Raw genomic sequence first — 57,047 nt, 5'->3', positions numbered from 1 at the left:
ACCGGCGAGGAGGTCGGCGAGGAAGACGTCCTGGTCGGCACCGGAGACGAACTCGAGGTCCTCCCCCGTCCGCGTCGCATGGGCGGCGCGGACGATCCCATAGGCGAAGGAGGAGATGCTCCGGGCAGGCGCGGCGCGCAGGACGGCCTCCCGCGGGACGGGTAGGGTGTTGCGCAGGACGTCGGCGTGGTCGCGGTCAGGGCTGAGGACGAGGACCGAAGAGGGATCGATCGACGTGACGAGGCGTCCGTAGACGTCGGCGAGCAGCGACGTCTTGCCCGTCCCCGGCCTGCCGATGACGGCAAGGGACCCCTGTCTGAGCAGGGAGCCGGTGAGCGTCGAGGTGAGATCGTCCATATCCGTATTCCATCATGCGGGGCTGACACGACGATCCGACCCGGTCGGCGACGCGACTTCGCGTAGCATTGGAGAATGCCGAGTCCGCAGCAGAGAATGCCCCGTGAACAGCGACGCGACCAGTTGGTCGGAGTCGCGCGTGCGGTCTTCGCCGGCCGCGGCTACCGCACGACGTCGATGGACACGATCGCCGAGGAGGCCGGCGTGTCCAAACCCGTCCTCTACCAGCACTTCGCCTCGAAGCAGGACCTCTACCTTGCGCTCATCGACGATTCAGCCGGCCACCTCGCCGGTCGGGTGGAGCAGGCGCTCAACTCGACGACCGACCCGCACGAGCGGATCCGCGCGACCTACCGCGCCTACTTCGACTTCGCGATCTCCCACCGCGAGGAGTTCGTCATCCTCTTCAACTCCGACGTCTACGAGCCGGCAGCCCAGGAGCGGGTGCGGGCGATGCGCGAGGGCACCGTGGCCCGCATCGTCTCCGCCCTGCAGAGCTTCACCGACCTCGACGACGCCGAGGCGGACCTCCTCTGCCGCACCCTCATCGGCACCGCAGAGGTCGTCATCAAGCAGATCGAGTCGACCCAGGAGATCGACATCGCCGCCGCTGTCGACCTGCTCACCCAGATGAGCTGGGGCGGGCTGAGCTCATTCGCCACGACCGTCCGGTGAGACGGGCCCGACTCTCCCGCCCGCCGAGGCGGGTGGATCCGGGGGTGCCGTTCGCCGAGGCGGCACGGCCCCCGTTCGCTGAGAGCCGAGCGTGGGCGGGAAGAGCGGGCGCAGCCCGGACGTTAAGCTGAGCACGACCACCATCGCCACAAGGAGAACCATGGAAATCAAGATCGGCGTCCGCCAGTCCCAGCGCGAGATCGTCCTCGACACGGACGAATCCGCCACCGACCTCGCCAAGCGCATCCAGGAGGCCGTCGAGTCAGAGGCGCTCCTCACCTTCACCGACACGAAGGGCCGTCAGGTCTTCGTCCCCTCGACCGCGCTCGGCTACGTCGAGCTCGGCACCGAGGCGACCCGCCGCGTCGGCTTCGGCGCCGCCTGAGCGGACACACGCGCACAGACGCAACGAGGCGGGGCCCGGTCAGGATGACCGGGCCCCGCCTCTGTCTTCAGGGCATCGGATCGAGGGCACCAGACTGAGGGCACCAGCTCTGCGTCCGGGCCCGCTGCGCTGTGTCGCGAGACGCCTTCCCGCAGCCTCGGCGAGGGGACGGAATCGAGGAAGCGGTCACGACCGCTAAGTGGGGTCGACCACCTCGGCGAGGGGTTCCCCGCACCGGCAGACCAACCGCCGCGCCGGAGCCTGTCGAACCCCTACGCAACGAGGCCGAGGGCCGACATCCGGCGCGAATGGTTCGCGGTGACGGCGGGTATCGCCTCGACGATGACGGCCTCGTCGATGCCGAGGACCGGGTCGGTGAGCATCTGGCGGGCACGGCCGAGGGTCTCGGCGACGAGTTTGCGACCCCAGAGGGCGAGCCGCGAGGCGAGCTGGGTGTCCTCGGCGACGTCGGCGGTCAGCCGATTGCGGACGTAGTCAGCGGCACGTGTATCATCGAGAACAGCAATTGCCAGGCTGTGCCCGGGCTCATCGAGCTTGTCGGCCGCCATGCGATAGAAGTCGTTCATGATCCCGTCGAAGACGAAGCCCTTCATGAGGCTCTCGTACCAGTCACGGGGACGAGTCCTCTCAGCGAGCACCGAGAACGTCGGCTCGAAGAGCCGACAGAGCTCGATCACATCCTGGCCCGAGTCACTGATGCGCGCCGAGAGCTCTTCGAAGTGCGAGAATGAATGCGATGCCAACCGGGACAGAGTCACCGTGTCATCGAGTTCGGAGGCCGTGGACGCGTTCGTCGCCATTCTCTCGAAGGCGGTGAGCTCACCGTACGCGACCAGCGCGAGCGTTGCAGCATCAGTACTGGCCAGTGGGGCAGAATCGGGCATAGGTCAAGAGTACCGGTTCGCCACCATGACGAGCGCGAAGGCGCCAAAAGGAGTTTGAGACATGGCGGAGACAGACGCCGATTTCGCTGAGTTGGGGGTCTCCGGACCGATCGTGGCATCACTCGCCGCTGCCGGCATCACCCATCCCTTCCCCATCCAGGCGATGACCCTGCCCGTCGCGCTCTCCGGCGCCGACATCATCGGGCAGGCGAAGACCGGCACGGGCAAGACCCTCGGCTTCGGCATCCCCCTGCTCCAGCGGGTCACGGGCAAGGACGAGCCCGGCGGTGAGACCGCCGAGGGAGACACGCGGCTGCCGCAGGCGCTCGTCGTCGTCCCCACCCGCGAGCTCGCCAAGCAGGTCGCCCAGGACCTCGTCACCGCGTCGAGCCAGCGCAGCATCGACGTCGTCACGATCTACGGCGGCAAGGAGTTCGAGCCCCAGATCAACGCGCTCAAGGCCGGCGTCGACGTCGTCGTCGGCACCCCGGGGCGCCTCCTCGACCTCTACGGCCGCAAGGTGCTCAGGCTCAACAAGGTCCGCACCGTCGTCCTCGATGAGGCCGACGAGATGCTCGACCTCGGCTTCCTCCCCGACGTCGAACGCATCATCGCCGCCGTGCCCGCGAACCGGCAGACGATGCTCTTCTCCGCGACGATGCCCGGGGCCGTCATCACGCTCGCTCGCCGGTATATGAACCGGCCCACCCACATCCGGGCGCATGACAACGAAGACCTCTCGCTCACCGGCAAGAACACGACGCAGTACGTCTACCGCGCGCACGCGATGGACAAGAGCGAACTCGTCGCCCGCCTCCTCCAGGCCGAGGGCCGGGGCCGGACCATCATCTTCACCCGCACGAAGCGCACCGCCGACAAGCTCGCCGCGGAGCTGTCCGACCGCGGGTTCGCCGTCCGCGCGCTGCACGGCGACCTCGGTCAGGCGCAGAGGGAGAAGGCGCTCAAGTCCTTCCGCGACGGCACCGTCGACGTCCTCGTCGCCACCGACGTCGCCGCCCGCGGCATCGACATCGACGACGTCACCCATGTCGTCAACTTCCAGTCGCCGGAGGACGAGAAGACCTACGTCCACCGGATCGGCCGCACCGGTCGGGCCGGCAACTCCGGCGTCGCCGTCACCCTCGTCGACTGGGACGACATGCCCCGCTGGCGCCTGATCAACAAGGCCCTCGGCCTCGACCACGACGAACCCGCGGAGACGTACTCGACCTCGCCGCACTTCTTCACCGACCTCGGCATCCCCAAGGGGACGAAGGGCCGTCTCCCCCACAAGCACGGGGAGAGCACGGACAACACCGGCGAGGAGAAGCGCTCACGGGGTCGTGGATCGTCCGGTGGTCGCCGAGGCGGCGGTTCCGGCTCGTCCGATTCGCGTCGCGGCGGCTCGTCCGAAGGCCGTCGGGGCGGCTCGTCCGACTCACGCCGAGGCGGCGACGGGGATTCGGAGGCTCCGCGCAAGCCGCGCCGCAACCGGGAGCGTCGCCGCACCCGCGGCGGCAAGCCGGTCGGCCGAGCCAGCAGGTCCGAGGCCTCGGACACGAACGCCGAGTAACGGCACCCGCGCTGTAGGACCCCAGCGCCGTGTGGACCGCCGCGCCGTAGGGCACCTGCGCCGTAGGCCACTGCGCCGTAAGGGGCTAGCGCCCCGCCTCGACGAAGGGCGACCGATCACTCGTGCCCGCGGACAACGCCCCGCTGCGATCCGCTCGCGGCGGGGCGTTGCGCCTGTGCATACGACGCTCGCTCGAGCCGCGTCTGCCGCGCTCGCTCAAGCCGGACAGCACATATCGACGCGAGGAACGTCTGCAAAGCGCGCTCCGGCTTGAGTGAGCGGCCGCGGAGGCTGGCCGTGCCGCAAAGCGCGCTCCGGCGTGAACGAGGCCGCGCGCGACCCGCCCCTCTCACCCTTGGATGAACTCGACTCCTCCGGGGCGGGCGGCGGCCCGGTCGAGGAGTTTCGCGAGCATGTGATCGGACGTCGAATGCTCGCCGAGGCGGTTGGGCTTTCCGGTGCCGTGATAGTCCGAGGAGCCGGTGACGATGAGGTCGTTGTCGTGGGCGAGACGCCGCATGACCTCGCGTTCGTTCGGCGGGTTGTCCCGGTGGTCGACTTCGAGGCCGTCGAGACCGGCGGCGATGAACTCGCGCATCGCGGCATCGGAGACGACGAGTCCGCGCATCGCCGCCCTGGGGTGGGCGAAGACGGAGACCCCTCCCGCCTCGGCGATGAGGCGGATCGCGGTGATCGGGTCGATCGTCGGCAGGGTGACGTGGTACTTCCCGTGGCTGGAGAGGATCGAGGCGAACGCCTCCGACCGGGTCTCGACGATGCCGGCGGCGACGAGTGCGTCGGCGATGTGGGGGCGCCCGATCGTCGCATCCTCACCGGCGACGGAGAGCACGGCGTCCATGTCGATCGGATAGTCCTCGGCGAGGCGGTCGATGATGAGGTGGGTGCGGTCGAGGCGCGAACGGCGCGTCTCCTCGACGACGCTGGCCAGGCCCGTGTCGTAGGGGTCGTGGAGGTAGGAGAGCAGGTGGACGCTCACTCCTTCGTGGCGGCAGGAGATCTCCATCCCGCGGACGAGGCCGAGTCCGTACACGCGGGCGGCCTCCTCGGCGGGGGCCCATCCGGCGGTGGTGTCATGATCGGTGATGCCGACGACGTCGATGCCTTCCATCGAGGCTTCGGAAACGAGTTCGGACGGGCTCTGTGTCCCGTCCGAGAACGCCGTGTGCGCATGGAGATCGATGACCATGAGCCCCAGTCTATCGACTTCCCGAGCCGGTGCTGCTCCGCGCCTGAAGGCCGGAGCCGCCCCCGTGCCTAGAATGGAGACATGACTGAGCACAGCGCCACCAGCACTGATACCGACCAGCCTCTGACCGACCGCGTCAACAACCGCTCGCACCGTCCGAACTCCCGCGCCTTCCGGGATTTCGTCGCCTCCGGCTGGGACCGCACCCCGCTCGACGCCGACGCCCTCGCCGCCGCCGGATTCACGCCTGAGCGCCGCGCAAAGGTCTCCGCCGCGTTCCCCGGTGAGCGCCTCGTCATCCCCGCCGGTTCGCTCAAGGTCCGCTCGAACGACACCGACTACCGGTTCCGTGCCCACTCCGCGTTCATCCACCTCACCGGGCTCGAGACCGACTCCGAGCCCGATGCCGTCCTCGTCTTCGAACCCGAGGGCGACGAGCACAGCGTCACCCTCTACTTCCGCCCCCGCGCCGGTGCCGACACCGAGGAGTTCTTCTCCGACGCCCGCTACGGCGAGTACTGGGTGGGACCGCGCGCCGACCTCGAGGCGATGCGGACGATGACCGGGATCGCCACCGAATCCTCGGCGACCGTCAACGATGCGATCACGAAGGACCTCGGTGCCATCTCCGTGCGCCTCCTGCGCTCGGCCGACACTCGCATCGACTCCGTCATCGACACCGCCCGCACCCAGGTCCAGGCCGACCTCGAGACCTCCGAGGCCGGGGATGCGGAGCTCGCGCAGATGCTCTCGGAGCTGCGCCTGATCAAGGATGACCACGAGATCGACCAGATGCGCGAGGCCGTCGCGATCACCCGCGCCGGCTTCGACAACGTCGTCGCCTCCCTGCCGGCCGCCGTCGCCCACCGCCGCGGTGAGCGGGTCATCGAGACCGCGTTCGAGACCGCCGCCCGCAGCGACGGCAACGGCATCGGCTACGACACGATCGCCGCCTCGGGCAACCATGCGTGCACCCTGCACTGGATCCGCAACGACGGAGTCGTCTCCGAGGGCGACCTCGTCCTCGTCGACGCCGGTGCCGAAGCCGACTCCCTCTACACCGCCGACATCACCCGCACCCTGCCGGTGTCCGGCACCTTCACCGAGGTGCAGGCGAAGATCTACGACGCCGTGCTCGAGGCCTCCGACGCCGCCTTCGCCGTCGCCGCCGAGCACGTCGACCGCCCCGTACGCTTCCGCGAGGTCCACGAGGCCGCGATGAAGGTCATCGCCCACCGCCTCGAGGAGTTCGGCCTCCTGCCCGTGTCCGCCGAAGAGTCGCTCTCGCCCGAGGGCCAGCAGCACCGCCGGTGGATGGTCCACGGCACCAGCCACCACCTCGGCCTCGACGTCCACGACTGTGCGCAGGCCCGTGCGGAGATGTACCTCGACGCCGTCATCGAACCGGGCATGGTCTTTACGATCGAACCCGGTCTCTACTTCAAGGCCGACGACCTCCTCGTGCCCGAGGAGTTCCGCGGCATCGGCGTGCGCATCGAGGACGACGTCCTCGTCACCGCCGACGGAGTCGAAAACCTCTCCGCCGACTTCCCGCGCACCCGCGCCGAGGTGGAAGCCTGGGTCCAAGGACGATGACCCCGACCCGCGGGCGCGGCATCCTCGACGTGCCGGGGCTCGCCCTCGGACACGCCGGGACGCTCACCCGCGACCGGCTCACCGGGGTCAGCGTCGTCCTCCCGCCCGCGGGCTCGACCGTCGGCGTCGACGTCCGGGGCGGGGGCCCGGCCACCCATGAGACCGACGTCCTCTCCCCCACCGCGCACGGGTCCGCGGCCGATGCCCTCGTGCTCACGGGAGGGTCGGCGATCGGTCTGCGCTCCGTCGCGGGGGTCTCCGATGCCCTCGCCGAGGCGGGGCGCGGCTTCCCCGCACCACGCCTGCCGGGCACCGTCATTCCGCTCGTCCCCGCCGCAGCGATCTTCGACCTCGGCCGCGGGGCCGGCCCGGTCGCCCCGCCGACGGCTGCCGAGGGCGCTGCCGCGGCCCAGGCTGCGCTCGCTGCCCTCACCGAGGAGGCGCCGACGACCCCGGTCAGGGGCAGCGTCGGTGTCGGCATCGGTGCCCGCGCCGGCGTTCAGACCCTGCGCAGCTCGCTCGGTTCGGTGAGCATCCGGCTGTCTGCCGGGTACACGGTCTCCGCCCTCGTCGTCGCGAATCCCTTCGGGACGATCGGCACCGAAGCGGGGACCCTGTGGGCCGGTCCCCTGCTCGAGGCCGTCGGCTGGGATCTGCCGCCGCTGCCGAGCCTGCCCGTCCCCGATCTCGAGGCGCCCCTCTCGGCGCAGAACACGACGTTGGCGATCATCGCCACGGACGCCCGACTCGACCGCGCCCAGGTCACAGCGCTTGCGGCCGGCGGCCACCCCGGCATCGCTCGTGCGGTGCGTCCCTCCCACACCCTCATCGACGGGGACACCGTCTTCGCCGTCGCCACCGGTGCCCGGGCGCTGCCTGAGGACCCCGCCGAGGCGCTGCCCGCGGTCGTCGAGATCACCGCGGCCGCCGCCGACGCCGTCACCCTCGCCGTCCTCGACGCTCTCACGAGTGCCTCCCCGCTCGCCCCGGCGTGGGAGCAGCCGCCGACTCTCGTCGACATCGCCCCGGACTTCACGGCGGCGTTCGCGGACCTCCCATAGCAGCCCCGCCGGGGCCGCTCGGCCGGCGGGCATCGGCCCAGGGGCGCACTGCCTGTCCGACCGACCGTCGGCCGACCTCCTCGGCGACCGCCCGCTGCCGCTTCCAAACCGCCGGTGCAGTCGTCGGACCTTCACCCGGGCCGCCTCGCCGAGGAGGATCGAGTTCGACATCGGGCCCAGAATCGACCCGGATCCTCCTCAGGGACACGAGCCGCGCCTCCGGAACGGTTGACACCCGACCGCAACGCTGCCGCCTCCAAACCGCCGGTGCAGTCGTCGGTCCTTCACCCGGGCCGCCTCGGCGAGGAGGATCGAGTTCGACATCGGGCCCAGAATCGACTCGGATCCTCCTCAGGGACACGCGCTGTGCGCCCGCAGGGTTGCTGCGCGCCCGCAGAGTTGTGTGACCGTCGGATTGCCGCGAGGCCCCGGGGTGCTGGAGCGCGGACGTGGGACGTGCTTCGTGCAGACCTCGTCCAGGGTCGAGCGAGCGACAAGAGGACTTGGCGCAGAGAACGTGATGCGGACGACGCTGAGCGGTGCCGGGTCACGAAGTAGGCTTGGGTCCATGAGTGGCTCCTCGAAACGCGTCTTCGTCGCCCGCCTCATCTCCGCTCCGGTCTTCGACCCGCTCGGGGATCAGGTGGGTCGTGTCCGCGACGTCGTCGTCGTCTACCGCACGACGATGCGCCAGTTCCCGCGCGTCATCGGCCTCGTCGTCGAGGTCCCCGGACGCCGCCGCGTCTTCGTCCCCATGGGCCGGGTCACCTCGATCGACGCCGGGCAGGTCATCACCACGGGACTGGTGAACATGCGCCGGTTCGAACAGCGCCGCTCGGAGACGCTCGTCGTCAACGACCTCCTCGACCGTCGTCTGCGCCTGCGCGAGGACGACTCCCCCGTCCAGATCGAGGACGTCGGCATCGAGCAGCAGGTCAACCGCGACTGGGAGGTCACCCGTCTCTTCGTCCGTCGCGTCCAGGAGCGCACGGCCTTCTCCGCCTTCCGCCGCCGCGGCGAGACGATGCAGATCTCGTGGTCCGATGCCGACCACCCCGCCGACTCCGCCCAGGACCAGGAGGCCACCCAGCTCATCGCGGCCTACCAGGACACGAAGCCCGCCGACCTCGCCGACGTCCTCTTCGAGATGACCCCCGAACGCCGCCTCCAGGTCGCCCGGGCCCTCGACGACGAACGCCTCGCCGACGTCATCGAGGAGCTGCCGGATGAGACGCAGGTCGAGCTCCTCTCCGCTCTCGACACCGAGCGCGCGGTCACCGTGCTCGAGGAGATGGAGCCCGACGACGCGGCCGACCTCCTCGGCGAGCTCACCGATGAGCAGGCCGAACGGTTCCTCACCCTCATGGAGCCCGACGACGCCGAGGACGTCCGCACGCTGCTCTCCTACGACGAGCACACCGCAGGTGGTCTGATGACGACCGAACCGGTCATCCTCACCCCGGAGACGACCGTCGCCGAGGCGCTCGCCCACGTCCGTCGGGAGGATCTGCCGGCCGCGCTCGCCGCCGCTGTCTTCGTCTGCCGCCAGCCCATCGAGACGCCGACGGGGAAGTTCCTGGGCATCGTCCACATCCAGGAGATGCTGCGCCATCCCCCGCACGAGGCGGTCGGTATCATGCTCGACACCGAAGTCGACGCGATGCCCCCGGACACATCGCTGGCCGAGGTGACGAAGCTGCTCGCGGCGTACAATCTGGTGTCGGTGCCGATCACCGACGACAACGACCGACTCATCGGCGTCGTCACCGTCGACGACGTCCTCGACGAGCTGCTGCCCGAGGACTGGCGCACGACCGGCCGCGATGACCACAGGAGGGGGTAACCATGCCGACCGACGACTTCGACGTCCCCCGCTCGTCCAAACGCAAGCTGCCCCGGTTCGCGATCTCCCCGGAGACGTTCGGACGCGGCGCCGAGGCGTTCGCACGGTTCATGGGCACCCCGGCGTTCCTCGTCGGCATGACGGTCTTCTGCGCCGTCTGGCTGATGTGGAACACGCTGCTGCCCGAGTCCGTCCAGTTCGACCCGCGGTCGCTCAACTTCACCCTGCTCACGCTCATCCTCTCCCTGCAGGCCTCGTACGCGGCCCCGCTCATCCTCCTCGCCGAGAACCGCAGCGCCGACCGCGACCGCGTCGAGTTCGAACACGACCGGCAGCGGGCCGAACGCAACCTCGCCGACACCGAGTACCTCGCCCGTGAGGTCGCCGCCCTGCGCATCGCGATGCGCGAGGTCGCGACCCGCGACTTCATCCGCTCCGAGCTCAAGGATCTGCTCAAGGAGCTCGAGGACGAACGCTCAGAGAGCGGGAAGGACGAGCAGGTAGGGTCGAAGTCTCGAGACAGGAAGGGACAGGGATGAGACGAACGAGCCCGACCGACGAAGCCGTGCGGCAGGCGCTGGCGACGGTCATCGATCCCGAGATCCGGCGCAGCATCGTCGAGCTCGACATGGTCGAGGATGTCACCATCGACGGCGGCAGGGTCACCGTCACCGTGCTGCTCACGATCGCCGGCTGCCCGCTCAAGGACACCATCACCCGAGACACCGAGGCGGCGCTTGCCAAGGTCGACGGCGTCACCGAGGTGGTCGTCAGGCTCGGCACGATGTCGCCCGAGCAGCGCACGGCGATGCGTGAGAAGCTCCAGGGTCCCGGCGGAAGCCGCGAGGTCCCCTTCGCCAAACCCGATTCGCTGACGAAGGTCTATGCGATCGCCTCAGGCAAGGGCGGGGTCGGGAAGTCCTCGGTGACAGCGAACCTCGCCGCGGCACTTGCGAAGCAGGGCCTGCGCGTCGGTCTCGTCGACGCCGACATCTACGGGTTCTCCATCCCCACGATGTTCGGCCTCTCCGGTCAGCCGACCCGCGTCGACGAGATGATCATCCCGCAGGTCGCCCACGGGGTGAAAGTGATGAGCATCGGCATGTTCGTCCCCGGCAACCAGGCCGTCGTGTGGCGGGGCCCGATGCTCCACCGCGCCCTGCAGCAGTTCCTCACCGACGTCTTCTGGGGTGACCTCGACGTCCTCCTCCTCGACCTGCCGCCCGGCACCGGCGACATCGCAATCTCCGTCGCGCAGCTGCTGCCGAACTCCGAGCTCCTCGTCGTCACCACCCCCCAGCAGGCCTCGGCTCAGGTCGCCGAGCGGGCCGGTGCCATCGCCACGCAGACCAAGCAGCCGATCGCCGGTGTCGTGGAGAACATGTCGTGGATGGAGATGCCCGACGGCACCCGGATGGAGGTCTTCGGCAGCGGCGGCGGTGCCACGGTCGCGGGGAACCTTGCGACCACCACCGGCACCGAGGTGGAACTGCTCACCCAGATCCCCCTCGACACCGCGGTGCGGGAGGGCTCGGACGCCGGGACCCCCGTTGTGCTCACCGACCCCGAGTCCCCGGCGGCGCAGGCGTTCACGACGCTCGCCACCCGGCTCGCGCAGCGCACCCGCGGTCTCTCCGGTCGCTCCCTGGGACTCAGCCCCGTCTGAACGAAGGCCTCCCACCGAAGAGCGGCAGCCGAAGCCCCGACCATCACGGTCGTCTCCCATCTCTGCAACGATCGGGCAACACTCGTGTGATCTGCGACCCGCGACGACGGGCGGACTCTCACTACAAGGCAGACGTCGTTCCAGGTCAGAGCCGTGGCAACGGTCCGAGAACGCAGGACTGTTCGGCGCAGCGCCCGGCCGTGCGCCCCCTAGACTGGATGTGCGGATTCCCGCCGACCATCTGCACTCTCTCCCCGCAAGGACCTCCATTTGACGCGCACTCCCCGACTGCTGTCCAGACTGACGGCGCTCACCGCAGCGTCGACCGCACTCGCCCTCCTCTCCGGATGCGTCGTCACCGGCACGACCCGCGGCGACGATGAGGCCTCGGATTCGGCGACCGTGGAGTCGCACCGGAAGAACGCCCGAGACAATCTCGCCGCCGTCGACGCGAGCCTGCGCAGCTACGCCGTCGTCGACGAGACCTCGACTCCGAAGCTCCACGCGCATCTCTTCGGCATCCCCGGCGCGGACTCACTCAACGAGGCGACCGAGCGAGCCGTCCTCGACAGCTTCGACGCCGCGGGTGCCTTCGCCGGTCGCAAGGCCTTCAGCCCCGTGCTCACCGACCCCTCCCTGCGCTGGGATCCCTCGGCATTCACGACAGCGACGACCGCCTCGGCGGGATCGACACCGAAGGACACCGACACCGGCGCGGACGTGGACATCAGCAATCGCGTCCTCGCCGCGGGCGGGATCTTCCTCCTCAGCGCCGTCGCCCGGACCGACGCTGCGGGACCCACGGCGAGCCCGAACGCGGGATCGACCCGGGTCTATCTCACCGACCTCTCCGCCGACACGACCGTCGACGCCGCCGAGCTCTTCACCGGCGACATCGAGGACTCCGCGATCTCCGTCGATGACTCGGGAGCGCTCCTGCTCGACGGAGAATCGGTGCGCGGCGACGAACTCACCGATCTCGGACTCCAGGTCGCCGACGCCCTCCACACTCCCCTCTCCCTGCCGCAGGGCACCGATGACCGCGATCCCGACTTCTCCTGTGCGCTGCTCCCGTGCGTGGCGCTGACCTATGACGACGGACCGGGCGAACCCGACGTCGAGGATCGCCTGCTCGCGGCCGCGAAGTCTGCGAAGGTCCGCCTCACGTATTTCCTCCTCGGCAAGAACGTCCGGCACAGTCCCGACGTCGTCCGGAGGATGGCCGAGGCCGGACACGAGGTCGGCAACCACTCCTTCGACCACCCGCAGATGTCGAAGAAGTCCCCCGAGACCGTGCGCAGGCAGGTCGAGGACACCGACGCGGACATCGAAGCCGCCGGCGGCGGAAAGCCGAACCTCGTCCGTCCGCCCTACGGGGCGCTGACGAAGGCGACGGCGAAGGCGCTCGGTCATCCGGCGATCATGTGGGACGTCGACACCGAGGACTGGCGCAGCAAGAACGCGGGGAAGGTCGTCGACGCAGTGAGGGCGCAGACGAAGCCGGGGTCGGTCGTCCTCATGCACTCGATCCACCCCTCGACCGTCGATGCCGCCCCGGACGTCTTCAGCACCGTCCTCGACCGCGGCTTCTACCCGGTGACGGTGAGCGAGCTCTTCGGCGACCAGCGGCTCGAGAAGGGTGCGGAGTACTTCTGCCGCGGATATGCGACGAAGCTGTGCTCGAACCCCGAACATCCCGAGGTGCGCAGGGACTGACCGGCACAGGTTGCACGCGCGGCGTGAATCAGGTGGCGTTGGCTGGTCCGGTGAGGTCGCGTCGGCGTCGGCGGGTCCGGTGAGGTCGCGGCGCGAGGCTCAGGTGGCGTCGGCTCTGGCGGAGCCGTGCAGAAAGTGACGCGAATTTCAGGTGGCGTCGGCGTCGAAGGGGGTCGGGGCCGAGCGGTCGCGCTTGGCGTACTGGGCCTGGAACCGTTCGATCGGCGACGGGGGCGCTGCCGCAGACGCCGACGTGCCCTCAGCCGTCGATGCGGCTGCTGCCGTACCTGCAACCGCCGCCGGTGCGGCGCCGCTGCCTCCCTGCTCGCGGCGCTTGGCCTCGCGAATCGCCGAGTCCTCCTCGACGAGGGCCTCGCGGACGATGCGGCGGGGATCGTACTGGCGGGGGTCGAGCTTCTGCCAGTCGACGTCCTTGAAGTCGTCGCCGAAGTCCCGCTTGACGTTGTCCTTCGCGCCTTCGGCCATGCGGCGGAGCTGGCGGACGGTGTCCCGCAGCTTCTGCGCGTATTCGGGGAGGCGCTTGGGCCCGATCACCACGAGTGCGACGATCACAAGGATGACCATCTCGGTCCCATTGATGCCCATGAACATGATCTCCATTCTAACCTCCCCGCAGTAGGCTCCTCCCAGGTGGACTCACATGAAGGGAGGGTGAATGGACGACGTCGTCGTCGAGCGGGTGCTGCGCATCGTCGAGTTCGTCCCCTCTGGTCGCGTCGTCAGCTACGGCACCGTCGGCCTCGTCGCGCGCTGCTCGCCGCGCTATGTCGGACGGGTGATGAAGGAGTACGGGTCGAACGTCACATGGTGGCGGGTGATCAACGCTGCTGGGCGGCTGCCCGACCCGCTGCTCGGGCGCGCCCGGGAGAAGTGGGAGGACGAGGGCACCGCTCATCGTCATGACAAGGCGCTCACCTCGGCGTTCATCACTTTCGAGGAGCTCGACGCGCTGTGGTCGGCACACGGCCGCGACCCGGGCGAGCGGTTAGACTGAGATACGGAACAGCAGCGGTTGAGGAGGGTCGATTGTCACGCGAGCATGCCGGTGATGTCACGTTCTCCGAGCAGTACAACGGACCGGATGCGCTCCTCGACGCAGCTCGCACCCTCTCCCACGAGTACGGGCTCACGCCTGTCTCACAGACGACCTCGTCGGCGCTCACGCTCATGGCGCGTCTGCTGCGCCCCGTCGCCGCAGTCGAGGTCGGCACCGGCACGGGAACGGCGACGCTCTCCCTGCTGCGGGGCATGCCCAACGCCGGCATCCTCACCTCGATCGACACGAACTCCACTGCTCAGGGCGCGGCCCGTGACCTCATCGACCTCGCGGGCATCCGCCCCGGCCGCCTGCGCCTGATGAGCGGTCGCGCCGAGGACGTCCTCGGCCGCCTCGCCCCGAGCGCCTACGACCTCGTCTTCCTCGACATCGACCCGGTCGGGCTCGAGCGGATGATCGAACCCGCGCTGCGCCTCCTCGACGCCCACGGACTCCTCGTCCTCCACCAGACGCTGCTCTCCGGCGCCGTCGCCGATCCCGTCGATCGCTCCCCACGGACGACCGCGGCGCGCACCCTGCTCAGCCGCCTCGGCGACCAGGAACGGCTCGACCGCGTCCTCCTGCCCATCGGAGAGGGCCTGCTCACGCTGCAGAAGACCTGGCAGTGACGCCGGGGCCGACCCCGCGGATGGCGAACACCGGGATCGACCCCGCGGATGGCGAAGCGAGCCTTGTGAATGACGAAGCGGCAGAGACGAGAGTCTCTGCCGCTTCCGGGTCGACCTGTGCTCAGATGCCCAGCGTCTCCGCCAGCGTGTCGTGGAGAGCCGTCGCCTCATCGGCGCTGAGTTCGATCACCAGTCGCCCGCCGCCCTCGACAGGAAGCCGCATCACCATGCCTCGGCCTTCTTTGGTCACTTCCAGAGGTCCGTCGCCGGTGCGGGGTTTCTGAGCTGCCATGTGGGCGCTTCCTTCCATCGATTGAACAGAGCCGATCCGTGCGGAACGGACCAACCGTATTGATCCGATTATTCCACGATCCTGTCCTCAGCGGGGACATCGCCGCGAAACGACCCGATCACGGCGGCAGATCCGAGGGCGGGGTGAAGTGCCAGAGGTATCCGACCCAGACGATCTGGAGGAGGATGAACGCGACGATCACCGCGACCCGGTAGCCGCGCGAACGGACGGCTGAGAGGGTGAGTGCGAGCGGGAAGAGCGGAAGGAGCAGGCGCAGCGTCGAGGTCTGCGGGGTGAAGAAGATGAGCAGGTAGATCCCGTACGCGAGGCAGAAGAGCTGCAGCGTCCTGCCCATCCGCGCCCCTGCCGGGGAGAGGATGAGGGCGACCATGCCGGCGACGACTCCGATGAGGAGGAGCGGCCCGAAGGGACCGACGAGGCTGTTGGCCTGGGCCAGCCACTGGACGAGGTAGGTCGACGTCCCGGTGTGCCAGGCCGCCTCGGTGTCGGTGTAGGCCGTCATCGACCCGGTGACGATCCACGCGTGGACGGGGTGGATGAGCGCGGCGGCGCACGAGAGCACACCGAGGGTCCACGATCGGATGACCTCGGAGGGCGGATACGGTTCGGTCCGACGGCGGCGGAAGCGGTCGATGAGGTGGAAGAGGAGGAAGAAGGAGAAGGCGACGCCGATCGGGCGCGAGAGGTCCATGAGGACGACGACGGGAAGGGCCATGAGGTAGCGGCGCTCGACGACGAGGAGGAGCGCGAGGGCCTGGAGGAGAAGGGTGAGCGACTCCGCGTACCCGGTGGAGAACACCGCGGCCGGCGGGAAGACCATGACGAAGGTGAGCGCCGTGAGCGCCTGCCCGGGTGGGACGAACTTCCGGAAGAGCGCGAGGACGACGATCGCGGCGAGGCCCGCGGCGACCGTGGACACGAGCGGAGAGATCACCTCGTAGCTCAGGCCGGTGAGGTCGGCGATCGCACTGACGATCGCCGGGTGGAGCGGATAGAACGCCCACGTGTTCTCTGCGACCCGCCCGGCCTCATCGACCGGCAGCACCGCCGGGTAGCCTTCGGTCGCGACGCGCGCGTACCACGCGGAATCCCAGAAGTTGAGGAAGTCGCCGAGGGTCGTCTCGACCGGGCTCGAGGACCAGTATGCGGGATCCTGGCGACGGAGGACCGCGGCGAAGATCGCGATGCTCACGATCCGCGAGGCGAGGTAGACGCTCAGCGCCTGCACCCAGAGCGGAAGCGTGAGGAAGACGACGCCTGCCCGGTGGAGGCGGGAGGAGTTGAAGAGCTCGGGGAGGATGGTGATGCCGGGGAGGTCTGGGGAGGTGCTCATCGCCTAGTTCTGCGCGGCTTCCAATTCGCTGATCCGCGTCCGCAGCCGACCGATCGCCTCATCGACCTCGTCCATCCGGTAGCCGCGCAGCGCCGGACGGAACCGCAGCTCGTCGACGTCTGCGAGGGTGAAACCCTCGGGCAGTGGGGCGGCGACGGCATCGGACTCCTCGGCGGCCTCGGCGGAGAAGAGATCGAAGGACGCGGCGAGGACGATGACGAGGACGAAGATCGCAGCGGCGACCCCGATGACAATCCACAATGGCATGAGGCCATCTTCGCATATCGGCCTGAGGTCTCAGCGGAGGCCGCGGACCGTATGCCTGGCCGGACCCTCCCCGGTGACGGCGAGCGTGACGGCCAGGGCGTCGGCGGTCGCGGTGACGTCGTGGGCGCGGATGATCGCCGCTCCCCTCTCCACGGCCAGCGCGGTCGCGGCGATCGTTCCGTGGAGCCGGTCGGCGGGTCCGACCTCGCCGACCGCCTCCCCGACGAAGTCCTTCCGGGAGATCGCGAGCAGCACGGGGTAACCGGTCTCGGCGAAACGGCCGAGGTCGCGCAGCAGCCGCAGCGAATGGTAGGAGTTCTTGCCGAAGTCCGGCGTCGGGTCGATGACGATCCGGGTCGGGTCGACTCCGGCGGCCTCGGCAGCCGTGGCCAGGGCCACCACACCGCTCAGGGTCTCGTCGACGACGTCGGCGGCGGTGAGGCCGTAGCGGCTGCGGTGGGCGTCGGTGCGCGGGGACAGACCCCCGGTGTGCGAGCAGACGAGGCCGACGTCGAAGCGGGCCGCGACCTCGGCGACGAGCGGATCCGCACCGGCCCACGTGTCGTTGAGCAGGCCGGCACCGGCGGCGCAGACCGCCTCGGCGACCTCATGGCGCCACGTGTCGACGCTGATGAGGAGGTCAGGACGGCGCCGGATCACAGCCTCGACGACGGGGACGACGCGTTCGATCTCCTCGGCAACGGAGATCTCCCGACCCCGCCCCGCACGGACCCCGCCGATGTCGACGATCCGGGCACCCGCCTCGGCGGCGGCGTCGACGGCCCTCAGCGCCGCCTCGAGGGTCGCGGCGGACTCGTAGAACGAATCGGTCGACCGGTTGACCACAGCCATGATCACCGGGGCCCCGGCGCGGGCGTCGGTGAGCGCGAACCGCGTCGGGCGGGACTCGGCGCCGTCCTTCACTGCTCGGGGCCGGTGCCGTCGACGGGGGCGTCGGGGATCGTCCCGGGCGGACCGATCGTGGCCACGACCTCGTCGATGTCATCGGTGAGCGTGAAGAGGTCGAGGTCCTTCGGGGAGATCGTGCCCTCTCCGATCAGGGTGCTCGCCATCCAGTCGACGAGCCCCCGCCAGTAGCTCGTGCCGAAGAGGACGATGGGAAAGGACGTGACCTTGCCGGTCTGGACCATCGTGAACGCCTCGAAGAGCTCGTCGAGGGTGCCGAAGCCACCTGGCATGACGACGAATCCGCGGGAGTACTTGAGGAACATCGTCTTGCGGACGAAGAAGTACCGGAAGTTCACCCCGAGTTCGACGTGGTCGTTGAGCCCCGATTCGAAGGGCAGCTCGATGCCGAGTCCGATCGACACGCCCCCGGCCTCCGTGGCGCCGAGGTTGCCTGCCTCCATGATCCCCGGTCCCCCGCCGGTGATGATCGCATTCCCGTTCTCCGCGAGCCGCCGGGCGATCTCCCGCGCATCCTCGTACGCCTGGGTTCCGGCGCCGAGGCGGGCCGAGCCGAAGATCGAGACCGCCGGGCCCACCTCGGCGAGCGACCCGAAGCCCTCAACGAACTCCGCCTGGATGCGCATCACCCGCCACGGGTCCTCATGGACCCAGTTCGAGGGTCCCCGGGACTCGAGGAGGCGCTGATCGGTCGTCGTCGTCGGCACCTGGGAGCCGCGCAGGCGCAGCGGACCTTTGCTGTAGAAGGTCGCGTCGTCGGTGGTGTCGGCTGCGGGCTGGTCGGTGCTGGGCTGGTCGGGGCCGCTCTCGTCCGGGCTGGTCTCCACGGGCTCGCGCTCCTCGGTGCGGGTCGTCGGTGCGGGATCGGTGTCGTTCGCCATCGCGCTCATCCCTTCTCGAGGTAGTCGATGAGAGTCCGGGTCGCGTCCTCCACTTCCCGGACCCTGACATGTTCGTCTGACTTGTGGGCGTACAGCGGGTTGCCCGGACCGAAATTCACCGCCGGGACGCCGAGCGCACTGAACCGGGAGACGTCGGTCCATCCGAGCTTCGCCGACGGTTCCGCGCCGAGCGCGGCGAGGAAGTCCTGGGCGATGGGGCGGTCGAGTCCGGGGCGGGCGCCTTCGGCGGCGTCGGTGACGACGACGTCGAAGCCGGTGAAGAGCTCGCGGAGGAAGCCCTCGGCCTCGGCGGCGGACTTCGAGGGCGCGAAGCGGTAGTTGACGGAGATGCGGCACTCGTCGGGCACGACGTTGCCTGCCACTCCCCCGCTGATCGCCACCGCGGAGAGCGACTCCCGGTAGTCGAGGCCGTCGACGGTGACGGTCTCGGAGACGTGGTCGTCGAGGCGGGTGAGCACCTCGGCGGCGGCGTGGATCGCATTCACTCCCATGAACGCGCGGGCCGAGTGGGCGCGCACACCGGTGGTCGTGACGTCGACGCGGATCGTGCCGTTGCAGCCGCCCTCGACGCTCGCATTCGACGGTTCGCCGAGGATCGCGAAGTCCCCGGCCAGCCACTCGGGGTGGGTGCGGGCGACCCGGCCGAGGCCGTTGAGGGCGGCATCGACCTCCTCGTGGTCGTAGAAGACCCAGCTGACGTCGCGCGACGGGTTCCGCAGCGCCGAGGCGGCGGCGAGCTGCATCGCCACCCCCGCCTTCATATCGCAGGCGCCCCGGCCCCAGATGATCTCCTCACCGGCGGCCTGGTCACGTTCCGAGGCGCCGGACTCACGTGCGTCCTCCGTCGGTGCACCGCCCGCCGGGGCCTCGTCTTCCGGGGCACTGCTGTCGGTTCCGTTCTCAACTCCGGACTCACGGGACTCACCCACCTCACCGGTGAGCCGCCTCGGCGGGAGGTTGCCTTCGACGGGGACGGTGTCGAGGTGACCGGCGATGACGATGCGCTCCGGCCGGCCCAAGCCGGTGCGGGCGACGATCGTGTCGCCGTCGCGGAGGATCTCGAGATCGGGGCCGTCACCGGCGCTGATCGCCTCGAGGACGGTGACGACCGCCTCGGCGATCGCACCTTCGTTGCCGGAGACGGATTCGATCGCGCACAGCCGGCCAGTCAGCTCCGCGGGATCGTCGAGCGCGGAGAGCAGATACTGCCCGAGGTCGCCGTCGGGGACGAATGCGGCGGCGGTCTCAGCAGGTGGATGAGCAGTCATACGACTTAGCCTAGTACCGCGGTCACCGACTAGGCTGGCAGGCATGACACAACGCATCGTTTCCGCGCGTGGACTCGCCACGCTGCATGAGAAGACCGTCCTCTCCGTCTGGTACCCGGCCCTGAGCACGGGAGACGACCCTGCCGACGCCGAGGCGGCAGCGACCGCCCGCGCCGCCGACGACGGACTCGATGCGCTCACCGGAGAGGATCCCGCCCGCGGGACGACGACGTCCGTGGTGACGACGACGATCGACCTCGACGAGGCGCCCGCCTCGGCGGCCGATGTCTACCTCCGTCTCCACGCGCTCTCCCACCGCCTCGTCGTGCCCAACGATGTCAACCTCGACGGCATCTTCGGCCACATCGCCAACGTCGTGTGGACCTCGGCGGGCGCATGCTCGCCGGAGGACTTCGAGGCCACCCGAACGAGGCTGCTCGCCCGCGGCCCCGTCGCGGTCTTCGGCCTCGACAAGTTCCCGCGGATGACCGACTTCGTCATCCCCTCGGGTGTGCGCATCGGCGATGCCGACCGGGTCCGCCTCGGCGCGCACCTGGCCTCCGGGACGACGGTCATGCACGAGGGCTTCGTCAACTTCAACGCCGGCACCCTCGGCTCGGCGATGGTCGAGGGGCGCATCTCGCAGGGCGTCGTCGTCGGCGACGGCTCCGATGTCGGCGGCGGTGCCTCAATCATGGGCACGCTCTCCGGCGGCGGCACCCACCGCATCTCGATCGGCTCGGGCAGTCTGCTCGGTGCGAACTCGGGCGTGGGCATCTCGATCGGCGATGACTGCATCGTCGAGGCCGGCCTCTACCTCACCGCGGGTACCCGGGTCACGGTGCTGGGCGACGACGAGCGGGTCGTCAAGGCCTCCGAGCTCAGCGGCGCGAACAACATCCTCTTCCGCCGCAACTCGGTGACCGGTGCCGTCGAGGCACTGGCCCGCTCGGCCAAGGGCATCGAGCTCAACCCCGACCTCCACTGAGAGCTCGGCGAGGCGCGGGGTTCCGCATCCCACCCCCGCAGCAATAGAACTTCCCGCTGCACCGGGATGATTCGCGGCCAACGGTGCGATAAGGCGATTTCCGCCGAGGATACGCGGGTTCGCAGACCCCGCACCACAGCTGCCTTGAGGGCGCTCAGCAACCTGTCGCCAGGTTGCTGAGCGCCCTTCGGCTATCCAGCCCGGAGTCGTCGCACCGGAGAGGTTGCCGAGCGTTTTTCGGGTTGTTCGTTCGACCATCGCCTCAGCGAGCATTTGAGGACAGTTCTTCTACCGACGCAAGTGCGAAGCGTCGCAGCTACGGGCGGGATATATGCCGGGCGATCAAAGCTGCCATACGCACTCGGTCCAGGTCGTACGGCACAGGTAGATTGCTCGTCCTCTTGGTGAGTTTTCCTGCCACTTCGTGGAGGATTCTCGCAGTGTCCTTTCGGAACCCGATGAGGCCAGGAGACGAGAGCCCCCACGCTGTGTGCGGATGCTCCTCGCGGATCTCCATGAGCGAGTGGAGGTCTGCGAGGTCACGGTCAGACCGCAGTCCCCGTGCTCTCCAGCTATGGGCCTTCAACACGACTGCAGTCTCAAGCCCTGGTATCCGCGTTCGGTACTCGATCGTCGAACCGTCGAACAGGGTCGCGAATACTTCCAGGTCGAGGGGCGGCTGGTCAAGGGCGAATCCGAGTTCCGGAAGGGTATCGACCTGCCCGACCCCGGGGCGCACACTCCGACCGGATGCCTTTCGAGCTTCCGCGGCGGGAGACCAGCAGGTTGACTTCGACATTCTGCTCGGAGTTCACAGCCTTCTTCAGGACGTTTGCCGCCTGTTTGACTGAAATCCTGGGCGCAGAGACCATCCACTATGTCGCCGACGATTTCGATGTCATCGACGGCTGCGTCGGCATCAATCGTGGATCGCAGGGTCGCGTTCGAGGTGGGATACACATGGAGAAGAAGTCTGTCCATATGGCCGCCGATGATCCGGTACGGCGTGTCACCGTCGACAGCTTGGGCGACCGCCTGTTGTCCCATGTAGCCGAGCGAGTCCGCGTTGCTCGCGGCATGCGCTTCTATTCTGATGATTTCATTCATCGCTGTCGCTCTACGACCACTTCTGCGATCTTGTCCGCAGCCGGTCCGCTGTCGACACTGCCGCTATGGAGAAGATCCCACATCACGATCAGCGGATCCGCCACCGGCAGTCCGCCGGTTTCACTGCTTGATGGTCGGACCGACCCCAATCTGAGTATCGTCGGGTCGCGAGGCACAGTGATGATGAGGGTCGCTTCGTCCAATGGTGCCGGAACAAATCCTCCCTCGGAGAGGTCGATGGGAGCGTCGGTGTAGATTCGACCAGTGGTCGGCAGTTTCCACGGAGCAATGACGTCTGCCGCGACATCGCCGCCGACCAAGATCGTCTGGTCCAAGAAATGGAAGATCTCTCTGGCCTGCGCGACCTGCTGAACAATCGGATCCAGACTGAACCACCCGAATTCCTGACCGCCGGGTCCGAGGTACTCATCAATCCACAGTCGCAGCAGTCCCTGGCGATCCATGGCATAGACGCCATCACCCGCATCGTCGACGAATGGTCCGAGCATCTTGAGCGCACTCGACACGGCCTGCTGGCTGACGCCGAGAACGTCCGCGATCGACGATTGTCGCGCAGGAGCATCGTTGAGCAGCAGGTAGCGTATGAGAGCCCAGCGGGTCCACGCTGGACGCGCGCGCTTCGGTGTTTCGCTCCGGTGGTCCGTCGTAGCGGCTGTGTGCACCGAATAGGTGATCCCCGAATGGATGAGTCGTATCGGGGCAGTCGTGAGAATGTCGAGTTCTCCGGACTCCGCGCGTTCGATGATTCCCTCCGTCGCGGATTCGGCAACAAAGAGCACACCGCCGCTCCATCCGTGATGAGCCGTATAGCTGCGAACAGTATGAGCGTCCAGATGCGGCACCGCCGGTGCCGGCGATACCTCGAACCAGATTCCCTCAGGGCCGCGCACACGCCACGAGCCACGGTTGCCCCCGGCGACGATTTCGAAGTCCAGTTCACGCAGAGCGCTGACTGCATCGACGACCATTGCACCCCTCACAACTTTCTACCCATGATGTCGGTGAATACTTGTTGGACACACTCGCTATTCATATGTTATTTGGCGACCCGAGCTTCGGCCCGATCATCGGCCCTGCGCCCCGGATCGGATGTTCACACGACACCTACGTCACCCTGGACCCACTGGAGACGATGATCGGCATACAGACGCACCACCGCCTCGGCGAGGGCATTCTGCATCCCACCCCCGCAGCGACAAAACCTCCAGTTGCACGGGGATGATTTGCGGCCAACGGTCCGATTCAGCGAGTTACGCCGCGGGTATAACGCTGCGGGCGCGAATTGCTGCCCGAGGTGCGGCGTGCAACTGCTGAATACGCGAGCAGCCCTCCGGGTGCTCAGCCACCGTTCGCAGGGTGGCCGAGCGCCCGGAGGGCCGCTCGGGACGGAGACGCTCAGTGGTCGACGGTGCTCGCCAAGCTCAGCGGTCGCCGCCGCCGTTCCAGCTCAGCGATCGCCGGAGCTTCGCTCAGCGATCGGTGATATCCGTGTAGTCGCGGGACACATCGCCGGTGTAGACCTGGCGCGGACGGCCGATGCGCGTCTCCGGGTCCTTGATCATCTCGCGCCACTGGGCGATCCAGCCCGGGAGGCGCCCGACGGCGAAGAGCACGGTGAACATGTTCGTCGGGAAGCCGAGCGCCTTGTAGATGAGGCCGGTGTAGAAGTCGACGTTGGGGTAGAGCTTGCGCTCGACGAAGTAGTCGTCGGCTAGCGCGATCTCCTCGAGCTGGACGGCGAGCTCGAGCAGCGGGTCGCCGCCGGAGCGGGCGAGGACCTCGTCGGCGGTCTTCTTGATGATCTTCGCGCGCGGGTCGTAGTTCTTGTACACCCGGTGGCCGAAGCCCATGAGGCGCACGCCCTCTTCCTTGTTCTTCACGCGCTCCATGAACTTCTTCGGACCGTCGTCGGAGGCCGCGATCGTCTGGAGCATCTCGAGCACCGCCGAGTTCGCGCCGCCGTGCAGCGGTCCGGCCAGGGCATTCACGCCGGCCGAGATCGACTGGAAGAGGTTCGCCTGCGAGGACCCGACGAGACGCACGGTCGCCGTCGAGCAGTTCTGCTCGTGATCGGCGTGGAGGATGAAGAGCTGGTCCATCGCCTTGACCGCGAGCGGGTCCGGCTCGTACGGCTCGGCGGGGACGCCGAAGTTCACGCGGAGGAAGTTCTCCACGAGGCTGCGCGAGTTGTCCGGGTGGATGACGGGCAGGCCCATGTTCTTCCGGTGCGCGAGAGCGGCGATCGTCGGCATCTTCGCGAGCAGCCGGAACGACGAGGTGTCGATCTGATCCTCGTCAAAGACATCGAGGTCATCTTGGTAGAAAGTCGACAAAGCGGCGACCGCAGCTGCAACCATGGGCATCGGATGCGCATCGTAGGGGAATGCCCGGAAGAACCGGCGCAGATCCTCGTGGACGATGGTGTGCTTGCGCAGACGCGCATCGAAGGCGTCGTACTGCTCCTGAGTGGGCAGCTCACCGTGGATGAGGAGGTAGCAGACTTCGACGAAGTTCGACTTGTCTGCCAGCTGTTCGATCGGGTAGCCCCGATACTGCAGCACCCCGGCATCACCGTCGATGTAGGTGATGGACGACGAGGTGGACGCGGTGTTGGCGAATCCCGGATCGTAGGTCACGGCTCCGGTGTCTTTGAGCAGGGAGCCGATGCGATATCCGTCGTTGCCTGCTGTCGCGGGCACTTCTGGCAGTGCCAGATCCGTCTCGGCAATCCTGAGATTCGCTTCGGTCGGCATATGTTCTCCTCACCGTCGACCCACCTCAAGAACTTCCTGAGGCGTCTTGCACAGTTCCCTCAAAGACTACCCACTTGCGGGGGAATCGAAAAATCACTGTGCCCTGTCTGTACTGCTCAGTAACAAGCGTCGGGCTCAGGGATCCGATGCGGGTGTGACGAATTCCGCACTGCTCCTATGCACCTCGGCGCATCCCTCTCAGACCAGTCCCGATCCTGATCGGGATCATTCCCCGCCGAGGTGGGGCGACAGGTGTCCTTGCCTGTGACGATGGCAGCTTCTCCACCCGGGGCACGTGCCTCAGCCGAGCCGCAGGCACCAGACACTGCTGAGCAATCGCCTGCCCGAGACGGCGCGCCTCAGGCGAGGAGCCGGTCCGCAGCCGCGGCGATCCGCTCGTCGGTGGCGGTGAGGGCGATGCGCACATGCTGCGCTGCCGCGTCGCCGTAGAAGGCCCCGGGTCCGGCGATGATGCCGAGATCGGCGAGTGCCCCGATCGACTCCCAGCAGTCGACACCGGCGGTCGCCCAGAGGTAGAGTCCGGCCTCCGAGTGGTCGATGCGGAATCCGTAGGACTCGAGTGCCGGGCGCAGCCGATCCCGGCGGGCGCGGTAGCGCTCCTTCTGCTCGAGGACGTGTGCGGTGTCGGTGAGCCCGGCGATCATCGCCGCCTGGATCGGTGCCGGGACGATCATCCCCGCGTGCTTGCGCGTCCGAGTGAGATCGTCGATGAGCGCTGCGTCGCCGGCGACGAAGGCGGCACGGTAGCCTGCGAGGTTCGACTGCTTCGACATCGAGTAGACGCTGAGCACCCCGGAGTGGTCGCCGTCGGTGACCGAGAGGATGCTCGGAGCAGGCTCGTCGGAGGTCCAGTTGAGCAGGCCATAGCACTCGTCGGAGGCGACGACGACTCCGGCCTCACGGGCACGGCGGACCACCTCGGCCAGCGTCTCGGCATCCTGGACCGCGCCGGTCGGGTTGCCGGGAGTGTTGAGCCAGAGCAGGCCGATGCCCGTCAGCGGAGCGCCGGCGACGATCTCGGAGGCGTCGAGGCGCACACAGTCGACCCCGGCGATCCTCGCCCCCATCTCGTACGTGGGGTACGCGGCGTGCGGGCAGGCCACGGACAGTCCGGCCTGCCGCAGGCCGAGGAGGGTGGGCAGCCACGCGACGAACTCCTTCGACCCGATGGTCGGCAGCACCTCGGCGGCCGGGTCGACGCTCACCCCGTGCCACGTCGCATACCACCCGGCGATCGCGGCACGCAGCTCATCGGTCCCGGCGGTCGTCGGATATCCGTGGGCGTCGCTCGCCGCGGCCAGCGCGTCCTCGATGACTGCGGGCGTCGGATCGACGGGGGTGCCGATCGAGAGGTCGCAGACCCCGCCGGGATGCTCGGCGGCGCGGGCCCGATACTCGGTGAGCTTGTCCCAGGGGTAGTCGGGCAGGTCGAGCCCGAGGCGAGGCGCCACCGCCTCAGCCGTTCTGCGGCGGGAGGACGGAGATGATCGCGTGGTCCTTGCCGGTGTTGCCGAGCTTCGCAGCGCCGCCCGGGGAGCCGATGTCGTCGAAGAACTCGACGTTGGCCTTGTAGTACTCCGACCACTCCTCGGGGACGTCGTCCTCGTAGTAGATGGCCTCGACGGGGCACACCGGCTCACAGGCACCGCAGTCGACGCACTCGTCGGGGTGGATGTAGAGGCTCCGCTCCCCCTCGTAGATGCAGTCGACCGGACACTCGTCGATGCAGGCCTTGTCCTTCACGTCGACGCAGGGCTGGGCGATGATGTACGTCACGGGTTGTGCTCCTCGGGAGACTCAGCTGATCTATGATCTCCACCATACGCCTTGAACGCGTCCCCAGTCTCCCACCGTGACACGTGATCCTCGTTGCATTGGTCACGCCTCCCCCGCGGCCGAGCCCACCTGCTCTAATGTGGTCTGGGACAGCGGAATCGGAAGGAGCGGTGTGGACGAGCTCTCGCCAGGCAGACGAGTGGTGGTGCGCTATGCGCTCACCCCGGGTGACACGCATGCGACCTCCGATGCCCTCGGTGTCGTCAGCTCCGTCGACGAGTCCGGCGTCGTCATCGACACGAAGCGCGGTCCCGTGCGGATCGAGCGCGGCCTCATCCTCCTCGTCCACGAGGTCCCGCCGGCCCCGACCCGGTCGGGTCGCACCCATGAGATCGTCTCCGCAGTCGACCTCCGTCGCATCTCCGCGGCGGCGTGGCTGCCGTCCGACGTCTCGTGGCTCCACGCGGACAATCTCCGCAACGAGTCGAGCGATTCCCCCGCCGAGGTGGGGCTGCTCCAGAAGGGCTGGCTCCTGCGCAGCTCCGAATCGACCACCCGCCGCGCCAACAGCGCCCTGCCCGTGACCGAGTCCGGGCTGGGCTGGTCCGAGACGCTCGACGCGGTCGAGGCGTGGTACGCCGCCCGCGAGCGGCCCGCGGTCGTCCAGATCTACTCGGCCGACGATTCGACGACCCTGGCCCCGGAGTGCGAGGGTCTCGGGCCGCTCCTGTCCGAGCGGGGATACTCCCCGTCAGAGACCGTGTACCTCCTCACCGGTGCCACCGCCGAGGCGGCCGCCGGTGCCGGTGCCCCCGCCGAGGCGGCCGCCCCCGGTTTGTCCATCGACGTCACCGAGACGCCGAGTGACCTCCACTTCGCTGCCTGGACGAGTGAGCGCGACCCCGGTTCGATCGACGCCTTCCGGGCGCTCATCGAGACCGATGACCCATGCCAGTTCGTCACCGCGTGGGCTCAGCATCCCGACGGCTCGCGGACGATGGTCGCGACGTGCCGAGTCGTCGAACGGAGCAAGTGGGGCGTCATCACCAACCTCGTCACCCGCCCCGACCTGCGTCGGCGCGGAGCCGGACGCTCGGTCGCACGGGCTGCCGCAGCCCTGCTCGCCCAGCGCGGAGTCCGCTCCTACCTCGTCGACGTCGAAGCGGCCAACGAGGCGTCGCTCGGGCTCTTCACGTCGCTGGGCGCGAGCGTGCGCCACCGGTGCTGGTACGCGAAGCAGGCCTGAGCCTGTCCGTGCAGCAGAGCTACTTGCACTCGACCTTGTTGACCGGTCGGTAGGTCGTGACGAAGGAGTCCTTCGTCTCCCGTCCGGTCGCGATCTCCTTCATCGTCCGCGTGATCTTGATCGACCAGCCCTCGCGCGGTGACTGCGGGGTGCACGACGGACCGGACTCGGTCACCGTCGCCGGCGAGGTGAAGGCGTACCGGCCCGAAGAGTCGGCTTCGACGTCGTAGTACTTGACTCCGTAGACCTTCGCGTAGACCTTTCCGCCCGAGAGGTACATGTCGAGGACGACGGGGGTCTTCTGGTTGTTCGTGAACTTGAGGTCGATCGAGGTGTAGTCGAGCGTCGTCTCCCGGCCCTCCGGGTAGCGGGAGATGTAGCGCGAATGCGCCTGATGCTCGTTGAGTTCGAAGCCGGCGAAGAACGCGGCGTTGAACAGGGTCGTCGACACCTGCGAGACTCCTCCGCCGAAGTCCTCCTTCATCTGCCCTTCGGAGATGACGCCTGCGGGCTTGTAGCCGTTGGCCGCGGTCCGCGGGCCGAGCGTCTCATTGAGGGAGAACTGCTCGCCGGGCTGAAGGACCGTGCCCGAGACCTCTTTCGAGGCGACGCGGAGGTTGTTGTCGCGGTTGGGATCGGACTTGTACGGGGTGGAGAACTCCGAGACGGTCTGCGAGACGTCGACCTTCTTCGCGTCCTCGGTCGTGAACTCCGGTTCGACGGAGGCCAGGGTCACCTCGGCGGCTGCGGTGTCGCCGTTGATCGCATCGGTCACGGCCTTCGAGAGGTCGTCGGGCTTGATGCCGATGCCGGGTTCGGAGTCGACGACCTGCGGCTTGCCGTCGACGACCTTGAAGGTCGCGTCCTTGGCGGGACGTCCGATCTCCTCGTTCTCGTCGAGTGCCCGCTTCTGCAGCTTCTCGGCGTCGAACTTCGGCACGAGCTTCGAGTCCTTCGCCTCGAAGCTCAGGGTCTTCGCGATCGTCGTCGGCGAGATCGTCAGGTCCCCGCCCTTGACGTCGGAGTCGGCGTCCTTGCCGGGTACGGCCTTGACGGTGACGTCGGCCTTGACCGCATCGGCGGCGAAGCCGTCGGCGACGTCCTTGGCTTCAGCGGTCGTGATGTCGGGTTCGACCTCGTCGACGACGACGGGCAGCGGATTGTCCTTGACCAGCCACTGTGCGGCGACGGCGGAGCGGATGTTCTCCACGCTCACGCTCTGCCCGGTCACGGCGTCCTTGACCGCAGGCGTCGTCTTGTCGTAGCTCAGCTCCGCATCGACGGGTTCGACCTCGAGTCCCTTCGCGGCCGCCTCGGCGCTCTTGTCGAAGGTCGCGTCGTCGACAGCGAGGACGGGTGAGACCTCATTGTCGCCGAAGAGCCGGTCGGCGAGGATGGCAGGGTTGAGTGTGAACCCGGTGACCTGGGCGACGGTGCCGTCGACGTCGAGTGCCAGTCCCGACTTCACCGGATCGATCGTCGCCGTGGCCTCCTTGGCGCTGAGCTCGATCTCCTGCTTCGCCTTCTCCCCGAGGGCGTCCTCAAGGGTCGACTTCGCATCGGCTGCGCTCTGCGAGCCGATGTCGACGCCGGCCACGGTCGTGCCGGGGGCGACGACCCGGCCGCTGAAGAAGCCGATCGCGAGGTAGACGACGGCGAGCCCGACGAGGATGAGGAGCGCGATGATCCAGGGTCGCTTGCGCCTGCCCGCCGAGGTGCCGGCCGAGGGATCAGGCGCGCTGCCTGCGAGGGTCTGGGTGGACATCATTCTTCCAAGTCTATCGAGGGGATCTGAGTCTGGTCGGGGAAGGCTCTGTCCGGGAGCGGAGTCCTAGAGGGATCTCTGCGCCCGGCTGCGGACGGGGACGAAGGCGAGGACGGCCGCGATGACCATGGGGCCGAGCAGCCACACCACCGACCGCAGGGTGCCGGTGACGACGATGTCGGATCCCGGCAGCCACTCCGGCTGGCCGAGGATGTAGGAGACGACGGCGATGACGATCGCGGCGACGAGCATCGGTGCGGTGGACCGGTACATCGATTTGAGGTGCCAGAGGCCGCACAGGGCGAGCAGCAGTCCGAGTCCGAGTCCCCAGGGCACGATCGCGGGGGTCTCGCCGAGGCGGACGACCGAGACGTTGAGATGCTGGAATCCCCCGAGGAGGCCGATGAGGAGGCCGAGGAGTCCCGCATGGATGAAGGCGAAGACACCGGGCTTCTTCGGCTCGCGGCGACGCCGGGGGGCTCCGGCCGCGTTCGCGTCCTCGAGAGCATCGAGGTCGAGGCCGGCGAGGACGTGCGAGGCGAGTCCCGAGCTCTGGGTCTCCGCGGGGAACGGGGCGCCGGCGCCGAGGGAGTAGTACTCGTGGTCGGCGGGCTTCGTGCCGATGCCGTTGGACAGGGCCATGAAGTCACCGCTGAGGCTCACCTGCGTGCGGTGCGCGGCCAACGCCCTCCGGCGGGCATCGCGGACGCCTGCGACGTTCTGGGCGACGACGATCTCGCCGACCGGCGCCATCGTCGGAATCGTCTGCGCCTGGGCGAACCCGGTCTCGGAGAATCCGGACTGGCGCGGATCGAAGGACGCCCTGGCCACCTCGGCGGGGATCTCGACGAAGAGCAGCCGACCGGGCCGCCAGGTCGCCTTCTCGACGGCCGCGACGGTCGCGTCGTGGACGCGGACGTGGTCGGGGTGGCCGTAGCCGCCGTTGGCCGAGTACGTGATGACCACGTGCGGGCGGACCTCGTCGATGACGGCGGCGATGTAGTCGGCGACCTCGTCGGTCGACGCCGCGCACAGGGCGCCTGCGGGCATCGACGCTGCCGGCACGGCGTGGCCCTCGGGCCCCCATTCCATCCCCGAGTCCTCGAAACGACGCTCGGGCAGGGTCACCGCACCGCCTCGGCGAGTGCCGAGGAACCGGTGGTCGGTGACGCCGAGGGACCGCATCGCCTCGGCGATCTCGGACTCCCGCACGGACGCGAGCCCGGCCCGGTCGCCCTCGAGGGCCTTCATCTCCGGCGGGATGACCTCTCCGCCCTCACCGCGGGTGGCGGTGAGCACGGTGACCTGGTCGCCTTCGGCGGTCAGGGCTGCGATCGTGCCTCCCGTGGCGATGGTCTCGTCATCGGGGTGGGCGTGGACGAAGAGGATCCGCGGCGTGATCATGCGTTCTGACGACGCAGCTTCGCGTAGATCTTCGCGCGCTCCTTCTGGTCGAGTTCGACCTTGCGGATGCGCACGGCGGACGGGGTGACCTCGACGCATTCGTCCTCACGGGCGAATTCGAGGCTCTCCTCGAGCGTGAGCTTGCGCGGGGGCACGAGGTTCTCGAAGGAGTCCGCGGAGGCTGAGCGCATGTTCGTCAGCTTCTTCTCCTTCGTGATGTTGACGTCCATGTCATCGGCCCGGGAGTTCTCGCCGACGATCTGGCCCTCGTAGACCTCGGAGGTCGGTTCGACGAAGAAGGAACCGCGCTCCTGGAGGTTGATCATCGCGTACGGGGTGACGGCTCCGGCGCGGTCGGCCACGAGCGAGCCGTTGGTCCGGAACTCGATGTGGCCGGCCCACGGTCCGTAGCCGGCGGAGATCGAGTTGGCGATGCCGGTGCCGCGGGTCTCGGTGAGGAACCGGGTGCGGAAGCCGATGAGGCCGCGGGCGGGGACGGTGAATTCCATCCGCACCCAGCCGGTGCCGTGGTTCGTCATCGTCGACATGACGCCCTTGCGGCTGGCCATGAGCTGGGTGACGGCGCCGAGGTAGTCCTCCGGCACGTCGATCGTCAGGTCCTCGAAGGGCTCCTGGGTCTGGCCGTCGACCTGCTTGGTCACGACCTGGGGCTTGCCGACGGTGAGCTCGAAGCCCTCACGGCGCATCTGCTCGACGAGGATCGCGAGCGCGAGCTCACCGCGCCCCTGGACCTCCCAGGCGTCGGGACGCTCGGTGGGCAGGACCTTGAGGGAGACGTTGCCGACGAGTTCGGCGTCGAGGCGGTCCTTGACCATGCGGGCGGTGACCTTCGTGCCCTTCTCACGACCGGCCAGCGGCGAGGTGTTGATGCCGATGGTCATCGAGATCGCCGGATCGTCGATGACGATCGCCGGCATCGGCTTCGGGTTGTCGATGTCGGTGAGGGTGTCGCCGATCATGATGTCGGGGATGCCCGCAACGGCGACGATGTCACCGGCCGACGCCTCGGTGGCGGGAACCCGGTCGAGTCCCTGCGTCTCGAGGAGCTCGGTGATCTTCACGGAGCTGATCTCGTCACCGCGGGCCCACGCGACCTGCTGGCCCTTCTTCAGGGTGCCGCCGAAGATCCGCAGGAGGGCGAGACGGCCGAGGAACGGCGAAGCGTCGAGGTTCGTCACGTGCGCCTGGAGGACGCCGTCGGCGTTGATCTCCGGGGCCGGGATGGTCTCGATGATCGTCTTGAACAGCGGCTCGAGGTCCGGGTTGTCCGGGACCTCGCCGTCGGCGGGCTGGTCGAGCGAGGCCGCTCCGACCTTCGCGGCGGCGAAGACGACGGGGACGTCGAGGACGGCGTCGACGTCGAGGTCGGGGACCTCGTCGGCGAGGTCGGAGGCGAGGCCGAGGAGCAGGTCCTGCGAGTCCTCGACGACACCGTCGATGCGGGCGTCAGCCCGGTCGGTCTTGTTGATGACGAGGATGACCGGCAGCTTCGCCGCGAGAGCCTTGCGGAGGACGAAGCGGGTCTGGGGCAGCGGGCCCTCGGAGGCGTCGACGAGGAGGACGACGCCGTCGACCATGGACAGTCCGCGTTCGACCTCACCGCCGAAGTCGGCGTGGCCCGGGGTGTCGATGACGTTGATGACGATGGGCTCGTCACCGGCGGAGGGTCCGTTGTAGAGCACCGAGGTGTTCTTCGCGAGGATCGTGATCCCCTTCTCCCGCTCGAGGTCGCCGGAGTCCATCACGCGCTCGGCGAAGTCACCGTGCTCGTTGAAGACACCGGTCTGCCGGAGCATGGCGTCGACGAGGGTGGTCTTGCCGTGGTCGACGTGGGCGACGATCGCCACGTTGCGGCGGTTGTCCCGGCGCGTGGGAGCTTCAGTCATCAATAGCCTTAGGTAGGGAGGGTGGTCCGGACCGGACCCAACACACAATTATACGCACCGCGCAGGTCGCCCGATTCACAGGTGGTTTCGGGCTCCTCCGGTGCCGCCTCGCCGGTGTCGGCCCGCCGGTGTCGGCCCTCGGACGCCAGCGAGGCGGATCCGGTTCGACATCAGAGCTGAGATCGAACCGGATCCGCCTCGCGGAGACTGCCATCCCCGGCACCGGCGCCGAGGCGGTCCTGCTCAGGCGTTCATCGTCGCCTCGAGCACGGCGTCGCGGGCCTCCCGGCGCTTGCGCTGCTCCTTGGGATCCGGTACCGGAACCGCGGAGAGCAGACGCTGCGTGTAGGGATGGACCGGGTTGGCCACGACCTGCGAGGCCTGTCCGATCTCGACGAGGTACCCGTGGCGCATGACGGCGATGCGGGAGGCGATGCGCTCGACGACCGCGAGGTCGTGGCTGATGAAGAGGCACGCGAACCCGTAGAGCGCCTGAAGGCTCTCGAAGAGGTCGAGGACCTTCGCCTGGACGGAGACGTCGAGCGCCGAGGTCGGCTCATCGGCGATGAGCAGCTTCGGCCGCAGGCTGAGTGCGCGGGCGATGCCGATGCGCTGACGCTGACCGCCCGAGAGCTCGTGCGGGTAGCGGTTGCGCATCGACGTCGGCAGCTCGACTGCGTGAAGGAGCTCCTCGACGCGCTTGTTGAGCGCCGGACCCTTCATCCCCTCGTGGAGGTAGAGGGGCTCGCCGATCGACTCGCCGATGGGCAGACGCGGGTTGAGCGAGGAGCCGGGATCCTGGAAGACGATCCCCACCTCCTTGCGCAGCGGCCGCATCTGCTTGTTGCTCAGCCCCTTGATGCTCTTGCCGTTGACGACCATGTCGCCTTCGACGGTGGGCAGGAGGCCGAGGGCCGCACGGCCGATCGTCGTCTTGCCGGACCCCGACTCGCCGACGAGGCCGACGACCTCACCAGGAGCGATCATGAGGTTGATGTGGTGAGCGGCGCGGAACGCCTTCTTCCGCCCGACCGCGGGGTACTCGATCGCCGCATCCCGCAGCTGGAGCGCCGAGGGCTTCGAGAAGTCCGCCTGCGACCCGGGATGGTAGTAGGTCTCGGTCGAATCCATCTCGATGTGCGGATGCTCGGCCTCCCCCGTCGACACGGCAGTGGCCTCGGCATCGTCGTCGGCCACCGATCCGGCGCCGAGGTCGTCGCCCCCGGACTCGTCCGCGAAGGTCTCCTCGAGTTCGTGGATGGCCTCCTCGACGTCGTGGAGATCCGTACCGAACGCCTCCCCTTCGATCTCGGTGCCGAGGTGGGGCACGGCTTCGAGGAGCTGCTTCGTGTACGGGTGCTGCGGGTTGTAGAAGATCTCATCCGCCGTCCCCGACTCGACGACCTTGCCCGAGCGCATGACGATGATGCGGTCGGCCATGTCCGCGACCACGCCCATGTCGTGCGTGATGAGGATGATGCCGGCATCGAGCTTCGACTTCAGCTCGCGCATGAGCTTGAGGATCTCCGCCTGCACCGTGACGTCGAGCGCCGTGGTCGGCTCGTCGGCGATGAGCAGCTTCGGCTGGCACGCGAGCGCCTGCGCGATCATGATGCGCTGACGCTGACCGCCCGAGAGCTGGTGGGGGAACGAGTTGTACCGCTCCTCCGGTTCCGGGATCTCGACGAGGCGCATGAGCTCGAGAGCCCGTTCCTTCGCCTCCTTCGGACCCATGTCGAGGTGGACGCGGAGGGTCTCCATGATCTGGAAGCCCGCCGTGTAGACCGGGTTGAGCGCGGTCATCGGCTCCTGGAAGATCACCGAGATGTCGTTGCCGCGGATGTGCTGCATCCGCTCCTGCGGCATCCCGATGAGCTCCTTGTCGCCGAGCTTCGCCGAGCCGGTAGCGCGGCCGTTGCTCGGCAGCAGACCGAGCAGGGACATGCTCGACTGCGACTTTCCGGAACCGGACTCACCGACGATCGCGAGCACTTCGCCGGCATTCACCGTGTACGTGAGTCCCTCGGCTGCCATCCACCATTCGTCGCTCACCCAGAAGTGGACTCCGAGGTCCTTGACGTCGAGGATCGGTGACTTCGCACCGGTGGTCGACTCAGTCGTGTTCTGCTCGGTCATCACTTGTCCCCCTTCTTCGCCATACGCTCGGCCTTCTTCATCTTCCGCCAGCTCGGGATCGTCTTCATGCGGGGGTCGAACGCGTCGCGCAGACCGTCGCCGATGAAATTCACGCACAGAGCGATGACGATGATGAAGAGACCGGGCCACCAGAACAGCCACGGACGGGTGGCGAACGAGGTCTGGTACTCGCTGATGAGCTGCCCGAGGGAGATGTCCGGCGGCGCGATGCCGAAGCCGAGGAAGCTCAGCGAGGCCTCGAGGACGATCGCCTGGCTCATCAGCAGAGTCGTGTTGACGATGATGACGCCCATCGCGTTCGGAAGCATGTGCTTGAACATGATCCGGAAGTCGCTCGCGCCCGCGACCCGTGCGGAGTCGACGAATTCGCGCTCGCGCAGGGAGAGGAAGTCACCGCGGACGAGTCGGGCCAGGCCGGTCCAGAGGATCGCTCCGAGGACGAGTCCGAGCATCGCGCCGCCGGTGCCCGAGACGAGCTTGCCGAGGATGGCGCCGACGACGATGACGGGGAGGATGATGAAGCCGTCGGTGACGCGCATGAGGATCGAGTCGACCCAGCCGCGGTAGTAGCCGGCCAGCGCGCCGACGATCGTGCCGATGATGAGCGCGACGATGCCGATGATGAGCATGACCATGATCGAGATCTGGGTGCCCTTCATCACCCGGGCGAAGTTGTCCCGGCCGATCTCATCCTGACCGAAGGGGTGCTCTCCCGGAGAGAAGATGTTCTGCAGCGTCCATGTCGGCGCGCCGCCCGGATTGACGATCGGACCGGAGGCTGTGTGGTTGAAGATCCACCAGCCGGGGATCGGGCCGATGCCCTGGGCCGAGTAGGCGAAGACGGTGACGAGGAAGAGGACGATGAGTCCGACCATCGCACCTTTGTGCCGGAGGAACTTCCGGAAGACGATCTTGCCTTGGGACAGTCCCTCGGTCTCTTTGGATTCGATCGCGTTCTCACCGACGCTGTCGGTCGCGATCGGGCTCTGTTCTTTGTCGTCGATGCTCATGCGTTCACTCGGATTCTCGGGTCGAGGACGGCGTAGAGGAAGTCCGCGACCAGGTTGGCGATGATGGCGAGGATGCCCGTGATGAGGATGTAGGCCATGATCGGGTCGAGCTCGGACTGCCTCATCGAGTCGATGAAGAGCTTGCCCATGCCGTTCCAGCCGAAGATCGTCTCCGTGATCACCGCACCGCCGATCATCGTGATGACGTCGACGGGGATGATCGAGGCGAGCGGCAGCAGCGCATTGCGCAGTGCATGGCGCATGATCACGGTGCGCTCGTTGAGCCCCTTGGCCCGCGCCGTGCGGATGTAGTCCTGGCCCATGACCTCGAGCATCGACCCGCGGGTGTAGCGGGTGTACGACGCGAACGAGATGAGGACGAGGGCGATCGACGGCAGGAGCAGGTGGGTGAACGAGTCGAGGTTCGTGATCCAGAAGTCCCCGTCGACGTTGGGGGCCGAGGCTCCGATCGTCGCGATCGGACGGTTGTTGATCGCGGGACTGTTCGAGTACTCCGACCACCCCTGGAGCACACGGTCGGCGAAGATCGTCACGGCGATGATGAGCGTCGTGAAGACCGTCGTGCGCGCGGTGTCCCACGGATCCGGTCCGCGGAAGGCGAGGCCGACGCCGATGGCCACGCCGATGGCGACGACGAGGAGGCCGAACATCCACAGCCAGTTCATCTCCTGGTAGTAGAAGAGGTACTGGAGCGGCATGTAGAGGAGCGCCCCGATGACGGCGCACGTGAGCGTCGCGTAGAGGACGCGCTTGTTCTTCAGACCCGTCGAGAGGAACGTCATGACGATCGCCGCACCGACACCGATGATGATGACGCCGACGACTCCGATGGTCGGCTGCTGCAGCCATCCGCTCGCGAGGATGTAGTAGATCGTGCCGAAGGTGACGAGTGCTGCTGCGACGAAGGTGATGATCCGCCGCTTCTTGCCGCCGCCGAGCGCGCCCATCCAGAACAGGCCCATCGCCAGGCAGAAGACGATGATCGGCCACCAGCTGTTCAGCGTCGGATCGTTGATGAAGTTGTTGATCTCGATCGCCCCGTACTGCTTGAGCAGGACCGCGACCCAGAAGACGGGCAGCGAGTAGAGGAGGAACGAGACGAAGGTGATGAAGTAGTCGAAGCCCGAGTACTGGCGAATGGCCGAGATCATGCCGACGGCGATGCCGAGGATGATGGCGACGATCGTCGAGGCGGTGATGAGCTTGATCGTGTTGATGATCGCGCCCTGGAGCAGGTAGGTGACTTCCTGACCGCTCTTCCACGCGATGCCGAGGTCGCACTGGCCGATGAGGCATCCGGAGGCGCCGGCGAGCCACTTGAAGTAGCGGACGACCGCGGGCGTTTCGAGATCGAGGAGCCTGATACGGGACTCATAGAGTGCTTCGATGTTCGGAGAGGTGCTTGAGCGCAGGTCCCAGAAGAAGTCGAGGGCGACGTTGAGCAGGAGATAGAGGACGAACGTGACGACGAGCAGAACGATGACCGTCGACAGGAGACGTCTGAGAATGAACTTGATCATGGTGTGTCCGATTCCGTCTGTGCGAGCACGCCACTGTGGGGATCACTGATGTGATCCCCACAGCAGCTGAGAAGGTGAGAAGCCGATCGCATCAGATGCGGATCAGTTCTTCTCCCACTCCCAGTAGTTCCAGAACATCGTCGGCGACACTGACGTCGACTTCACGTTCTTCACGCTGTCGTTGTAGATCGTCAGCTCGGGGAACTGGAAGATCGGAGCACCGAAGGCGTCGTCGGTGAGCTGCTTCTCCAGGTCGATCGAGAGCTTCTCGGCGTTCGCCTCGTCAGCGGTGAGCATCTCGTCGAGGATCTTGTCGACCTTCTCGCTCGAGTACCCGCCGTAGTTGTTCTGTGCACCGGTCCGGAAGTTCGGATCGCTCGAGGTGATTCCGGTGTCCTCGGACTGCCAGCCGAAGAGCGAGAGATCATACGTCTTGTCGCCGAGGCGGGTGCCCCAGTTGACATCGCCGACGTCCTCGATCTTGAAGCCGGCCTTCTCAGCCGATTCCTTGATGAGCTGGAACTCCTGCTGACGACGCGAGTTCGTGTTGTCGTACATGATGCGCACGGGCTTGATCTCGCCGCCGACCTCGTCGAGGAGCTTCTTCGCCTCGTCGGTGTTGACGTCCGAGTAGTCGGCCTTCATCCCGTTGCCGTTGACGATGCCGTCGTACATCGGCGAACCGGGCACCTGGGTGAAGGAATCGCGCACCACGGCGTTCTCGTTGAGCGGCTTGATAATCTTGTCGACGATCTCCGCGCGGGGAACCGTCTTGAGGAAGGCCTGCCGGACCTTCTTCGCCTTCTCCTCGTCGCCGCCGTAGGACTTCGGATCGAACGGACCGTTGTTGTCGAAGGTGAAGTCGACGTGCTCGTAGGTCGCACCGTCAGCGGCGTCGACCGTGACGCCGTCGATGCCCTCGGCGGCGGAGAGGACGTCAGCGGTCGCCTGCGGCTGGGTCATGTCGACCTCGCCGTTCTCGACCGCCTGCACCATCGCCATCGGGTCGCCGTTGTAGCGCACCGTGATGGTGTCGACCTTGGGCTTGACGGGACCCGAGTAGTTCTCGTCCTTCTGGACCGTGATGTACTGGCCCTCCTGGAAGTCCGTGATCTTGTACGGGCCGTTGTGGACGAGGAGGTCCTCGTCGTCGGGCATCGAGGTGAAGTCGAAGCCGGTGTTCCAGACATTCGAGATCTTCGACAGGGCTGCTGTGTCCTTGTTCTTGATCGCGTCGAGGATGGCCTGCTTGCCCGCGGCAGGGTCTTCCTCTCCCAGCGCCTTCTTCGCGACGATGTGCGCCGGCACGCCGACGCCGTCGGCGCCGACGCCGAAGGTGAGCTCCCAGTCGGCGAAGGGCTTGGAGTACTCGAAGGTGATCTCCTTGCCGTCTTCGGAGACCTCGGGGAAGTCCTTGATGAGAGCGGGGCCGATCGACGAGGAGTCGAAGTAGACGGTGCTCTCGTCGTTCTCCTTGACGGTGCCGTCGTCGTTGTTGTTCGAGTCGACCGTGTTGAAGTTCGCCGAGGTGCCCGCCCAGGTGAGAGCGAGGTCCGCGGCGTCGACCGGCGTGCCGTCCGACCACTTCGCGTTGTCGTTGAACGTGTACTTGACCTTGAGCGGATCCTCGGAGACCCGCTCGACCGAGCCGAGTGAGCCGTCCTGCAACTCCAGATTCTCGTCGTAGTACTTGAAGTTGTCATTCATCATGTAGGTGAGAATGGCGTTCGAGACCGCGTTGCCGTTGGCCGTCATCGTGTTCATCGAACGGAAGGACTCGTTCCACCCGATGTTGAGGATCGAGTTCTCCGAGGCCTGATCGTCATTGCCACCACCGGGAGGGGTGCAGGCAGAAAGCACCATTGCTGCTGCGGCAACTGAGGCACCGGCTGCGAGGAAGCGCTTGTTCACGTTCTCTCCTTGTTGTTCTCTGGGCTCGCGCCCACGTGCTCGCCTCCCGGATTCGGGATGCGCTGCGGTCACACGGCCCGCCATCGGGAATGTGACCTCGTTCATGCTTCTGCATGGATTGCCTCAAAGTTAATTCACACGTCACTGTGACTGAGTCCACAATGTGAGCCATATCTCGAATCGTTACCGTTTCGAGACCCAGGCCACAGTGATCGACCCTCGGGTCTCAGTGGATAGGATGTTCGGATGGCAAACAGTGAGATCGGACCCGACGAGACCCGAATCGTGAGAACGACGGGATCGACCGTCCTCTTCGTCCTCGTAGCGGCCGTCGCGGCGATCGGCATCGGCTCGATCGTTGTCGGCGACTTCACCCTTCGCGGCCTCGCCGTCGCAGGGATCCCGGTGCTGCTCTTCGTCGGCGTCTGGGCGCTCTACCGGCACCCCCGGGTCGAACTGCGACCGCAGGAGATCGTCCTCGTCAACCCGCTCACCACGATCACTGTGCCGTGGAACCTCGTCGACGGCTTCGACACCCATTTCGGACTGAGCGTGCGCACACACGAGAAGAGCTATTCATCGTGGCCGCTCGCGGGTCGGGGCAAGAAGATGGAGAAGGACGCCCACGGGATCCGCCGACTCGTCGACGAGCCGAGTCCCGCGGTCGACACCGTCCTCGACCACCATGCGCGCCTGAACGAGGCGCAGCTGGCCAACCCTCGCGGAGAGCGCACGATCACCCAGGTGTGGAATGTGCCGGTGATCGCAGCGCTGGCCGTCGCGATCGTCTGGGCGATCCTCGGCTTCATGGCCGTGCCGCGCTGGTGACCCTGCCCTGAGATCGGGTGCCGGGGAGTACTGACGATCAGGTTCCGGTCACCAGCCGCGTTCGCGCCACTCCCCCAACTGACCGCGCTCGGCACCGAGAGTCGTCGGCGCGCCGTGTCCCGGCAGCACCTGCGTGTCATCGGGCAGCTGGTCGAAGACCCGCTCCTCGAGGTCGTCCATGAGCGAGGTGAAGTCCTCCGGCGACCACGTCTTGCCGGGTCCGCCGGGGAAGAGCGAATCCCCGGAGAAGAGGATCGTCTCTCCCCCGTCGCGCAGCAGCAGGGCGATCGATCCCGGCGTGTGTCCGCACAGGGCGATTGCCTGGAGGACGAACCCGCCGAAGTCACCGACGTCGAGGTGCTCGACGGTGTGCGCGATCTCCACCCCTTTGGCCTCGGCGATCGCCGCGGCATCGGCGGCCCCGGCGATCGTCATCGCATCCGGGTGCCTCTTCGCTGCCGCCGGCAAGGCGCGGATGTGGTCCCAGTGGCGATGCGTCGTGATGATCGCCTGCAGGACCGGTGTCGCGCTCGTGTCCTCGGCTCCGGCACCAAGCAGCTCCTCGATCGCGTCGATGTCGTCGGCGGCGTCGATGAGGACCTGAGCCCCCGTCTCCTTCGCCGTGATGAGATAGACGTTGTTCTCCATCTCCGACACGGAGATCCAACGGACGACGACGTGCTCTGTCTCGATCGTGTTCACCATCTGCCCCTCACATACTGCGGTGGATACGGCCCCGGCTCTTCGCCGAGTTCATGGGCCGCCCGCTGCGGCCACGCAGGTTCGCGCAGGGCCACACGGGCGAGCAGGATCGCATCGGCCTGGCCTGATGCGAGGATCGTCTCCGCCTGACCGGGTTCGGTGATGAGGCCGACGGTCGCCGTCGTCGCGCCCGCGTCCCTGATCGCCGCCGACAGCGGCACCTGATAGCCGGGTCCCACGGGGACCTTCACGGGAACGTTTCCGCCCGAGGACACGTCGATGACGTCGACCCCGCGGGCGTCGAGGGCACGGGAGACCTCGACCGCCTCGGCGATGTCGAATCCCCCTTCGGTCCATTCGCTCGCCGAGAGCCGGACGAAGACGGGAACATCCTCACCGACGGCCGCGCGCACGGCATCGTAGGTCTCGAGGAGCAGACGGGACCGTCCCTCGAGATCACCGCCGTAGCGGTCGGTGCGCTGGTTCGACAGCGGGGAGAGGAACGAATGGAGGAGGTAGCCGTGGGCGGCATGGAGTTCGACGAGGTCGAAGCCGGCCCCGATGGCGCGCTTCGCGGCCGCAGCGAAGGCGGCGACCACCTCGGCGATGTCGTCCTCCGTCATCTCCGTCGGCTCGGTGTACCCGGGGTAGGCGATCGGGCTCGCGCCCACCGGCTGCCATCCGCCCTCCGACTCGGGAACGGTGCCGCGCGGGTTGCCGTCGAAGGGCCGGTAGGTGCTCGCCTTGCGTCCGGCGTGGGCGAGCTGCATGCCGATCGGGGTCCCCTGCGAGTGGACGAAGTCGACGACGGGCGTCCACGCCGCGGCGTGGTCGTCGCTCCAGATCCCGGCGTCCTGCGGGGAGATCCTGCCCTCGGGAACGACCGCCGAGGCTTCGGTGAGGATGAGCCCGAATCCGCCGGTCGCGCGCGCTCCGAGATGGACGAGGTGCCAGCTGCCGGGCATGCCGTCCTCGGCCTCGCACGAGTACTGGCACATGGGAGCGAGCCAGATCCGGTTCTCGATCGTCAGTCCGCGCAGCGTCATCGGGGTGAAGAGTTCAGCCATGGTCACAAGTCTGCCTGAAAGATGCTCGTCTCACCTCATGAAGCGTCACATCATGATGCCGAAGACGGGAACGGCGAGGAGGAAGACCGTCGCGGTGATGAGGACGATGCCCACGAGGTTGAGCCAGATGCCGCCCTTGACCATCTGCCCGATCGTCACGTACCCCGACCCGTAGGCGACGGCGTTGGGCGGGGTGGCCACCGGCAGCATGAACGCACAGGTCGCCGCGAGCGCGACGGGGATCGTGAGGAGCAGCGGGTCGAGCTGGAGGCCGAGCGCGACTCCGCCGACGACGGGGATGAACGTCGCGGCCGTCGCCGTGTTCGACGTCAGCTCCGTGAGGAAGAGGATAATCGCAGCGAAGACGGCGACGATGAGGATGGGCGGCAGGACCCCGAGGCCGGCGGAGGCCTCGCCGATCCATTCGGTCAGGCCCGAGGAGGAGAACTGTGCGGAGAGGGCGAGACCACCGCCGAAGAGGAGGAGGACGCCCCACGGCAGCTTCTCCGCGGTCTCCCAGTCGAGGAGGCGGACGCCGCGGTTCGCCCCTCCGGGGATGAGGAAGAGGAGGAGGCCGATGACCATGGCGATGCCCTCATCGCTGATGGGCGGGTCCTCGAAGATGAGCGGGATCGTGATCCAGCTGACCGCGGCGAGGACGAACATGCCGAGGACGAGCTTCTCGCCCGTCGACATCGGGCCGAGCTTGGCCAGCTCCTCGCGGATGAGTTCGCGGCCGCCGGGGATCTCGTCGATCTCGGGCTTGAAGAGGACCTTGACGAGGAGGAACCATGCGATCGCCATCATCACCACGGCCAGGGGGACGCCGACGAGCATCCACTGTCCGAAGCCGATCGAGATGTCGTGGTTGTCCTTGAGGTAGGCGACGAGGAACGTGTTCGGCGGGGTGCCGATGATCGTGCCGAGCGATCCGATCGAGGCGGCGTAGGCGATGCCGAGCATGAGCGCGGTGCCGAAGTTCGACTTCACGACGTGGCCGAGGCCCACCTCGGAGTCGGGGCCCGAATCGGCGCCGGAGGCAGTGTCAGCGCCAGTGCCAGTGTCAGCACCAGTGCCGGCGTCGGGAGCCGAACCCTCGGTTGTCGCTGACGACTGTGTCGAGTCGGACCGGTCGGTCGCCTCGGCGGGGGTGATCGCAGATCCGACGACCTTGGCGACGATCATGAGCACGGAGATGCCGATCGGCAGCATCATCACGGCCGTCGCCGTGTTCGAGACCCACATCGACATGAACCCGGTGGCGATCATGAACCCCGCGATCATCGGGCCGGGCCTGTTGCCCATGAGGCTGAGGGTGAAGAGCGCGATGCGCCGGTGGAGGTTCCACCGCTGCATCGACAGGGCGATGAGGAATCCGCCGAGGAAGAGGAAGATGATCGGGTTGCCGTAGGAGGCGCCGACGTCGGCCATCTCGATCTCGGAGCCGAAGACGGGGAAGGCGACGAGGGGGACGAGTGAGGTCGCCGGGATCGGCAGGGCCTCGGTCATCCACCACACGGCCATGAGGACGGCGACCCCGGCGGTGAGCCTCGCGTCGTGGGCGACCGAGTCGGGCATGATCGCGTAGACGAGCGTGGAGAGGATGAGGCCGAGGAAGAAGCCGGTCCACCGGATCCGCACGGTCTTGAGCGGGAACCCCGGGGCCCGCTCTCCCGGTGACTTCTCCGCGATCTCGGTCGACATCGGCGTGGTCTGGTTCTCGTTCACGGTGAGCTCCTCGGCGAGCCGGCTGGACTACAGCTGTCCCTGTCATCGTAGCAACCGGGGGTGACGCGCGGGATCATGCTCGGGCGGGGATGAGGCTGTCGGTGTGAGGCCCGGCCGACGCCACGAGCGGGGCCGTCGCGGTCGGGCCGTCGCCCTACCGGCGGGGCCGTCGCCCTATCGGCGGGGCCGTCGCGGTCTCGGCGGGCCCGTCGCCCTCTCAGCGACGTCGACGCGCTATCGGGCGGCGTCGACGCGCTATCGGGCGGCGTCGACGCGCTATCGGGCGGGTTCGACGCGCTATCGAGCGGCGTACTCGCCCTGCTCAGGATGCTGAGCAGTCGCCCTTAGCGGGAGGCGAGGAACGAGTGGATACGGTCGGCGACGATCTCGGGGTGCTCGGCCATGAGCAGATGCGCGGAGTCGGGGACGACCGCGAGCTCTGAGCCGTCGACGGCGTCGCGCATCTCCCCCATCGCCTCGGGCGTGCAACCGGGGTCCTGCGAGCCGGCGAGGAAGAGCGTCGGCGTGGTGATCGCGCCGAGCTTGCCGGTGAGGTCGTAGAGCGCGAGCGCACGGCAGCAGGCGATGTAGGCGGCGTCGTCGATGGTCGCGAGGTCGGTGAGCGTTGCCGGCCCCGTCGCGATGTCCTCCTCGAGGAAGCCCGCGGCGAACCAGCGGTCGGCGGTGTCGGGCAGCAGGGACTGCGTGCCGTCGTTCTCGACCTCGGTGATCCGTTCGGCCCACGAAACATCGGTGCCGAACTTCGTCGCCGTCGAACACGCGATGAGACCGGTGAGCTTCTGCGGGTGTTCGAGGGCGAGGGTGAGACCGATCCCGCCGGAGATCGAGGCACCGCAGTACGTGAAGGACTCGACGCCGTGGTCCTCGAGCGATTGAACGAGGCCGGCGGCGAGGTCGGAGATCGTGAAGTCGGTGCTCAGCTCCTCCTTCGACACCGGGAACGTGTGTCCGGGCAGGTCGGAGAGGTAGATCTGGTGGTCATCGACGAGGCGCGAGGCCACGGCCGCCCACAGCGAGACGCGCGTGCCGAGGGCATCGCCGAAGACGAGGACAGGAGATCCGGGGTTGTCGTTGAAGGCGTGCAGGGCGATGCGCATGAGGGCTCCTCATCGTCGGGTCGGGATCAGCTCGTCGGGTCGGGATCAGCGGTCGTCGACAGTCCTCGCTGGAGCGTCGACGGTCGTCGCAGGTGAACTCGCAGGTCAACGGGATCGCGCCGGAGCGCCGGTCACGTCAACAGCCTACCGTCGGAATAGCGCAGATAACAGCGCGGACACAGCGATTCGTAGGTCACGGCGTTGCCGTCGATGGCGACCTGATCGCCGTCGAAGATGAACCGCCCGTCGACGAGGCGGCCGTTGAACATCGCCTTCCTCCCGCAGCGGCAGATGGTCTTGAGCTCTTCGAGGGTGTGGGCGATCTCGAGCAGGCGCGCCGAGCCGGGGAAGGCGCGGGTGCGGAAGTCGGTGCGGATGCCGTAGCACATCACCGGCACCGAGGCGTCGGTGGCGATGCGCATGAGCGAGTCGACCTGCTCGGGTTCGAGGAACTGCGCCTCGTCGATGAGGAGGCACGCGACCGGGGCCTTGGGGGCGTCGATCGATTCGATGAGGGCGTCGTGGTCGACGTAGTCGGCGTGCTCGCGGTAGATGAGCTCGACATCGGCGCCTGCGGGGATGAGGAAGTCGACGGCGCGGGTGACGCCGAGGCGGGAGACGATCTCGTCGGCGCCCTTCGTGTCGATGTCAGGTTTGGCCAGGAGCACCCGCTGGCCGCGCTCCTCGTAGTTGAAGGCGGCCTGGAGGAGCGCCGTCGACTTGCCCGAGTTCATCGCCCCGTAGCGGAAGTAGAGTTTGGCCACCTGGTCCCCCATCTGTCGAGTCTGCTGCCGCGCAAGTCCCGGCGTGCTGTATTCCTGCGTGCTGCCGTATTCCTGCGTGCTGCCGCGCGGTCCCGCGCGTGCGTGCCGACGACACTCTACCGTCGCTGCCGCGCACGCACCCCGCTGGGAGGCCGCGATCGCGCTGCGGGCCCGACGGCCTCGGCGAGGGGGCCCAGCCGGGCTGGGACCACACGATCGCACGTACGCCTCCGACCACCTCGGCGAGAGGGCGAGTCACCGCGCTCACAGGCGCGAGCGCCTCGGCGGAACGACCGAACGGGGCGAAGGGACCAAACGGTAGGATGGTGAGGTCAAACCCCACGACGATTCGGAGCAGTCCATCACCATGGCCAAAATCATTTACACGCGCACCGATGAAGCGCCGCTGCTGGCGACGTACTCACTCAAGCCGATCATCGAAGCCTTCGCCACCTCGGCGGGCGTCGACGTCGAGACCCGGGACATCTCCCTGGCCGGCCGTGTGCTTGCCCAGTTCGCCGATCGTCTCCCCGCCGACCAGCAGGTCGCCGACGCGCTGACCGAGCTCGGCGAACTCGCCAAGACCCCGGCAGCGAACATCATCAAGCTCCCCAACATCTCCGCATCCGTCCCCCAGCTCAAGGCCACGATCGCCGAGCTGCAGTCCCAGGGCTACGACCTCCCCGATTACCCGGAGGAGCCCGAGACGGACGAGGACAAGGACGTCAGGGCCCGCTACGACAAGGTCAAGGGTTCGGCCGTCAACCCGGTGCTGCGCGAGGGCAACTCCGACCGCCGCGCACCCGAGGCCGTGAAGAACTACGCGAAGAAGCACCCGCACTCGATGGGCGAATGGTCGCCGAACTCGAAGACGAACGTCGCGACGATGGGTGCCGACGACTTCCGCGCGAACGAGCAGTCCGTCGTCATGGACGCCGATGACACGCTGAGCATCGTGCTCGTCCCCGAATCCGGCGACGAGGTCGTCCTCAAGGACTCCCTGCCCGTGCTCGCCGGCGAGGTCGTCGATGCGACGAAGATGAACGTCGCCGCCCTCGACGAGTTCCTCCGCGCGCAGATCCAGCGCGCCAAGGACGAGGGGATCCTCTTCTCCGTCCACCTCAAGGCGACGATGATGAAGGTCTCCGACCCCATCCTCTTCGGCCACGTCATCGAGGCGTTCTTCCCCGAGGTCTTCGCCGAGTACGGCGACGCCCTCGCCGAGGCGGGGCTCACCCCCGACAACGGCCTCGCCGCGATCCTCGCCGGCCTCGATGAGCTGCTCGCCGAGGTGGCCGAGGGTGTCCGCGCCGGCATCGAGAAGGGTCTCGCCGATGGTCCGGCACTCGCCATGGTCAACTCCGCGAAGGGCATCACCAACCTCCACGTGCCCTCCGACGTCATCGTCGACGCCTCGATGCCGGCGATGATCCGCGTGGGCGGGAAGATGTGGGACAAGGACGACCAGACCCAGGACACGCTGGCCGTCATCCCCGACTCCTCCTACGCCGGCATCTACCAGACCGTCATCGACGACTGCCGTGCCAACGGCGCGTACGACCCGACGACGATGGGCACCGTCCCCAACGTCGGCCTCATGGCCCAGAAGGCCGAGGAGTACGGCAGCCACGACAAGACCTTCGAGATCGAGCAGGCCGGCGTCGTCGAGGTCCGCAACTCCGCCGGTGACGTCCTCATGAGCACCGAGGTGGCCCCCGGTGACATCTGGCGCGCGTGCCAGACGAAGGACATCCCCGTCCGCGACTGGGTCAAGCTCGCCGTCACCCGGGCCCGCCTGTCGAACACCCCCGCCGTGTTCTGGCTCGATGAGACCCGCGCGCATGACCGCAACCTCAAGGCGAAGGTCGAGGAGTACCTCGGCGATCACGACACCGAGGGCCTCGACATCCGGATCCTCAACCCCGTCGATGCGACCCAGTTCTCGATCGACCGGATCCGTGAGGGCAAGGACACGATCTCCGTGACCGGCAACGTCCTGCGCGACTACAACACGGACCTCTTCCCGATCCTCGAGCTCGGCACCTCGGCGAAGATGCTCTCCGTCGTCCCGCTCATCGCCGGCGGCGGACTCTTCGAGACGGGTGCCGGCGGTTCCGCACCCAAGCACGTCCAGCAGCTCGTCGAGGAGAACCACCTGCGGTGGGACTCGCTCGGTGAATTCCTCGCCCTCGCCGAGTCGTTCCGGCACGAGTTCAACGTCCACGGCAACGCTCGGGCCGGTGTCCTCGCCGACACCCTCGACGCCGCGACGGGACGCTTCCTCGAGGAGAACAAATCGCCCTCGCGCAAGGTCGGCGAGATCGACAACCGCGGCAGTCACTTCTACCTCGCCCTCTACTGGGCGCAGGAGCTGGCGAAGCAGACCGAGGACGCCGAGCTCGCCGCCGCGATCGCCCCGGTCGCAGCCGAACTCGAGGAGAACGCCGAGACGATCGCCTCCGAGCTGCTCGCCGTCCAGGGCTCGCCTGTCGACCTCGGCGGGTACTACAACCCCGACGATGCGAAGACCGAAGCGGCGATGCGTCCGTCCGAGACCCTCAACCGGATCGTCGCGACGCTGAGCGAGAAGGTCTGAGGCAGGCCACAGCACACCCGCGACTCGCATCGCACCACTGACTCACGTCGCACCACTGACTCATGGGCCCATCAGCATCTATGATGGGCCCATGAGTTCTCAAGACCCGCGTGGACGCTCCCAGACGCCCGAAGAGCTGCTCGCCGAGACCGATGCCCTGCTCGGCCAGTCCCAGTCGCCGACCGAGCAGTCGCCGGCCGGCCAGGTGCCGAACGGACAGGCGCCGACGCAGGAGACGCCTGCCGGTCAGAGCCCTGTCCGGCAGTCGCCGACGGGCACCTCGGGCACCAAGGAGCAGCGCGGAGGTATGTCCGCGGGCATGTGGATCTCGCTCATCCTCGGCGCGGCCATCGTCGTCCTCCTGCTCATCTTCATCCTCCAGAACAACGTGCCCGCCGACTTCCAGTACTTCGGCTGGCAGTTCCAGCTTCCGCTCGGCGTCGCGATGCTCTTCGCCGCGATCGGCGGCATCTTCGTGGCAGGCATCATCGGCTCGGTGCGGATCTTCGTGCTCAGCCGCCGCCTGAAGAAGATCGAGAGGTCAGGCCGCTGAACCGCCCGATGCACCCCGACTTCACCGTCCTTCCCACCGACCTTCCCGCTACGTTCGTCCTCGCCGACACTGCCGGAGCCGCCGCATGGGCGCGCACCGAGGAGGCGATCGCCTCAGTGCTCACCGAGCAGGAGCAGAACTATGCCAAGGAGTTCGACGCCGAGGCGGCTCTGACCTGGGCGGCCGGCCGCGTCGTCCTCCGCCACGTCCTCGGGTCGGTCCTCGACCAGGACCCCGCGGAGATCGAGATCCGCCTCGACTCGGCGGGCAAACCGCGGATCGACGACGGCGAGTTCTCCGTCACGCGCGCGCACCGGCTCGTCCTCATCGCGGTCTCCGAGGACCCTGTCGGCGTCGACCTCGAAGCCGTGCCCGAACTCGCCGTCGCCGCCGAGGCGCTCGCTCTCCTCCATCCGCGGGAACGCGAAGAGCTCGAATCGCTCGCCGAGGCTGAGCTGCCCGAGGCGTTCGTGCGCGTGTGGGCGCGCAAGGAGGCATTCCTCAAGGCGCTGAGCACCGGTCTCGCCCGGGATCCCGGCATGGACTACATCGGCTCGGGTGAGACGCCGCAGTCACCGCACCCCGACGTCGACATCCACGACCTCGTCGAGGGCGTTCCCGCCGGCTACCGGGCCGCGATCGCCTTCAACCGCTGATTCTCAGGGCGCCGACCGCGCCTCGGTCAAGCCGGAGCGCGGATAGCCGCGCGGGCAGCCGCCACCGCCGCTCGGTCAAGCCGCAGCGCGGATAGCCGCGCGGGCAGCCGCCACCGCCGCTCGGTCAAGGCGCAGCGCGGATCGCCGGCCGAGGAACCCCCGCGATCTGCACTGCGCCTTGAGTGAGGGATGTGCGCGAGCGATCTCCGAGGGCTGCCACTCATCGCAGGCCACCACCGTGCCGCGCAATCTCGGTCAAGCCGGAGCGCGGATAGCCGCGCAATCTCGGTCAAGCCGGAGCGCGGATAGCCGCGCAATCTCGGTCAAGCCGGAGCGCGGATAGCCACGCGCCCAGCCGCCACCTCCGCTCGGTCAAGGCGGAGCGCGGATCGCCGGCTGAGGAACCCCTGCGATCTGCGCTGCGCCTTGAGTGAGCGGGGTGGGCGACGGCCTCGGGTGCGCGACGGGCTTGAGTGACCGAGCGTCTGGGGTAAGACAGGCGCGCGGGCTCAGGCCTCGTCGGCGAAGTCGGGGCCGTTGGCGCCGGTGGTGAAGACGATCGCGATCGCGAGCGACACGAGGGCGAGGACGCCGAAGAGGATGTAGCCGCCGGCTGGATTCTCCGCGGCGGCGAGGATGATTCCGACGACGACAGCGACGATGACTGCCGAGTCGGCGAGCATGACGTGCAAGAAGTAGGTTCTCGCACCCTTGCTCACGCCATACGAGATCTCCGTGGCCGAACTGAGGAAGAGCAGGACCGCCGCGGTGATGACGATCCACGTCGGGGCTAGGAAGAAGTCCCGGAGCCCGGGCATGAAGACGAGCAGGGCTACCGCGGCGAGGAGCTTGACGATTCCGTCGACGACGTACACGGGCTTGATCATGCTTCGATCCTATCGGCTCTGCGGCGGACTCCTCAGAGCGCCGCAGGTCCACGCGATCACTCGCCCCGGCCTCCACCCGACCGGTCTCGCCGCCCACCCGCGCAGCGTCGCCGGTCTCATGTCACGCACCGCCGTCGCCGAGCTCCCTGATCTCCCCGAGCACCCGCCGCAGGACGCTCGCCTCGACGTTCGAGTGCGCGAGGACGATGCCGTGACGGACCGCGCTGTCACCGCTCCAGCCGTCGGCGAGCGATGCCACCCGGATACCGCGTTCGAGCAGCTCACTCTGCAGCCTCCTCGCCTCCCGCGCGCTCGTCTCGATGACGAGCGTCCTGCCTTCGTGGACGAGTCCGGGCAGAGTTCCGACCTCGGCGACGACCGCCTCGGCGGCCCGCAGACGACGACGCCCCCGGGCGATGCGCCGCCGCAGGCCACCCGACTCGAGGTAGCCGGCCACCGCGGACTGGAGCACGGGTGCGATCGCCGGTCCCCACGACGTACGCACCTCGGCCATCGCCGTCCCGAACCGCCCGCCGCGGGCGACGACGTACCCGGTCGAGACAGCGGTGGTCAGCAGGGTCGAGAAGGTGCCGATGTGGACGAGGTCGACGTCGAGCTCCATCGACCCGGCCAGATCGAAGAGCGTGGGCACCGCGGTGCGCTGGAACCGTGCCTCACTGTCGTAGTCGTCCTCGATGACGACGATCCCCGCCTCTGCCGCCCACGTCAGCAGCGCGATGCGCGTGCTCACCGGCATCGTCGTGCCATGTGGGAACTGGTGGTTCGGGGTGACGACGATCGCCGCGGCCCGGCCCTCGAGGTCCGAGAGCCGCCCGATGTCGAGTCCGGTGGAGACGTCGAAGGGGATGAGCTCGCGATCGGACATCGCCAGTCGCAGCCCGGGGAAGCCGGGGTTCTCCACCCCGATCGGGCCGGTCAGACCCGAGGCGAAGAGCAGCCGCAGTCCGTCGCGCGAGCCGCTGGTGACGATGAGGTCGTGCGGGTCGACGCTCATCCCCCGGAGCAGACGGAGATGATCGGCGATCGCCCAGCGGGCACCCGGCTGTCCGAGCGGATCGGTCGTGCCCGGGTCGACGTCGAGAGCATCCCGCCAGGCCCTGCGGAACGCGGGATCGCGCAAGGGGTCGTCGCCGCCGTGACCGGGCCGCAGATCGATGAGTCGCCGAGGCGGTCGCCGGGGCACCGTGGGCGGTGCGGGGGCCTGCGCCCGCCGCAGCAGCGCCGCCGGGAGGTCGGGGTCGACGATCGTCGCCGACCGTTCCCGCGTGAGGAGGTAGCCCTCGACCGCGAGCTGGGCATACGCGGTCTCGACCGTCCCGCGGGAGACGCCGAGGTGGCCGGCGAGCTTCCGACTCGCAGGCACGGGCTCTCCCGGCCGCAGCTCCCCGCGCGCGACGAGGTCCCGGATCCCGGTGACGATCTGGTCGGGCAGCGGCGAGTCGTGGTCGAGTGCGATGCCGAGGGACTCACGGGTCGAGCGCGGAAGTGCGGGCATGGCTCTATGCTACCCACTACTGGCCCAAAGTTCTCAATGGATTCTGGCTCTCTCGATGGGCCACATTGAGCTCTAGCCTGGAGGGGACACGTCGGCGACCGACGTGCAGACAAACCCTTGTCCCACCCATCCACGGGTGCCCGTCCCCCTGGGCATCCGGGTGACAGAAGTGAAGCGAAGGCACAGCAATGACCGAGACACAGACCCTGCTCAACACCGGACTCGCCCAGATGCTCAAGGGCGGCGTCATCATGGACGTCGTCAACGAGGAGCAGGCCCGCATCGCCGAGGCCGCCGGTGCCTCCGCCGTCATGGCCCTCGAGCGGGTCCCCGCCGACATCCGCGCCCAGGGCGGTGTCGCTCGGATGTCCGACCCCGACCTCATCGACTCGATCGTCAACGCCGTCTCCATCCCCGTCATGGCCAAGGCCCGCATCGGCCACTTCGTCGAGGCGCAGATCCTCGAGAGCCTCGGGGTCGACTACATCGACGAGTCCGAGGTCCTCTCCCCCGCCGACTACGTCAACCACATCGACAAGTCCGTCTTCACCGTCCCCTTCGTCTGCGGGGCGACCAACCTCGGCGAGGCGCTGCGCCGCATCCAGGAGGGCGCATCGATGATCCGCTCGAAGGGTGAGGCCGGCACCGGCGACGTCTCCGAGGCGATGCGCCACCTGCGCACGATCAACTCCGAGATCCGGGCACTCGGCGCCAAGAGCGAGGACGAGCTCTACGTCGCAGCGAAGGAGATCGCCGCCCCGTACCAGCTCGTCAAGCAGGTCGCCAGCCTCGGCCGCCTCCCCGTCGTCACCTTCGTCGCCGGCGGCATCGCCACCCCGGCCGATGCCGCGATGATGATGCAGCTCGGCGCCGACGGCGTCTTCGTCGGCTCCGGCATCTTCAAGTCCGGCAACCCCGAGGCCCGCGCCAAGGCCATCGTCGAGGCGACGACCCACTTTGACGATCCCGCCGCCGTCGCCGCCGCCTCCCGCGGTCTCGGCGACGCCATGGTCGGCATCAACGTCGCCGACGTCCCCGCCCCGCACCGCCTCGCCGAGCGCGGATGGTGACGGTCGGCGTCCTCGCCCTCCAGGGAGCGTTCCGCGAGCACCTGAGCGTGCTCGGCGCCCTGGGGGTCGGGACCCGCAAGGTCACCCGCCCCGAGCACCTCGACGGGCTCGACGGGATCGTCCTGCCCGGCGGGGAGTCGAGCGCCATGGTCAGGCTCGCCGCTCCCACGGGACTCTTCGGCCGCCTCGGCGAGAGGATCCGGGACGGCCTGCCGGTCTTCGGCACCTGTGCCGGACTCATCCTCCTCGCCGACCGCCTCACCGATGATTCGCTGGCAGGCTTCGACCGCCTCGGCGGGCTCGACATCACGGTCGCCCGCAACGCCTACGGTCGCCAGCGGGAGTCGTTCGTCGCTCCCCTGACAATCACCGGGATGACCCCGGATTTCGACGGCACGTTCATCCGTGCCCCGCAGATCGTCGACACCGGAAGCGCCGAGGTGCTCGCCCGTCACGACGGGACCGCGGTCCTCGTTAGGCAGGGAGATGTCTGGGGTGCGAGCTTCCATCCGGAGTTGGGTCCGGACACGAGACTCCACGCGGAGTTCGTGCGAAGATTGGGCCATGACGACTGAGGCGATCGACACGCTCAAGACCGGATACACCTTCGACGGCGCCACCCTCGACCTGGGGGTGGCGCTCGACGGGGAGACCCCGGCACCGGACGTACCCATCTCGATTCCACTCTCGATGCTCAACCGACACGGACTCGTCGCCGGGGCCACCGGCACCGGCAAGACCGTCACCCTCCAGGTCCTCGCCGAGCAGCTCTCCCGCGCGGGCGTTCCCGTCTTCGCCTCCGACATCAAGGGCGACCTCTCGGGCATCGGGGCGCCCGGGGTGCCCTCGGACAAGCTCACCAAGCGCCTCGAGGCCGCCGGTCAGGAGTGGGACCCGAAGGCGAACCCGACGGAGTTCTACACCCTCGGCGACTCCGGACTCGGGACTCCGATCCGGGCGACCGTGACCTCGTTCGGGCCCATCCTGCTCTCGAAGGTCCTCGAACTCAACGACACCCAGGAATCGGTCCTCTCCCTCGTCTTCCACTACGCGGACAAGGCCGGTCTCGCGCTCCTCGACCTCTCCGACCTCCGGGCGGTGCTCACCTACCTCACCTCGGACGAGGGCAAGGCGGAGCTCGAGGGCATCGGCGGGGCATCGAAGGCGACCGTCGGCGTCATCCTCCGCAAGATCGCCGAACTCTCCGCGCAGGGCGGCGACGTCTTCTTCGGCGAACCCGAGTTCGACACCGCCGACCTGCTCCGCGTCGACGAGAACGGCGCGGGCATCGTCTCCGTGCTCGAGCTGCAGAAGCTCAGCCAGTCCCCCGCGCTCTTCTCGACGTTCCTCATGTGGCTGCTCGCGGACCTCTTCCAGGATCTGCCCGAGGTCGGCGATGCGGACAAGCCCTCCCTCGTCTTCTTCTTCGACGAGGCCCACCTCCTCTTCGCCGACGCGTCGAAGGCGTTCCTCGAGTCGGTGACCCAGACCGTGCGGCTCATCCGCTCGAAGGGCGTCGGCGTCTTCTTCGTCACGCAGACACCGAAGGACGTCCCCGAGGACGTGCTCGCCCAGCTCGGCTCGCGCATCCAGCACCAGCTGCGAGCGCACACACCCAATGACCAGAAGGCGCTCAAGGCCACGGTGCAGACCTTCCCGAAGTCCGGCTACGACCTCGAGGAGCTGCTCACCTCGCTCGGCATCGGCGAGGCCGTCGTCACCGTCATGGATCCCGACGGCGCCCCGACTCCCGTTGCCCCGACCCGGATGCGCGCCCCGGAGTCGAAGATCGGCCCGATGAGCGAGGACGAGGTCCGTGCCGCCGTGGCCGCCTCCCCGCAGCAGAAGAAGTACGGCACTGCGATCGACAACGAGTCCGCCCGTGAGATCCTCACCGCCCGTCTCGAAGGCGGAGCCGCAGCGAAGGAGGCCGAGGACAAGGCCGCCGGGCAGGGCACAGCAGGCGCCGAGTCGGGGTCAGCAGGCGCCGAGTCGGGGGCCGCAGGCTCGGCAGACAAGGTCCCGTTCCCCGAGGATCCGGCACCGCGGTCGCAGTCGAAGGCTCCCGAGAAGAAGGAGGAGGAGAACCTCTTCTCGCAGGTCGTCAACTCCTCCGCGTTCAAGCAGTTCACCCGGACTGCGGCCAGGGAGATCGCCCGCGGCATCTTCGGCACCTCGCGCCGCCGCCGCTGAGGCGGCGCGGCTGAGCTGTCGCAGGGCCGGCACCTCGCGCCGTCGCCGCTGAACCCGCCGCGGAGCCCCCCACTGAGCCCGCCGCTGGGCCGTCGCCGAGCCGGGGCCGTCGCCGAGCCGCCGTCGCCGCTGAGCTGACGCGGCCGAGCCTGTCCTGGGTCGCCGCTGGTCTATCGCCGCTGAGCCGTCGCGGCGCCCGGGAGACCGGTTAGCGTCGATGCGTCCGTGACCCGGCGGGGACGATGACGTCGAGGATGAGCTCCCCGGTGTCGATCTCGACGGCGACCGCCTCGCCGAGGTGGTCGCCGTCGAGCTGGATCGGCGCAGGCTCGGAGACGGTGATCGTCGACCGCCGTGCCGTCCAGTAGCGCATCGCCGGGTCCCGTTCGGGGTGCCCGCGCAGGCAGGCGGCACCGATGCCGACCCACTCGCCGAGGCGACGGGCCGCCGCACCGGGCCCGAGGACGACGGCGAGGAATTCGAGGTCTTCGCTCACCGCCTCGGCGCCGGGGAAGACCGGGACGGGACCTGCGGGACGCCGCGTCTTGGCGGCCATGACCGACCAGACCTCGAGTTCCTCGCCGTCGATGCGCGCTGGCAGCTGCGGGGCGAAGAGCGCGAGCAGCGCGCCTCTCGCATAGCCGAGCAGCCCCCACGCGCGGTCGTGGGCGGCGACGGCGCGGGCATCGCCGCCGATGCCCGCCAGCGAGAGGAAGTGCTCGTGCCGGACGGTGCCCGAGGCGTCGAGGAACTCGGCGACCGAGACGGGGACGCCGGCCCGGGCGGCGGCTCCGTGGAGGAAGTCCTCGCACAGCGCCAGACCTGACCGTGCCGTGTGGAGGCCGAACCCGCGGGAGAAGACATTGGCTGTGCCCGTGGGGACGACGAGGACGGGGACCCCTGCGGTCGCGAGGATAGGGGCGGCGGATCGGAGGGTGCCGTCCCCGCCGAGGAGGACGACCGCCTCGGCGCCCCAGTCGACGAGGTCCTGCGCCTGCCGTGACCCGGGGGCCTCCGGGGTCGTCGAGGTGGTGCGGTATCGGATGTCGAGTGCGGTGAGCAGACCGACGAGGCGATGGTGGGCGCGGTGCGTCCGGGCGTGGACCGGGTTGACGATGATCCCGATGCGCATGTGCCTGCTCCTCCTTGAACGAACTCTCGGACGAACTCTCAGACGAACGCCGGATGGGTGCTCGCGACGGCGTCGACTCGCTCCGCGTCGATCGTCTCCCCCGGGAAGGGGTCGACGAGGACGCGCGGGCCGCTCTTCTTCGGTGAGCGCTTCCACGTGCCGCGCACGCGCGTGCCCTCGACGACGGTGTTCTTGAACATGCCGTTGCCGCCGGGGACGACGGCGCGCTCGTGGCCGGGGTCGAGGGTGCAGCTGCGGTCCTTGTAGCCGAGGATGAGCTCGTCGAAGCCCGGCAGCAGGGTGAGCGCGTGGGCGGTATCCTCCCAGACGGACAACCGGTCCTCGAGGTCGGGGGCCTGGACGTGCTCGACGTCGTCGATCGTCACGGCCGCGATGTCGCCCGAGTCGACGAGTGAGGCCAGGGCGGCGCGGATCGGGGTCTTCGGCAGACCCGTCCACCGGGCTGCGTCGTCGACGGTGACCGGTCCGTGACCGAGAACGTAGCGGCGCATCCATTCGCGCAGGGCGGCTTCGGTGTCGATTCCGGCGTCGGCGGAGGGATCGCGCAGGGCGAAGGCGAGTTCGTCGCGCCCGGGCACGAACCCGGACTGGATCAGCAGACCCTGCATCGAGAGGTTGGTGATGAGGTGCCGCTGCCGTCCGTACTCCTCGTCCTCGGAGATTCCTGTCATGAGCGGGGCGAGGCTGGCGACGAGGTCCTCCCGGCTGAGCGGGCCGCGGTCGGCGATGGCCGCCTCCACGAGGGCGGCGGCGGTCTCGAGCAGCGGTTCGTCGACGCCGAAGTGGGCCCGCCGGGTGGCTTCGGCCTTCCACCGCCGCGGCGCGGTGAGGCGGAGGATCCACCCGACGTCCTCGGCAGTCGTGAGGTGGACCGTGCCGCGCTGGGTCCACGTGCGCACGATCGATCCGGACTCGATCTCCGCGCGCAC

50 protein-coding genes (2 of these 50 cut by a window edge) are annotated in these 57,047 nt (G+C 68.1%); 20 read left to right on the top strand and 30 right to left on the bottom strand.

From position 1 onward, the window contains the following. Positions 1–357, bottom strand: partial view of a PD-(D/E)XK nuclease family protein gene (locus AC0VYB_RS07200; protein WP_131248466.1) — the beginning only. Its footprint begins 2,955 nt before the window's first position; 357 of the gene's 3,312 nt are visible here — the first part of the coding sequence; its start codon is at positions 355–357; its stop codon lies beyond the left edge, outside the window. A 75-nt stretch (positions 358–432) separates the two neighbouring features. Here AC0VYB_RS07200 and AC0VYB_RS07195 point away from each other — a divergent pair, with 75 nt between their 5' ends. Beyond that, entirely contained in the window at positions 433–1,032 is a 600-nt protein-coding gene (locus AC0VYB_RS07195; RefSeq protein ID WP_040340952.1) for a TetR/AcrR family transcriptional regulator, read from the top strand. Positions 1,033–1,192: 160 nt separating this feature from the next. Beyond that, a complete protein-coding gene (locus AC0VYB_RS07190) occupies positions 1,193–1,417 on the top strand; it encodes a DUF3107 domain-containing protein (RefSeq protein ID WP_009375226.1) in 225 nt (74 codons plus the stop codon). Positions 1,418–1,689: 272 nt separating this feature from the next. On the opposite strand, the gene AC0VYB_RS07185 is transcribed toward AC0VYB_RS07190, so the two are convergent. Beyond that, positions 1,690–2,322: a ferritin-like fold-containing protein gene (locus AC0VYB_RS07185; RefSeq protein ID WP_095375818.1), complete on the bottom strand. Its 633-nt coding sequence runs from the start codon at positions 2,320–2,322 to the stop codon at positions 1,690–1,692. A gap of 61 nt (positions 2,323–2,383) precedes the next feature. Here AC0VYB_RS07185 and AC0VYB_RS07180 point away from each other — a divergent pair, with 61 nt between their 5' ends. Then, on the top strand, positions 2,384–3,895 hold the full coding sequence (locus AC0VYB_RS07180; protein WP_095375817.1) for a DEAD/DEAH box helicase: 1,512 nt from the start codon (positions 2,384–2,386) through the stop codon (positions 3,893–3,895). Between the two features lie 349 nt (positions 3,896–4,244). Here the strand turns inward: AC0VYB_RS07180 and AC0VYB_RS07175 are convergent, their stop codons facing one another. Continuing rightward, positions 4,245–5,102, bottom strand: coding sequence for a PHP domain-containing protein (locus AC0VYB_RS07175; RefSeq protein ID WP_009375223.1), 858 nt, complete (start codon positions 5,100–5,102; stop codon positions 4,245–4,247). A gap of 81 nt (positions 5,103–5,183) precedes the next feature. Between AC0VYB_RS07175 and AC0VYB_RS07170 the strand changes: the two genes are divergently transcribed. From AC0VYB_RS07170 to AC0VYB_RS07145, 6 genes are all read left to right on the top strand, one after another. After that, positions 5,184–6,698 carry an aminopeptidase P family protein gene (locus tag AC0VYB_RS07170; RefSeq protein WP_095375816.1) on the top strand — a complete coding sequence of 505 codons (1,515 nt, stop codon included), beginning with the start codon at positions 5,184–5,186 and terminating at the stop codon, positions 6,696–6,698. Further along, the gene (locus AC0VYB_RS07165; RefSeq protein ID WP_095375815.1) at positions 6,695–7,759 is read left to right on the top strand and encodes a P1 family peptidase; all 1,065 of its coding nucleotides are present in this window, start codon (positions 6,695–6,697) and stop codon (positions 7,757–7,759) included. Before AC0VYB_RS07170 ends, AC0VYB_RS07165 begins: the two co-directional genes overlap by 4 nt. A 568-nt stretch (positions 7,760–8,327) precedes the next feature. Then, positions 8,328–9,602 (top strand): magnesium transporter MgtE N-terminal domain-containing protein, encoded by a 1,275-nt coding sequence (locus tag AC0VYB_RS07160; RefSeq protein WP_009375210.1) that lies wholly within the window; start codon positions 8,328–8,330, stop codon positions 9,600–9,602. A gap of 2 nt (positions 9,603–9,604) precedes the next feature. Continuing rightward, positions 9,605–10,141: a DUF1003 domain-containing protein gene (locus AC0VYB_RS07155; RefSeq protein WP_009375208.1), complete on the top strand. Its 537-nt coding sequence runs from the start codon at positions 9,605–9,607 to the stop codon at positions 10,139–10,141. Then, a complete protein-coding gene (locus tag AC0VYB_RS07150; protein WP_009375206.1) occupies positions 10,138–11,268 on the top strand; it encodes an Mrp/NBP35 family ATP-binding protein in 1,131 nt (376 codons plus the stop codon). The genes AC0VYB_RS07155 and AC0VYB_RS07150 overlap by 4 nt, the downstream gene beginning before the upstream one ends. A gap of 270 nt (positions 11,269–11,538) precedes the next feature. Then, on the top strand, positions 11,539–12,984 hold the full coding sequence (locus AC0VYB_RS07145; protein ID WP_009375204.1) for a polysaccharide deacetylase family protein: 1,446 nt from the start codon (positions 11,539–11,541) through the stop codon (positions 12,982–12,984). Positions 12,985–13,131: 147 nt separating this feature from the next. Here the strand turns inward: AC0VYB_RS07145 and AC0VYB_RS07140 are convergent, their stop codons facing one another. After that, complete coding sequence (locus AC0VYB_RS07140) at positions 13,132–13,605, bottom strand: twin-arginine translocase TatA/TatE family subunit (RefSeq protein ID WP_475385108.1); 474 nt, start codon at positions 13,603–13,605, stop codon at positions 13,132–13,134. Positions 13,606–13,660: 55 nt separating this feature from the next. Here AC0VYB_RS07140 and AC0VYB_RS07135 point away from each other — a divergent pair, with 55 nt between their 5' ends. Together AC0VYB_RS07135 and AC0VYB_RS07130 are read left to right on the top strand one after the other, a co-directional pair. Continuing rightward, complete coding sequence (locus AC0VYB_RS07135; protein ID WP_095375814.1) at positions 13,661–13,999, top strand: MGMT family protein; 339 nt, start codon at positions 13,661–13,663, stop codon at positions 13,997–13,999. Between the two features lie 32 nt (positions 14,000–14,031). Continuing rightward, a complete protein-coding gene (locus tag AC0VYB_RS07130) occupies positions 14,032–14,670 on the top strand; it encodes an O-methyltransferase (protein WP_009375199.1) in 639 nt (212 codons plus the stop codon). Positions 14,671–14,791: 121 nt separating this feature from the next. Here AC0VYB_RS07130 and AC0VYB_RS07125 read toward each other — a convergent pair whose 3' ends face one another. From AC0VYB_RS07125 to dapE, 6 genes are all read right to left on the bottom strand, one after another. Then, complete coding sequence (locus AC0VYB_RS07125) at positions 14,792–14,962, bottom strand: DUF3117 domain-containing protein (RefSeq protein WP_009375197.1); 171 nt, start codon at positions 14,960–14,962, stop codon at positions 14,792–14,794. Positions 14,963–15,080: 118 nt separating this feature from the next. Continuing rightward, the gene (locus AC0VYB_RS07120) at positions 15,081–16,316 is read right to left on the bottom strand and encodes a hypothetical protein (protein WP_201670777.1); all 1,236 of its coding nucleotides are present in this window, start codon (positions 16,314–16,316) and stop codon (positions 15,081–15,083) included. 3 nt (positions 16,317–16,319) lie between these two features. Next, positions 16,320–16,583 (bottom strand): DivIVA domain-containing protein, encoded by a 264-nt coding sequence (locus tag AC0VYB_RS07115; RefSeq protein WP_051995470.1) that lies wholly within the window; start codon positions 16,581–16,583, stop codon positions 16,320–16,322. Between the two features lie 30 nt (positions 16,584–16,613). Then, positions 16,614–17,507, bottom strand: coding sequence for a dihydropteroate synthase (folP, locus tag AC0VYB_RS07110; protein ID WP_475385107.1), 894 nt, complete (start codon positions 17,505–17,507; stop codon positions 16,614–16,616). Beyond that, entirely contained in the window at positions 17,504–18,391 is an 888-nt protein-coding gene (locus AC0VYB_RS07105) for an LOG family protein (RefSeq protein WP_366231725.1), read from the bottom strand. The genes folP and AC0VYB_RS07105 overlap by 4 nt, the downstream gene beginning before the upstream one ends. A 5-nt stretch (positions 18,392–18,396) precedes the next feature. Continuing rightward, positions 18,397–19,680 carry a succinyl-diaminopimelate desuccinylase gene (gene dapE / locus AC0VYB_RS07100; RefSeq protein WP_101624854.1) on the bottom strand — a complete coding sequence of 428 codons (1,284 nt, stop codon included), beginning with the start codon at positions 19,678–19,680 and terminating at the stop codon, positions 18,397–18,399. A gap of 43 nt (positions 19,681–19,723) precedes the next feature. Between dapE and dapD the strand changes: the two genes are divergently transcribed. Then, complete coding sequence (gene dapD / locus AC0VYB_RS07095; RefSeq protein ID WP_063250945.1) at positions 19,724–20,668, top strand: 2,3,4,5-tetrahydropyridine-2,6-dicarboxylate N-succinyltransferase; 945 nt, start codon at positions 19,724–19,726, stop codon at positions 20,666–20,668. Positions 20,669–21,771: 1,103 nt separating this feature from the next. Here dapD and AC0VYB_RS07090 read toward each other — a convergent pair. The 4 genes from AC0VYB_RS07090 to fdxA all read right to left on the bottom strand — a co-directional run bounded on the left by AC0VYB_RS07090 (position 21,772) and on the right by fdxA (position 26,346). Further along, entirely contained in the window at positions 21,772–22,764 is a 993-nt protein-coding gene (locus AC0VYB_RS07090) for a hypothetical protein (RefSeq protein WP_131248468.1), read from the bottom strand. A 501-nt stretch (positions 22,765–23,265) separates the two neighbouring features. Then, the gene (locus AC0VYB_RS07085; RefSeq protein WP_101624852.1) at positions 23,266–24,549 is read right to left on the bottom strand and encodes a citrate synthase; all 1,284 of its coding nucleotides are present in this window, start codon (positions 24,547–24,549) and stop codon (positions 23,266–23,268) included. Positions 24,550–24,908: 359 nt separating this feature from the next. Further along, positions 24,909–26,021 carry a succinyldiaminopimelate transaminase gene (gene dapC, locus AC0VYB_RS07080; RefSeq protein ID WP_009375177.1) on the bottom strand — a complete coding sequence of 371 codons (1,113 nt, stop codon included), beginning with the start codon at positions 26,019–26,021 and terminating at the stop codon, positions 24,909–24,911. A gap of 4 nt (positions 26,022–26,025) precedes the next feature. Then, positions 26,026–26,346: a ferredoxin gene (gene fdxA / locus AC0VYB_RS07075; RefSeq protein WP_009375174.1), complete on the bottom strand. Its 321-nt coding sequence runs from the start codon at positions 26,344–26,346 to the stop codon at positions 26,026–26,028. 172 nt (positions 26,347–26,518) lie between these two features. Here fdxA and AC0VYB_RS07070 point away from each other — a divergent pair, with 172 nt between their 5' ends. Beyond that, a complete protein-coding gene (locus tag AC0VYB_RS07070; protein WP_009375172.1) occupies positions 26,519–27,592 on the top strand; it encodes a GNAT family N-acetyltransferase in 1,074 nt (357 codons plus the stop codon). Positions 27,593–27,611: 19 nt separating this feature from the next. Here the strand turns inward: AC0VYB_RS07070 and AC0VYB_RS07065 are convergent, their stop codons facing one another. The 7 genes from AC0VYB_RS07065 to AC0VYB_RS07035 form a co-directional block, all read right to left on the bottom strand. Further along, positions 27,612–29,360: a VanW family protein gene (locus tag AC0VYB_RS07065; protein ID WP_232252575.1), complete on the bottom strand. Its 1,749-nt coding sequence runs from the start codon at positions 29,358–29,360 to the stop codon at positions 27,612–27,614. Positions 29,361–29,423: 63 nt separating this feature from the next. After that, the gene (locus tag AC0VYB_RS07060; protein ID WP_009375168.1) at positions 29,424–30,761 is read right to left on the bottom strand and encodes a PIG-L family deacetylase; all 1,338 of its coding nucleotides are present in this window, start codon (positions 30,759–30,761) and stop codon (positions 29,424–29,426) included. Continuing rightward, positions 30,758–32,668, bottom strand: a complete 1,911-nt coding sequence (gene typA / locus AC0VYB_RS07055; protein ID WP_009375166.1) for a translational GTPase TypA — start codon at positions 32,666–32,668, stop codon at positions 30,758–30,760. Before typA ends, AC0VYB_RS07060 begins: the two co-directional genes overlap by 4 nt. A 243-nt stretch (positions 32,669–32,911) precedes the next feature. Beyond that, complete coding sequence (locus AC0VYB_RS07050) at positions 32,912–34,804, bottom strand: ABC transporter ATP-binding protein (protein WP_197931758.1); 1,893 nt, start codon at positions 34,802–34,804, stop codon at positions 32,912–32,914. Further along, positions 34,804–35,835, bottom strand: coding sequence for an ABC transporter permease (locus AC0VYB_RS07045; protein WP_063250950.1), 1,032 nt, complete (start codon positions 35,833–35,835; stop codon positions 34,804–34,806). Before AC0VYB_RS07045 ends, AC0VYB_RS07050 begins: the two co-directional genes overlap by 1 nt. Next, the gene (locus tag AC0VYB_RS07040) at positions 35,832–37,376 is read right to left on the bottom strand and encodes an ABC transporter permease (protein ID WP_095375801.1); all 1,545 of its coding nucleotides are present in this window, start codon (positions 37,374–37,376) and stop codon (positions 35,832–35,834) included. Before AC0VYB_RS07040 ends, AC0VYB_RS07045 begins: the two co-directional genes overlap by 4 nt. Positions 37,377–37,478: 102 nt before the next feature. Further along, entirely contained in the window at positions 37,479–39,287 is a 1,809-nt protein-coding gene (locus AC0VYB_RS07035; protein ID WP_475385106.1) for an ABC transporter family substrate-binding protein, read from the bottom strand. Positions 39,288–39,533: 246 nt separating this feature from the next. On the opposite strand from AC0VYB_RS07035, the gene AC0VYB_RS07030 reads away from it, so the two are divergent. After that, the gene (locus AC0VYB_RS07030; protein WP_009375157.1) at positions 39,534–40,115 is read left to right on the top strand and encodes a hypothetical protein; all 582 of its coding nucleotides are present in this window, start codon (positions 39,534–39,536) and stop codon (positions 40,113–40,115) included. Between the two features lie 48 nt (positions 40,116–40,163). Here the strand turns inward: AC0VYB_RS07030 and AC0VYB_RS07025 are convergent, their stop codons facing one another. From AC0VYB_RS07025 to AC0VYB_RS07005, 5 genes are all read right to left on the bottom strand, one after another. Then, positions 40,164–40,820: an MBL fold metallo-hydrolase gene (locus AC0VYB_RS07025; protein WP_009375155.1), complete on the bottom strand. Its 657-nt coding sequence runs from the start codon at positions 40,818–40,820 to the stop codon at positions 40,164–40,166. Then, positions 40,814–41,884, bottom strand: coding sequence for an NADH:flavin oxidoreductase/NADH oxidase (locus tag AC0VYB_RS07020; RefSeq protein ID WP_009375153.1), 1,071 nt, complete (start codon positions 41,882–41,884; stop codon positions 40,814–40,816). The genes AC0VYB_RS07025 and AC0VYB_RS07020 overlap by 7 nt, the downstream gene beginning before the upstream one ends. A gap of 45 nt (positions 41,885–41,929) precedes the next feature. Next, on the bottom strand, positions 41,930–43,588 hold the full coding sequence (locus AC0VYB_RS07015; RefSeq protein ID WP_475385259.1) for an SLC13 family permease: 1,659 nt from the start codon (positions 43,586–43,588) through the stop codon (positions 41,930–41,932). 368 nt (positions 43,589–43,956) lie between these two features. After that, positions 43,957–44,730, bottom strand: a complete 774-nt coding sequence (locus tag AC0VYB_RS07010) for an alpha/beta fold hydrolase (protein WP_009375150.1) — start codon at positions 44,728–44,730, stop codon at positions 43,957–43,959. A 131-nt stretch (positions 44,731–44,861) separates the two neighbouring features. Further along, positions 44,862–45,494 (bottom strand): thymidine kinase, encoded by a 633-nt coding sequence (locus AC0VYB_RS07005; protein ID WP_009375148.1) that lies wholly within the window; start codon positions 45,492–45,494, stop codon positions 44,862–44,864. Positions 45,495–45,861: 367 nt separating this feature from the next. Between AC0VYB_RS07005 and AC0VYB_RS07000 the strand changes: the two genes are divergently transcribed. The 3 genes from AC0VYB_RS07000 to AC0VYB_RS06990 all read left to right on the top strand — a co-directional run bounded on the left by AC0VYB_RS07000 (position 45,862) and on the right by AC0VYB_RS06990 (position 49,299). Then, positions 45,862–48,090: an NADP-dependent isocitrate dehydrogenase gene (locus AC0VYB_RS07000; RefSeq protein WP_475385105.1), complete on the top strand. Its 2,229-nt coding sequence runs from the start codon at positions 45,862–45,864 to the stop codon at positions 48,088–48,090. A 91-nt stretch (positions 48,091–48,181) separates the two neighbouring features. Beyond that, on the top strand, positions 48,182–48,643 hold the full coding sequence (locus AC0VYB_RS06995; RefSeq protein WP_430600137.1) for a LapA family protein: 462 nt from the start codon (positions 48,182–48,184) through the stop codon (positions 48,641–48,643). Between the two features lie 8 nt (positions 48,644–48,651). After that, positions 48,652–49,299 (top strand): 4'-phosphopantetheinyl transferase family protein, encoded by a 648-nt coding sequence (locus tag AC0VYB_RS06990; RefSeq protein WP_430600136.1) that lies wholly within the window; start codon positions 48,652–48,654, stop codon positions 49,297–49,299. A 509-nt stretch (positions 49,300–49,808) separates the two neighbouring features. On the opposite strand, the gene AC0VYB_RS06985 is transcribed toward AC0VYB_RS06990, so the two are convergent. Then, complete coding sequence (locus AC0VYB_RS06985; RefSeq protein ID WP_009375140.1) at positions 49,809–50,186, bottom strand: hypothetical protein; 378 nt, start codon at positions 50,184–50,186, stop codon at positions 49,809–49,811. Between the two features lie 121 nt (positions 50,187–50,307). Beyond that, positions 50,308–51,702 (bottom strand): MocR-like pyridoxine biosynthesis transcription factor PdxR, encoded by a 1,395-nt coding sequence (pdxR, locus tag AC0VYB_RS06980; protein ID WP_259864158.1) that lies wholly within the window; start codon positions 51,700–51,702, stop codon positions 50,308–50,310. Positions 51,703–51,890: 188 nt separating this feature from the next. Between pdxR and pdxS the strand changes: the two genes are divergently transcribed. Genes pdxS through AC0VYB_RS06965 form a run of 3 tightly spaced genes read left to right on the top strand, consistent with a single transcriptional unit; the run spans position 51,891 to position 54,965 of the window. After that, complete coding sequence (gene pdxS / locus AC0VYB_RS06975; RefSeq protein ID WP_009375135.1) at positions 51,891–52,772, top strand: pyridoxal 5'-phosphate synthase lyase subunit PdxS; 882 nt, start codon at positions 51,891–51,893, stop codon at positions 52,770–52,772. Further along, a complete protein-coding gene (gene pdxT / locus AC0VYB_RS06970; RefSeq protein ID WP_009375133.1) occupies positions 52,766–53,347 on the top strand; it encodes a pyridoxal 5'-phosphate synthase glutaminase subunit PdxT in 582 nt (193 codons plus the stop codon). Before pdxS ends, pdxT begins: the two co-directional genes overlap by 7 nt. After that, on the top strand, positions 53,337–54,965 hold the full coding sequence (locus tag AC0VYB_RS06965; protein WP_009375131.1) for a helicase HerA-like domain-containing protein: 1,629 nt from the start codon (positions 53,337–53,339) through the stop codon (positions 54,963–54,965). The genes pdxT and AC0VYB_RS06965 overlap by 11 nt, the downstream gene beginning before the upstream one ends. Before the next feature lie 208 nt (positions 54,966–55,173). On the opposite strand, the gene AC0VYB_RS06960 is transcribed toward AC0VYB_RS06965, so the two are convergent. Continuing rightward, positions 55,174–56,097, bottom strand: a complete 924-nt coding sequence (locus AC0VYB_RS06960) for a diacylglycerol/lipid kinase family protein (RefSeq protein WP_366231722.1) — start codon at positions 56,095–56,097, stop codon at positions 55,174–55,176. A 38-nt stretch (positions 56,098–56,135) separates the two neighbouring features. Then, a protein-coding gene (locus AC0VYB_RS06955; protein WP_144587870.1) for a winged helix DNA-binding domain-containing protein crosses the window boundary here: on the bottom strand, positions 56,136–57,047 show its 3' portion. 171 nt of this gene lie beyond the right edge of the window; only the last 912 of its 1,083 coding nucleotides appear in the window; its start codon lies off the right edge, out of view; it ends in the stop codon at positions 56,136–56,138.

Source organism: Brevibacterium sp. Z349TD_9, assembly GCF_056173565.1.
This window is presented reverse-complemented; position numbering and strand designations above follow the sequence as displayed.

Coding starts and splice junctions, on each gene's coding strand:
- AC0VYB_RS07195 (WP_040340952.1), top strand. CDS start 433: ATGCCGAGTCCGCAGCAGAGAATGCCCCGTGAACAGCGACGCGACCAG.
- AC0VYB_RS07190 (WP_009375226.1), top strand. CDS start 1,193: ATGGAAATCAAGATCGGCGTCCGCCAGTCCCAGCGCGAGATCGTCCTC.
- AC0VYB_RS07185 (WP_095375818.1), bottom strand. CDS start 2,322: ATGCCCGATTCTGCCCCACTGGCCAGTACTGATGCTGCAACGCTCGCG.
- AC0VYB_RS07180 (WP_095375817.1), top strand. CDS start 2,384: ATGGCGGAGACAGACGCCGATTTCGCTGAGTTGGGGGTCTCCGGACCG.
- AC0VYB_RS07175 (WP_009375223.1), bottom strand. CDS start 5,102: ATGGTCATCGATCTCCATGCGCACACGGCGTTCTCGGACGGGACACAG.
- AC0VYB_RS07170 (WP_095375816.1), top strand. CDS start 5,184: ATGACTGAGCACAGCGCCACCAGCACTGATACCGACCAGCCTCTGACC.
- AC0VYB_RS07165 (WP_095375815.1), top strand. CDS start 6,695: ATGACCCCGACCCGCGGGCGCGGCATCCTCGACGTGCCGGGGCTCGCC.
- AC0VYB_RS07160 (WP_009375210.1), top strand. CDS start 8,328: ATGAGTGGCTCCTCGAAACGCGTCTTCGTCGCCCGCCTCATCTCCGCT.
- AC0VYB_RS07155 (WP_009375208.1), top strand. CDS start 9,605: ATGCCGACCGACGACTTCGACGTCCCCCGCTCGTCCAAACGCAAGCTG.
- AC0VYB_RS07150 (WP_009375206.1), top strand. CDS start 10,138: ATGAGACGAACGAGCCCGACCGACGAAGCCGTGCGGCAGGCGCTGGCG.
- AC0VYB_RS07140 (WP_475385108.1), bottom strand. CDS start 13,605: ATGGAGATCATGTTCATGGGCATCAATGGGACCGAGATGGTCATCCTT.
- AC0VYB_RS07135 (WP_095375814.1), top strand. CDS start 13,661: ATGGACGACGTCGTCGTCGAGCGGGTGCTGCGCATCGTCGAGTTCGTC.
- AC0VYB_RS07125 (WP_009375197.1), bottom strand. CDS start 14,962: ATGGCAGCTCAGAAACCCCGCACCGGCGACGGACCTCTGGAAGTGACC.
- AC0VYB_RS07120 (WP_201670777.1), bottom strand. CDS start 16,316: ATGAGCACCTCCCCAGACCTCCCCGGCATCACCATCCTCCCCGAGCTC.
- AC0VYB_RS07115 (WP_051995470.1), bottom strand. CDS start 16,583: ATGCCATTGTGGATTGTCATCGGGGTCGCCGCTGCGATCTTCGTCCTC.
- AC0VYB_RS07105 (WP_366231725.1), bottom strand. CDS start 18,391: ATGGCGAACGACACCGATCCCGCACCGACGACCCGCACCGAGGAGCGC.
- dapE (WP_101624854.1), bottom strand. CDS start 19,680: ATGACTGCTCATCCACCTGCTGAGACCGCCGCCGCATTCGTCCCCGAC.
- dapD (WP_063250945.1), top strand. CDS start 19,724: ATGACACAACGCATCGTTTCCGCGCGTGGACTCGCCACGCTGCATGAG.
- AC0VYB_RS07090 (WP_131248468.1), bottom strand. CDS start 22,764: ATGGTCGTCGATGCAGTCAGCGCTCTGCGTGAACTGGACTTCGAAATC.
- AC0VYB_RS07085 (WP_101624852.1), bottom strand. CDS start 24,549: ATGCCGACCGAAGCGAATCTCAGGATTGCCGAGACGGATCTGGCACTG.
- AC0VYB_RS07065 (WP_232252575.1), bottom strand. CDS start 29,360: ATGATGTCCACCCAGACCCTCGCAGGCAGCGCGCCTGATCCCTCGGCC.
- AC0VYB_RS07060 (WP_009375168.1), bottom strand. CDS start 30,761: ATGATCACGCCGCGGATCCTCTTCGTCCACGCCCACCCCGATGACGAG.
- typA (WP_009375166.1), bottom strand. CDS start 32,668: ATGACTGAAGCTCCCACGCGCCGGGACAACCGCCGCAACGTGGCGATC.
- AC0VYB_RS07050 (WP_197931758.1), bottom strand. CDS start 34,804: ATGACCGAGCAGAACACGACTGAGTCGACCACCGGTGCGAAGTCACCG.
- AC0VYB_RS07045 (WP_063250950.1), bottom strand. CDS start 35,835: ATGAGCATCGACGACAAAGAACAGAGCCCGATCGCGACCGACAGCGTC.
- AC0VYB_RS07040 (WP_095375801.1), bottom strand. CDS start 37,376: ATGATCAAGTTCATTCTCAGACGTCTCCTGTCGACGGTCATCGTTCTG.
- AC0VYB_RS07030 (WP_009375157.1), top strand. CDS start 39,534: ATGGCAAACAGTGAGATCGGACCCGACGAGACCCGAATCGTGAGAACG.
- AC0VYB_RS07025 (WP_009375155.1), bottom strand. CDS start 40,820: ATGGTGAACACGATCGAGACAGAGCACGTCGTCGTCCGTTGGATCTCC.
- AC0VYB_RS07020 (WP_009375153.1), bottom strand. CDS start 41,884: ATGGCTGAACTCTTCACCCCGATGACGCTGCGCGGACTGACGATCGAG.
- AC0VYB_RS07015 (WP_475385259.1), bottom strand. CDS start 43,588: ATGTCGACCGAGATCGCGGAGAAGTCACCGGGAGAGCGGGCCCCGGGG.
- AC0VYB_RS07010 (WP_009375150.1), bottom strand. CDS start 44,730: ATGCGCATCGCCCTGCACGCCTTCAACGACAACCCCGGATCTCCTGTC.
- AC0VYB_RS07000 (WP_475385105.1), top strand. CDS start 45,862: ATGGCCAAAATCATTTACACGCGCACCGATGAAGCGCCGCTGCTGGCG.
- AC0VYB_RS06995 (WP_430600137.1), top strand. CDS start 48,182: ATGAGTTCTCAAGACCCGCGTGGACGCTCCCAGACGCCCGAAGAGCTG.
- AC0VYB_RS06990 (WP_430600136.1), top strand. CDS start 48,652: ATGCACCCCGACTTCACCGTCCTTCCCACCGACCTTCCCGCTACGTTC.
- AC0VYB_RS06985 (WP_009375140.1), bottom strand. CDS start 50,186: ATGATCAAGCCCGTGTACGTCGTCGACGGAATCGTCAAGCTCCTCGCC.
- pdxR (WP_259864158.1), bottom strand. CDS start 51,702: ATGCCCGCACTTCCGCGCTCGACCCGTGAGTCCCTCGGCATCGCACTC.
- pdxS (WP_009375135.1), top strand. CDS start 51,891: ATGACCGAGACACAGACCCTGCTCAACACCGGACTCGCCCAGATGCTC.
- pdxT (WP_009375133.1), top strand. CDS start 52,766: ATGGTGACGGTCGGCGTCCTCGCCCTCCAGGGAGCGTTCCGCGAGCAC.
- AC0VYB_RS06965 (WP_009375131.1), top strand. CDS start 53,337: ATGACGACTGAGGCGATCGACACGCTCAAGACCGGATACACCTTCGAC.
- AC0VYB_RS06960 (WP_366231722.1), bottom strand. CDS start 56,097: ATGCGCATCGGGATCATCGTCAACCCGGTCCACGCCCGGACGCACCGC.